Origin of the sequence: Pseudomonas sp. SG-MS2 (assembly GCF_009933855.1) — a bacterium.
Taxonomy (GTDB): domain Bacteria; phylum Pseudomonadota; class Gammaproteobacteria; order Pseudomonadales; family Pseudomonadaceae; genus Aquipseudomonas; species Aquipseudomonas putida_E.
Genome location: NZ_MOMO01000134.1, coordinates 1 through 43912, shown reverse-complemented (window position 1 = coordinate 43912; position 43912 = coordinate 1). Strand labels below are relative to the sequence as shown.

Annotated in this window: 36 protein-coding genes and 1 pseudogene; 22 read left to right on the top strand and 15 right to left on the bottom strand. The window is 62.7% G+C overall.

The genetic code is table 11. The annotated features are described in order from the left end of the window. Window positions 1-10: 10 nt before the first annotated feature. The 6 genes from BLX42_RS11850 (at window position 11) to gcvP (ending at window position 8740) form a co-directional block, all read left to right on the top strand. Window positions 11-1228, top strand: coding sequence for a 2-octaprenyl-3-methyl-6-methoxy-1,4-benzoquinol hydroxylase (locus tag BLX42_RS11850; RefSeq protein ID WP_168216554.1), 1218 nt, complete (start codon window positions 11-13; stop codon window positions 1226-1228). A gap of 155 nt (window positions 1229-1383) precedes the next feature. Further along, window positions 1384-2385, top strand: coding sequence for an extracellular solute-binding protein (locus BLX42_RS11845; RefSeq protein WP_161871817.1), 1002 nt, complete (start codon window positions 1384-1386; stop codon window positions 2383-2385). A gap of 90 nt (window positions 2386-2475) precedes the next feature. Beyond that, window positions 2476-4098: an iron ABC transporter permease gene (locus BLX42_RS11840; protein WP_125924701.1), complete on the top strand. Its 1623-nt coding sequence runs from the start codon at window positions 2476-2478 to the stop codon at window positions 4096-4098. A gap of 123 nt (window positions 4099-4221) precedes the next feature. Further along, window positions 4222-5304, top strand: coding sequence for a glycine cleavage system aminomethyltransferase GcvT (gene gcvT, locus BLX42_RS11835; RefSeq protein WP_046788202.1), 1083 nt, complete (start codon window positions 4222-4224; stop codon window positions 5302-5304). Window positions 5305-5351: 47 nt separating this feature from the next. After that, entirely contained in the window at window positions 5352-5735 is a 384-nt protein-coding gene (gene gcvH / locus BLX42_RS11830; protein WP_046788203.1) for a glycine cleavage system protein GcvH, read from the top strand. A gap of 131 nt (window positions 5736-5866) precedes the next feature. Then, window positions 5867-8740, top strand: coding sequence for an aminomethyl-transferring glycine dehydrogenase (gcvP, locus tag BLX42_RS11825; protein WP_161871816.1), 2874 nt, complete (start codon window positions 5867-5869; stop codon window positions 8738-8740). A gap of 35 nt (window positions 8741-8775) precedes the next feature. On the opposite strand, the gene BLX42_RS11820 is transcribed toward gcvP, so the two are convergent. Together BLX42_RS11820 and BLX42_RS11815 are read right to left on the bottom strand one after the other, a co-directional pair. Further along, window positions 8776-9090 carry a DUF2388 domain-containing protein gene (locus BLX42_RS11820; protein WP_046788205.1) on the bottom strand — a complete coding sequence of 105 codons (315 nt, stop codon included), beginning with the start codon at window positions 9088-9090 and terminating at the stop codon, window positions 8776-8778. Window positions 9091-9179: 89 nt separating this feature from the next. After that, a complete protein-coding gene (locus tag BLX42_RS11815; protein WP_161871815.1) occupies window positions 9180-10865 on the bottom strand; it encodes a GspE/PulE family protein in 1686 nt (561 codons plus the stop codon). A gap of 340 nt (window positions 10866-11205) precedes the next feature. On the opposite strand from BLX42_RS11815, the gene gabD reads away from it, so the two are divergent. The 3 genes from gabD (at window position 11206) to BLX42_RS11800 (ending at window position 15504) form a co-directional block, all read left to right on the top strand. Continuing rightward, window positions 11206-12648, top strand: a complete 1443-nt coding sequence (gene gabD, locus BLX42_RS11810; RefSeq protein ID WP_046788207.1) for an NADP-dependent succinate-semialdehyde dehydrogenase — start codon at window positions 11206-11208, stop codon at window positions 12646-12648. A 178-nt stretch (window positions 12649-12826) separates the two neighbouring features. Further along, window positions 12827-14104 (top strand): 4-aminobutyrate--2-oxoglutarate transaminase, encoded by a 1278-nt coding sequence (gene gabT, locus BLX42_RS11805; protein WP_012316754.1) that lies wholly within the window; start codon window positions 12827-12829, stop codon window positions 14102-14104. A gap of 137 nt (window positions 14105-14241) precedes the next feature. Then, complete coding sequence (locus BLX42_RS11800) at window positions 14242-15504, top strand: response regulator (RefSeq protein WP_125924698.1); 1263 nt, start codon at window positions 14242-14244, stop codon at window positions 15502-15504. 30 nt (window positions 15505-15534) lie between these two features. Here the strand turns inward: BLX42_RS11800 and BLX42_RS11795 are convergent, their stop codons facing one another. Further along, window positions 15535-16521 (bottom strand): sensor domain-containing diguanylate cyclase, encoded by a 987-nt coding sequence (locus BLX42_RS11795; protein WP_046788209.1) that lies wholly within the window; start codon window positions 16519-16521, stop codon window positions 15535-15537. A 141-nt stretch (window positions 16522-16662) separates the two neighbouring features. After that, window positions 16663-17847, bottom strand: coding sequence for a delta-9 fatty acid desaturase DesA (desA, locus tag BLX42_RS11790; RefSeq protein ID WP_046788210.1), 1185 nt, complete (start codon window positions 17845-17847; stop codon window positions 16663-16665). Window positions 17848-17994: 147 nt separating this feature from the next. On the opposite strand from desA, the gene dibA reads away from it, so the two are divergent. Next, complete coding sequence (dibA, locus tag BLX42_RS11785) at window positions 17995-19890, top strand: phosphodiesterase DibA (protein ID WP_161871814.1); 1896 nt, start codon at window positions 17995-17997, stop codon at window positions 19888-19890. A 62-nt stretch (window positions 19891-19952) separates the two neighbouring features. Here dibA and tcyN read toward each other — a convergent pair whose 3' ends face one another. Genes tcyN through tcyJ form a run of 3 tightly spaced genes read right to left on the bottom strand, consistent with a single transcriptional unit; the run spans window position 19953 to window position 22173 of the window. Next, entirely contained in the window at window positions 19953-20711 is a 759-nt protein-coding gene (gene tcyN, locus BLX42_RS11780; RefSeq protein ID WP_046788212.1) for an L-cystine ABC transporter ATP-binding protein TcyN, read from the bottom strand. Between the two features lie 2 nt (window positions 20712-20713). Next, on the bottom strand, window positions 20714-21382 hold the full coding sequence (gene tcyL / locus BLX42_RS11775; protein ID WP_039603142.1) for a cystine ABC transporter permease: 669 nt from the start codon (window positions 21380-21382) through the stop codon (window positions 20714-20716). Then, on the bottom strand, window positions 21379-22173 hold the full coding sequence (gene tcyJ / locus BLX42_RS11770; protein ID WP_012316741.1) for a cystine ABC transporter substrate-binding protein: 795 nt from the start codon (window positions 22171-22173) through the stop codon (window positions 21379-21381). The genes tcyL and tcyJ overlap by 4 nt, the downstream gene beginning before the upstream one ends. Before the next feature lie 269 nt (window positions 22174-22442). Here tcyJ and epsC point away from each other — a divergent pair, with 269 nt between their 5' ends. Continuing rightward, window positions 22443-23375, top strand: a complete 933-nt coding sequence (epsC, locus tag BLX42_RS11765) for a serine O-acetyltransferase EpsC (protein WP_046788213.1) — start codon at window positions 22443-22445, stop codon at window positions 23373-23375. A 245-nt stretch (window positions 23376-23620) separates the two neighbouring features. Continuing rightward, window positions 23621-25582, top strand: a complete 1962-nt coding sequence (gene betT, locus BLX42_RS11760) for a choline BCCT transporter BetT (RefSeq protein ID WP_217433396.1) — start codon at window positions 23621-23623, stop codon at window positions 25580-25582. A gap of 107 nt (window positions 25583-25689) precedes the next feature. Here betT and tauD read toward each other — a convergent pair whose 3' ends face one another. The 4 genes from tauD to tauA are packed head-to-tail and all read right to left on the bottom strand — an operon-like array spanning window position 25690 to window position 29185. After that, window positions 25690-26523 carry a taurine dioxygenase gene (gene tauD, locus BLX42_RS11755; protein WP_161871813.1) on the bottom strand — a complete coding sequence of 278 codons (834 nt, stop codon included), beginning with the start codon at window positions 26521-26523 and terminating at the stop codon, window positions 25690-25692. 52 nt (window positions 26524-26575) lie between these two features. Next, complete coding sequence (gene tauC / locus BLX42_RS11750; protein WP_046788215.1) at window positions 26576-27415, bottom strand: taurine ABC transporter permease TauC; 840 nt, start codon at window positions 27413-27415, stop codon at window positions 26576-26578. After that, a complete protein-coding gene (gene tauB / locus BLX42_RS11745) occupies window positions 27412-28200 on the bottom strand; it encodes a taurine ABC transporter ATP-binding subunit (RefSeq protein WP_161871812.1) in 789 nt (262 codons plus the stop codon). The genes tauC and tauB overlap by 4 nt, the downstream gene beginning before the upstream one ends. A 13-nt stretch (window positions 28201-28213) precedes the next feature. Further along, entirely contained in the window at window positions 28214-29185 is a 972-nt protein-coding gene (gene tauA / locus BLX42_RS11740) for a taurine ABC transporter substrate-binding protein (RefSeq protein WP_161871811.1), read from the bottom strand. 499 nt (window positions 29186-29684) lie between these two features. Between tauA and BLX42_RS11735 the strand changes: the two genes are divergently transcribed. The 8 genes and pseudogenes from BLX42_RS11735 (at window position 29685) to BLX42_RS11700 (ending at window position 36545) form a co-directional block, all read left to right on the top strand. After that, window positions 29685-31034: an OprD family porin gene (locus BLX42_RS11735; RefSeq protein WP_161871810.1), complete on the top strand. Its 1350-nt coding sequence runs from the start codon at window positions 29685-29687 to the stop codon at window positions 31032-31034. 166 nt (window positions 31035-31200) lie between these two features. Next, window positions 31201-31839 (top strand): peroxiredoxin, encoded by a 639-nt coding sequence (locus BLX42_RS11730; protein ID WP_161871809.1) that lies wholly within the window; start codon window positions 31201-31203, stop codon window positions 31837-31839. A 295-nt stretch (window positions 31840-32134) separates the two neighbouring features. After that, window positions 32135-32371: pseudogene (locus BLX42_RS11725) on the top strand (NAD(P)H-dependent oxidoreductase); the annotation flags it as partial. A 122-nt stretch (window positions 32372-32493) separates the two neighbouring features. Next, window positions 32494-33459 carry a sulfonate ABC transporter substrate-binding protein gene (locus BLX42_RS11720; protein WP_161871808.1) on the top strand — a complete coding sequence of 322 codons (966 nt, stop codon included), beginning with the start codon at window positions 32494-32496 and terminating at the stop codon, window positions 33457-33459. Window positions 33460-33519: 60 nt separating this feature from the next. Then, window positions 33520-34668, top strand: a complete 1149-nt coding sequence (gene ssuD, locus BLX42_RS11715) for an FMNH2-dependent alkanesulfonate monooxygenase (RefSeq protein WP_119687942.1) — start codon at window positions 33520-33522, stop codon at window positions 34666-34668. Window positions 34669-34678: 10 nt separating this feature from the next. Next, window positions 34679-35476 carry an aliphatic sulfonate ABC transporter permease SsuC gene (ssuC, locus tag BLX42_RS11710; protein ID WP_012316729.1) on the top strand — a complete coding sequence of 266 codons (798 nt, stop codon included), beginning with the start codon at window positions 34679-34681 and terminating at the stop codon, window positions 35474-35476. Beyond that, entirely contained in the window at window positions 35473-36285 is an 813-nt protein-coding gene (gene ssuB, locus BLX42_RS11705; RefSeq protein WP_161871807.1) for an aliphatic sulfonates ABC transporter ATP-binding protein, read from the top strand. Before ssuC ends, ssuB begins: the two co-directional genes overlap by 4 nt. Before the next feature lie 44 nt (window positions 36286-36329). Then, complete coding sequence (locus BLX42_RS11700) at window positions 36330-36545, top strand: molybdopterin-binding protein (protein WP_008095172.1); 216 nt, start codon at window positions 36330-36332, stop codon at window positions 36543-36545. Between the two features lie 122 nt (window positions 36546-36667). On the opposite strand, the gene BLX42_RS11695 is transcribed toward BLX42_RS11700, so the two are convergent. The 4 genes from BLX42_RS11695 to BLX42_RS11680 form a co-directional block, all read right to left on the bottom strand. Then, a complete protein-coding gene (locus tag BLX42_RS11695) occupies window positions 36668-37294 on the bottom strand; it encodes a TetR/AcrR family transcriptional regulator (RefSeq protein WP_161871806.1) in 627 nt (208 codons plus the stop codon). Further along, complete coding sequence (gshA, locus tag BLX42_RS11690; RefSeq protein ID WP_161871805.1) at window positions 37294-38871, bottom strand: glutamate--cysteine ligase; 1578 nt, start codon at window positions 38869-38871, stop codon at window positions 37294-37296. The genes BLX42_RS11695 and gshA overlap by 1 nt, the downstream gene beginning before the upstream one ends. 154 nt (window positions 38872-39025) lie before the next feature. Further along, window positions 39026-39409 (bottom strand): PaaI family thioesterase, encoded by a 384-nt coding sequence (locus tag BLX42_RS11685; protein ID WP_012316725.1) that lies wholly within the window; start codon window positions 39407-39409, stop codon window positions 39026-39028. Beyond that, window positions 39409-41733 (bottom strand): Tex family protein, encoded by a 2325-nt coding sequence (locus BLX42_RS11680; RefSeq protein ID WP_119687938.1) that lies wholly within the window; start codon window positions 41731-41733, stop codon window positions 39409-39411. The genes BLX42_RS11685 and BLX42_RS11680 overlap by 1 nt, the downstream gene beginning before the upstream one ends. 227 nt (window positions 41734-41960) lie before the next feature. Between BLX42_RS11680 and ompR the strand changes: the two genes are divergently transcribed. Further along, window positions 41961-42701: a two-component system response regulator OmpR gene (ompR, locus tag BLX42_RS11675; protein WP_046788224.1), complete on the top strand. Its 741-nt coding sequence runs from the start codon at window positions 41961-41963 to the stop codon at window positions 42699-42701. 13 nt (window positions 42702-42714) lie between these two features. Further along, a partial coding sequence (locus BLX42_RS11670; RefSeq protein WP_161871804.1) for an ATP-binding protein occupies window positions 42715-43912 on the top strand: 1198 nt, incomplete at its 3' end.

The following is a 43912-nucleotide window of genomic DNA, read 5'->3' as shown; positions in this document are numbered from 1 at the left end:
AGGCATGGAAATGCGCGCAGATCTGTTGATTGTCGGTGCCGGTATGGTCGGCAGCGCCTTGGCCTTGGCGTTGCGCCACAGTGGCCTGGAGATACTCCTGCTCGACGGTGGTTCGCTGACGGTGAAGCCGTTTGACGGCGATGCGCCGTTCGAGGCGCGGGTCAGCGCCCTCTCGGCGGCCAGCCAGCGCATCCTCGAGCGTTTGGGTGCCTGGGAAGAAATCGCCAAACGGCGTGTTTCGCCCTACTCGGACATGCATGTCTGGGACGGCAGCGGCACTGGGCAGATTCACTTTTCCGCCGCCAGCGTGCACGCGCAGGTGCTTGGCCATATCGTCGAAAACCGGGTAGTGCAGGATGGCCTGCTGGAGCGCCTGCATGACAGCGATATCGGCCTGCTGCCCAACGCCCGCCTGGAGCAGATGCGCCGCTCTGGCGATGAGTGGCTGCTGACCCTGGCCGATGGCCGCCGCCTGCGGGCACCGCTGGTGGTGGCTGCCGACGGTGCCAATTCGGCGGTGCGGCGCCTGGCCGGCTGCCAGACCCGTGAGTGGGATTACCTGCACCACGCTATCGTCACCAGTGTGCGCTGCAGTGCTGCACACCAGGCTACCGCCTGGCAGCGCTTCACCGACGAAGGGCCGCTGGCCTTCCTGCCCTTGTCGCGAGACGGCCAGCAGGGCTGGTGCTCGATCGTGTGGTCGACCACGCCGGAGCAGGCCGAGCAGCTCATGGCGCTGGATGATCAAGCTTTCCTCAAGGCCCTGGAGCGTGGATTCGAGGGGCGCCTGGGCCAAGTGCAGCATGCCGACCCTCGGGTCTGCGTACCGTTGCGCCAGCGCCACGCCAAGCGGTACGTGGACGAGGGGCTGGCATTGATCGGCGATGCCGCGCACACCATTCATCCGTTGGCGGGGCAGGGCGTGAACCTGGGCTTTCTCGATGCAGCGGTGCTGGCTGAAGTGCTGGTGAACGCCTGCGAGCGGGGTGAACGGCTGGCGGATGTGAAAGTGCTCAGCCGCTATGAGCGCCGACGCATGCCGCACAACCTGGCATTGATGGCGGCGATGGAGGGCTTCGAGCGGCTGTTCCAGGCCAACCCGCTGCCGTTGCGCTGGTTGCGTAACAGCGGTCTGAAGCTGGTGCAGCAGATGCCGGAGGCCAAGGCGCTGTTCGTGCGCCAGGCGTTGGGGCTTTCCGGGGACTTGCCGGAATTGGCCAGACCTTGAGATTGTGGGGCCGCTTTGCGGCCCTTTCGCGACACGAGGCCGCTCCTGCAGGCGTTCGCGTGCTCTTGCAACATCTGGTAACGGCTGGGTAGGTGAGCCGCAAAATGGGATTCACTACCATTTGCGCCTCTCATACGATTCGAGGAGTGCATCCCATGTTGCCACGCAAGCCCCTACTGGCCGCCCTGGCCCTGACGCTGTTCGGTGGCATCGCCCAGGCGGCGGACGAAGTAGTGGTGTACTCCTCGCGCATCGACGAGCTGATCAAGCCGGTGTTCGACGCCTACACCGCCGAGACCGGCGTCAAGATCAAGTTCATCACCGACAAGGAAGCCCCGCTGATGCAGCGCATCAAGGCCGAGGGCGAGAACGGGGTGGCCGACCTGCTGCTGACCGTCGATGCCGGTAACCTGTGGCAGGCCGAGCAGATGGGCATCCTGCAGCCTATCAAGTCGGCCATCATCGACCAGAACATCCCCGCTCAATACCGCGCCTCGTCCCATGACTGGACTGGCCTGAGCCTGCGCGCGCGGACCATCATCTACTCCACCGAGCGGGTCAAACCCGCAGAGCTGAGCACCTACGAAGCACTGGCCGACAAGCAGTGGGAAGGGCGTCTTTGCCTGCGCACGGCAAAGAAGGTCTACAACCAGTCGCTGACCGCCACGCTGATCGAGAACCATGGCGAGGCCAAGACCGAACAGATCGTCAAAGGCTGGGTCAACAACCTGTCTACCGACGTGTTCTCCGATGACAACTCGGTAATCCAGGCCATCGAGGCCGGCCAGTGCGATGTGGGGGTGGTGAACACTTACTACTACGGCCGCCTGCACAAGCAGAACCCGAACTTGCCGGTGAAGATCTTCTGGCCTAACCAGGGCGACCGAGGCGTGCACGTCAACCTGTCCGGCATCGGCCTGACCAAGCACGCACCGCATCCGGAGGCGGCCAAGAAGCTGGTGGAGTGGATGACCGGTGAGCAGGCGCAGAAGCTGTTCGCCGACATCAACCAAGAGTTCCCGGCCAACCCGAAGGTCAAGCCATCGGACGAGGTCGCGGCATGGGGCAGCTTCAAGGCTGACAGCATCCCGGTCGAGGTGGCAGGCAAACGCCAGGCCGAGGCCATTCGCTTGATGGATCGGGCTGGCTGGAACTAAGCCCCAGGCTTTATCCTGCAGGGGCCCACAAGGGCCCCTTCGCGTGGCAAGCCCGCTCAGCGGTTGCCATCTGCCACAGAGACAGTTGCCTTGCCCCACGCTCCCCAACGCCGCTGGTACCTCCCGGTCATCCTGACCGCCGCCCTCGTGCTCTTGCCCTTGAGCGTCCTGCTGCTGTCCTGGCAGTCGATCGACGTGCAGATCTGGTCGCACTTGCTCGACACCCAGATGAGCCGCCTGCTCGGCAACACATTCACCTTGGTGGCGGGTGTAGGCGTAGGCGTCACCGTGCTCGGCGTGAGCCTGGCCTGGCTCACCAGCCTTTGCGAGTTCCCCGGCAGGCGCTGGCTGGACTGGGCACTGATGCTGCCGTTTGCCATCCCCGCCTATGTCCTGGCGTTCGTCTTCGTCGGCCTGCTGGATTTCGCCGGCCCGGTGCAAAGCGCCTTGCGTGAAGTGTTCGGGCCCATGCGCCTGCCGCGGGTGCGCTCCACCGGCGGGGTGATTGTGGTGCTGGTGCTGGTGTTCTACCCCTATGTCTACCTGCTCGCGCGCACGGCATTCCTGGCTCAAGGCAAGGGGCTGATGGAAGCGGCGCGGGTGTTGGGCCTTTCGCCGCTGCAAGCTTTCTGGCGGGTTGCCCTGCCCATGGCGCGGCCGGCCATCGGCGCAGGCATAGCGCTGGCCCTGATGGAGACCTTGGCAGATTTCGGTGCGGTGGCTGTGTTCAATTTCGACACGTTCACCACCGCCATTTACAAGACCTGGTACGGCTTCTTCAGCCTGTCCAGCGCGGCTCAGCTGGCCAGCCTGCTATTGCTGGCGGTAATGCTGGTGCTTTATGGCGAGCGCCGCGCCCGTGGCGCCTCGCGCAGCTCAAACGAACGCCCGCGGGGTCAGGCCCTCTATCACCTGCGCGGTCTGAAGGCACTGCTGGCCAGTGGCTGGTGCCTGCTGGTATTTGCCTGTGCCTTCGTCATCCCGCTGCTGCAGTTGCTGGTATGGTTCTGGCAGCGTGGGCGGCATGACCTGGACGAGCGCTATGTTGGCCTGGTGCTGCACACCTTGTACCTGGGCGCCCTGGCAGCCTTGATCACGGTGAGCGTCGCACTGCTGCTGGCATTTGCCCGGCGTCAGGCGCCGACCGGCGGCATCCGTGCCGGGGTCGGCCTGGCCAACCTGGGCTACGCCTTGCCCGGCTCGGTGCTGGCGGTGTCGATCATGCTGGCCTTCAGTTACCTGGACAACCACCTGGTGATCCCTCTGTCGAGCTGGCTGGGTGGGGCAGGCAAGCCATTGCTGCTGGGCAGCCTGGCGGCATTGCTGGTGGCCTATCTGGTACGTTTCATCGCCGTGGCCTATGGGCCACTGGAAGGCAGCCTGGAGCGCATCCGCCCGTCGTTGCCCGAGGTTTCACGGAGCCTGGGTGTCGGAGGGGCGAGATTGTTTTTCAAAGTGTATATGCCGCTGCTGGTCCCCGGTGCCCTCAGCGCCGCACTGCTGGTCTTCGTCGATGTGCTCAAGGAAATGCCCGCGACCTTGCTGATGCGGCCCTTCGGCTGGGATACCCTCGCCGTACGGGTGTTCGAGATGACCAGTGAAGGCGAGTGGGCGCGTGCCTCACTGCCCGCCTTGACCTTGGTGCTGGTTGGCCTGCTGCCGGTCATCGGCCTGATTCGTCGTTCAGCCAGGCGCCCCGGTCACAGTCACTGAGGGTGCCAGCCCGCGCCCTTGCGGCTACAATGCGCGGCATTCGCGCGACGGGTCCTACAAGAAGAGCTGACAACCAAACGTCATCGACCGCCGCCGCTTCGCCACGCCCGGAAGGAGAAACCCATGGGACAGCGCACGCTTTTGTACGACTTGCACCTGGCGCTAGGCGCCAAGACAGTCGATTTCGGTGGCTGGGACATGCCGCTGCACTACGGCTCGCAAGTTGAAGAGCACCATCAGGTGCGCAGTGACTGTGGGGTGTTCGATGTTTCCCACATGACCGTGATCGACATCGATGGCACCGATGCCACCGTCTGGCTGCAGCGCTTGCTGGCCAACGACGTTGCCCGCCTTGGGGGTGTCGGCAAGGCGCTGTACAGCCCGTTGCTCAACGAACAGGGCGCAATTATCGATGACCTGATCGTCTACCGCACGGAAAATGGCTACCGGCTGATCACCAATGCCGCTACCCGCGCCAATGTACTGGCGTGGCTGGAGGCCCACAGTACCGGCTTCTCGGTCGGTTTCAAGGTGCGCCCCGACCTGGCCATTCTCGCCATCCAGGGCCCCCAGGCCCGCGAGAAAGTCGCAGCCTTGCTCAGCGCTTCGCGCGCTGCGCTTATCCGTGAGCTGCGCCCGTTCGAAGGGCTTGGCGAGGGCGACTGGTTCATTGCCCGCACCGGTTACACCGGTGAGGACGGGTTGGAAATCATCCTGCCGGGCCATGAGGCCGTGGCCTTCTTCAACGACCTGGTCGGCGCTGGCATCGCCCCCAGTGGCCTTGGCGCCCGCGATACCTTGCGCCTGGAGGCCGGCATGAACCTGTACGGCCAGGATATCGACGAAGACCACACCCCGCTTACCTCCAACCTGGGCTGGAGCATTGCCTGGGAGCCGGCCGAGCGTGATTTCATCGGCCGCGCTGGCCTGCTGGCGGAAATCGAGCGCGGCGTGCAGGACAAGCTGGTCGGCCTGGTGCTGGAGGAACGCGGTGTTTTGCGCGCCCATCAGGTGGTTCGCGTTGCCGGCATTGGCGAAGGGGAGATCACCAGTGGTAGTTTCTCTCCTACGCTGAGCAAATCCATTGCCCTGGCGCGCGTGCCCATGGCCACCGGCGATCGTGCCGAGGTCGAGATTCGCGGCAAGTGGTACCCGGTGCGGGTGGTCAAACCGACCTTCGTGCGTCACGGCAAGATTCTGATCTGAACAATCAACGGCGGGCCGACCGCTGACCCAATCGAGGAATACAAGACATGAGCAATATCCCCGCCGATCTGCGTTTTGCCGAAAGCCACGAGTGGGCGCGCCTGGAAGCCGACGGTACTGTGACCGTGGGCATCAGCGACCACGCTCAAGAGGCCCTGGGTGATGTGGTGTTCGTGGAACTGGCAGAGGTTGGCAAAGTATTCGCTGCCGGCGATGCTGCTGGCGTGGTCGAGTCGGTCAAGGCCGCTTCGGATATCTATGCCCCGGTGGGTGGCGAAGTGATTGCGGTCAACGAAGACCTGGCCGACAGCCCGGAGCTGCTTAACGAAGAGCCTTACGGCGCCTGGATCTTCAAGCTCAAGCCAAGCGACAAGGCCGAACTGGACAAGCTGCTGGACGCTGCCGGTTACAAAGCCGCTATCGGCGAGTGAGCCTTCTGGCCTCATCGCCGGCTTGCCGGCGATGAGGCCGGTACTGGCGAAGCAAGTTTTCCCGCAGTATCGGCAATCCTTCCTAGACTTATAAGTCTCCACGAGGCCTGGTCTAGGAAGAGAGCGTCGTCATGTCCCAGTCGCCATCCCTGCATCAACTGCAAGAGCTCAACCCATTCCTGCGTCGCCACCTGGGGCCAGATGCCTCCGAGCAGCAGGCCATGCTCAACGCCCTGGGCTTGAGTAGCCGCAGCGAGCTGATCGAACAGACCGTCCCGCCGGATATCCGCTTCAACCGCGCCCTCGACCTGCCCCCCGCCCTGGATGAACAGGCTGCCTTGGCCAAGCTCGCCGGTTATGCCGAGCAGAACCAGGTGTGGACCAGCCTGATCGGCATGGGTTACCACGGCACCGTCACGCCAACCGTCATCCTGCGCAACGTGCTGGAGAACCCCGGCTGGTACACCGCCTATACGCCTTACCAGCCAGAAATCGCCCAAGGCCGGCTGGAAGCGCTGCTCAACTTTCAGCAAATGGTCATCGACCTGAGCGGCCTGGCCCTGGCCAATGCCTCACTGCTCGATGAAGCCACCGCCGCAGCCGAAGCCATGGCCTTGGCCAAACGCGTGGCGCGCAACAAGAGCAATGCCTTCTTTGCCGATGAACACTGTCACCCGCAGACACTGTCCGTGTTGCGAACCCGGGCTGAAGGTTTTGGTTTCGAACTGATCGTCGACGCTGTGGATAACCTTGCCCAGCACCAGGTATTCGGCGCTCTGCTGCAGTACCCGGATACCCATGGGGACGTGCGTGACCTGCGCCCGCTGATTGACCAGTTGCACGGCCAGCATGCCTTGGCATGCGTGGCGGCAGACCTGTTGAGCCTGGTGCTACTCACGCCGCCGGGCGAACTTGGCGCAGACGTGGTGCTTGGCTCGACCCAGCGCTTTGGCGTGCCGATGGGCTATGGCGGCCCGCATGCGGCCTATTTCGCCTGCCGCGACGACTACAAGCGGGCGATGCCGGGGCGCATCATCGGTGTGTCGCGTGATGCCCGTGGCAACACCGCACTGCGAATGGCCCTGCAGACCCGCGAGCAACACATCCGCCGCGAAAAAGCCAACTCCAACATCTGCACCGCCCAGGTACTGCTGGCCAACATCGCCGGCTTCTATGCGGTGTACCACGGCCCTGAAGGCTTGCAGCGCATTGCACAGCGCGTGCACCGGCTGACCGTCGTGCTCGCCGCGGGCCTTGAGGCCAAGGGCATCAAACGCCTTAACCCGCATTTCTTCGACACCCTTACCCTGGATGTCGGCGGTGCCCAGGCGGCCATCATCGAAAGTGCGCAAGCGGCGTGCATCAACTTGCGCATTCTGGGCCGCGGCCATCTGGGTGTGAGCCTGGACGAAACGTGCAGCGAAGAAACCGTGCTTCGGCTGTTCGACATTTTTCTTGGCGTGGATCACGGCCTTGAGGTCACCGCGCTTGACCAGCAGGTTCTGACAGGGGGTATTCCGGCCGCCCTGGAACGGCGCACGCCGTTCCTCTCCCACCCGGTGTTCAACCTGCATCACAGCGAAACGCAGATGCTGCGCTACCTCAAACAGCTGGAAAACAAGGACCTGGCGCTGAACCAATCGATGATCCCGCTGGGTTCCTGCACCATGAAGCTCAACGCCACCAGCGAAATGATCCCCATCACCTGGCCCGGATTCGCTCTGCTTCATCCCTTTGCGCCCGATGCTCAGGTTGCGGGCTACAAAGCGATGATCGATGAGGTGGAGCGCTGGCTGTGCGCTATTACCGGTTTTGATGCGATCTGCATGCAACCCAACTCGGGTGCCCAGGGCGAATACGCCGGGCTGATGGCAATCACCCGTTACCACCGCAGCCGTCATCAGGCCCAGCGCACGCTGTGCCTGATCCCTTCGTCGGCCCACGGCACCAACCCTGCTTCGGCGCAGATGGCTGGCATGGAAGTGGTGATCGTCGACTGCGATGACGACGGCAACGTTGACCTCGACGACCTCAAAGCCAAGGCCAAGGCTGCAGGCGAGCGGCTGTCCTGCCTCATGGTTACCTACCCGTCGACACATGGTGTGTATGAGGAGGGCATCCGGGAAATATGTGAGGTGGTGCACCAGCACGGCGGCCAGGTCTACATGGACGGCGCCAACCTCAACGCCCAGGTCGGTCTCACGCGGCCGGCTGACATCGGCGCCGATGTCTCGCACATGAACCTGCACAAGACCTTCTGCATCCCGCACGGCGGCGGCGGCCCTGGCATGGGGCCGATTGGCATCCGTGCACACCTCAAGCCGTTCGTCGCCAGTCATCCGGTGGTGCCGGTGCCGGGCCTGGACCCGAACAACAGCGCGGTCAGCGCCGCGCCTTGGGGCAGTGCGAGCATCCTGCCGATCAGCTGGATGTACATCGCCATGATGGGGCCACAACTGGCCGATGCGAGCGAAGTGGCCATCCTGTCGGCCAACTACCTGGCCAGCCAGCTGGGTGGGGCTTTCCCGGTGCTGTACAGAGGCCGAAACCAGCGGGTGGCGCACGAGTGCATTCTTGACCTGCGGCCGCTCAAGGCAATTACCGGGATAACTGAAGAGGATGTGGCCAAGCGCCTGATGGACTATGGCTTCCATGCCCCGACCATGTCATTCCCGGTGCCCGGGACCTTGATGGTCGAACCGACAGAGAGCGAGTCGAAAGCCGAGCTGGACCGGTTCGTCGAGGCCATGCTGGCGATCCGTGCGGAGATCGGTGAGGTGCAGCAGGGTAACTGGCCAGCGGAAGACAACCCGCTCAAACATGCGCCACATACCCTGGCCGATGTGCTGGCACCGTGGAGCCGGCCTTACAGCCTTGAGCAGGCTGTAGCCCCCAGCGCTCACGTGCGCCAGCACAAGTACTGGCCGGCGGTGAACCGGGTCGACAACGTGTATGGGGACAGGAACCTGTTCTGTGCGTGCGTACCGGTGGAGGCGTATCGCTGAGTTGAAGTTGGGGCTGCACAGCAGCCCCAGGGGGCTTACTCGGCTACCGCATTCCTGGCCAGGATGGCATTGGCCAGTTCCATGTCGCTGGCTTGCATGCCTGGGTTCTCAGCCCGCACCTGGCGCATTGCCGCCTCCAGGAACGGCCCACGAATAGCACCTTCACTGGCAACGAAGCTGCCGGCGTCATCCTGCGCCGCGACGACCAGCTTGTGGTCCCTGGAGGTCAGGTAAGTCGATGCCGTGGTCGCGCCGGAAGAAATCACGTTGCGCCAGAAGGTATCGGCCATGGCGGAGCCAATGGGCAGCGAAAGCAGGGCAGCGGCTGCGATGGCGGTTGGGAGACGCATGATGAAACACCTCGAAGGGTGAGGGCTGATGGAGCCCGATTTGATTGAGCCTGAGGGGTGTAAGTTCCCATAAAACAAGGGTTTTTTGCTTATGCGCAGACCCGCAGCACTTCCTCTTGGCAGGTCAGCCCACGGGCCACCTTTGCCTCCCCGCAGCGTTTCAGGTCCAGCAACCCTTCGCTCAATGCCTGTCGCTGCAAGCTGGCAAGGTCCGCCCCGGCGCCTATCCGGGCGCGCAGGCTTTCACTTGGGACCAGCAGCTCGAACACGCCCGTTCGGCCATGAAAGCCGGTGCCCCGGCACAGCAGGCAAGGCTGGCCGCTGGCCGATGATGCGCAGCCCTGGCAGTCACGGCACAGCAAGCGCACCAGGCGCTGCGCCATCACCCCGCTCAGGGAGGCCTTGATCAGGTAATCGGGCACGCCCAGTTCCAGCAGGCGGGTGATGGCGCCACAGCTGTCGTTGGTGTGCAGGGTCGAGAGCACCAGGTGCCCGGTAAGGGCAGCTTGCACGGCTACCAGCGCCGTCTCGCGATCGCGGATCTCGCCGATCATGATGATGTCAGGGTCTTGGCGCAGCAGCGCGCGTACGCCGTTGGCGAAGCTGAGGTCCAGTGCCGGCTGCACCTGTAATTGATTGAAAGCCGGCTCCAGGCGTTCGATCGGGTCTTCGATGGTGCACAGGTTGACCTCGGGCGTGGCCAGCCACTTCAGGCTCGCGTACAGCGTGCTGGTCTTGCCTGAACCGGTAGGGCCGGTGACCAAAAGAATGCCATGACGGCGCTGCAGCAGGGCCTGCCACTGCTGCAATTGTTCACCTTCCAGGCCCAGGCGGTCGAAGTCTTCCTGTAGCTGTTGTGGGTCGAACAACCGCAGTACCAGCTTTTCGCCAAAGGGGGTGGGCAGCGTAGACAGGCGCAATTCCACTTCGCGGCCACCTGGCAGGCTGCTCTTCACACGGCCATCCTGCGGCCGGCGTTTTTCCGCGACATCCATGCGGCCCAAGTGCTTCAGGCGGCTGACGACGGCCAGGGTCACGCTGGCCGGGAAGGCGTAGACCGTATGCAGGAGGCCGTCTATGCGATAGCGCAACCGGCCCTGCTCGCGGCGTGGCTCAAGATGGATGTCACTGGCGCGCTGTTCGACAGCGTACTGCAGCAGCCAGTCGACGATGTGCACGATATGCGCGTCGTCTGCCGTGGCGTTGCCCTGGCGCTTGTCCTGCTCCAGCAATTGCTCGAGCTCACCGAGGCTTGCTGACTGCTGATGCTGGGCACCTTGTACCGAGTGGGCGAGTCGAAACAGCGACTGGCCCACCTGGCGCAGCTGCAGGGGGCTGGCGAGCACGCGGCGGATCGGCCTGCCCAGGCTGCGGGCCAGATCGGTTTGCCAGTCACACTGGTAAGGCTGCGCACTGGCCACGGTGATGCCCAGGCTGTCGCTGGCCAGGATGAGTATGCCGTGGCGATGGGCGAATGCTGGCGATATCAGCCCGTTGACCTGCGACAGGTCGAGTTGCAGTGGGTCGATGCGCTGGTAAGGCTGGCCGACTTTTCTGGCGAGCCATTGGCACAGGCAGTCCAGATGCAGGCGCTGGCCGGGGTGCTGGCGGTCTTCGAGGCCCAGGGCCGCTATGGTTTCGAGCGGATGGCGAGGTGGCTGTGAGGTGGCGTGTTCGAGTACCTGCCTGGCGTCGTTGGCGCTCAGGCGCTGGTCGGCTTGCAGCGTGTCCAGCACGCGCTTGAGGTCGAGGGATCGATCGTCGGGGTTGTGCATGGCGGCGTCCGTGCCAAGTGATGAGTTCCTCATGAAGGCTAGCCAGTGGGGCTGGTTCGAGCGTATGCGAAAGGTTTCGGGATCTTGCCGGGCTGGCAGTAGTCTGTTTCACGGTGAGGGGTGTCGGTTGGTCCTCCCCTCACATTTGCCTGCGCGCATTCGTCTACCCTGTAGGGGTTCCTGCCGGCAGCTTTCGGATAGGCTGTGCAACCATTCGTTCTTTTTTTCGAACAGCCTATTGTCCTATACCCCAGCAGCCGCTTAGCATTCGTTTGAGATTTCAAACGCTCGATGCCCTGCCTTGGGCGCTTTTCAACAATCAACAATTCGGGAAGCCGACATGCAGCTCAAAGACGCTCAGTTGTTCCGCCAGCAAGCCTTCATCAACGGTGAATGGCTGGATGCGGACAGCGGCCAGACCATCAATGTGACCAACCCGGCCACAGGTGAAGTCATCGGTACCGTGCCGAAGATGGGCTCTGCGGAAACCCGCCGCGCCATCGAAGCTGCCGACAAGGCCCTGCCGGCCTGGCGTGCACTGACCGCCAAAGAGCGCTCGAACAAGCTGCGTCGCTGGTTCGAACTGATGATCGAGAACCAGGACGACCTGGCTCGCCTGATGACCACTGAACAAGGCAAGCCACTGGCCGAAGCCAAGGGCGAAATCGCCTACGCAGCCTCGTTCATCGAGTGGTTCGCCGAAGAAGCCAAGCGCGTTTACGGTGATACCATCCCGGGCCACCAGCCTGACAAGCGCCTGATCGTCATCAAGCAGCCGATCGGCGTTACCGCGGCCATCACCCCGTGGAACTTCCCGGCGGCGATGATCACCCGTAAAGCCGGCCCGGCCCTGGCCGCTGGCTGCACCATGGTGCTCAAGCCTGCTTCGCAAACCCCGTACTCTGCCCTGGCCCTGGTCGAGCTGGCTACCCGTGCCGGCATCCCGGCTGGCGTGCTGAGCGTGGTGACCGGCAGCGCTGGCGAAGTTGGCGGCGAGCTGACCGGCAACTCCCTGGTGCGCAAACTGTCCTTCACCGGCTCGACCGAAATCGGTCGCCAGTTGATGGAAGAATGTGCCAAGGACATCAAGAAGGTTTCCCTGGAGCTGGGTGGCAACGCCCCGTTCATCGTGTTCGACGATGCCGACCTGGACAAGGCGGTAGAAGGCGCGATCATCTCCAAGTACCGCAACAACGGCCAGACCTGCGTTTGCGCCAACCGTATCTATGTGCAGGACGGCGTCTACGATGCCTTCGCCGAGAAGCTCAAAGCTGCTGTGGCCAAACTGAAGATCGGTAACGGCCTGGAAGACGGCACCACCACTGGCCCGCTGATCGACGGCAAGGCCGTCGCCAAGGTTCAGGAACACATCGAGGACGCCGTCTCCAAAGGCGCCAAGGTGCTGTCCGGTGGCAAGCTGATCGAAGGCAACTTCTTCGAGCCGACCATCCTGGTCGACGTGCCGAAGACCGCTGCCGTCGCCAAGGAAGAGACCTTCGGCCCGCTGGCGCCGCTGTTCCGCTTCAAGGACGAGGCTGAAGTCATCGCCATGTCCAACGACACCGAGTTCGGCCTGGCCTCGTACTTCTATGCCCGCGACATGAGCCGTGTGTTCCGTGTTGCCGAGGCGCTGGAATACGGCATGGTGGGTATCAACACCGGCCTGATCTCCAACGAAGTCGCGCCATTCGGCGGTATCAAGGCTTCGGGCCTGGGCCGTGAAGGTTCCAAGTACGGCATCGAGGACTACCTCGAAATCAAGTACCTGTGCATCAGCGTCTGATGCGCTGAAGGCTTTACCTCTGCCAGCGGGGCGCGAGAGCGACGTCTCGCTGGCTTTTTTGACATCGCAGCACCTGGTGGCCAGGGCGTTCACGGCAGTCGATCAACGAATACTGTTCGCGAACACTCCCAGCCACCCCCGAATAAAAGCGCCGCTGATCGGCGCAAATGAGGGCATTATGAGCAAGACCAACGAATCCTTGATGCAACGTCGTGTAGCCGCCGTCCCACGTGGCGTAGGCCAGATTCACCCGATCTTCGTCGAAAGCGCGAAGAACTCGACCGTGATCGACGTTGAAGGCCGCGAACTGATCGACTTCGCCGGCGGCATCGCAGTTCTGAACACCGGCCACCTGCACCCGAAAGTGGTTGCCGCTGTTCAAGAGCAGCTGACCAAAGTCAGCCACACCTGCTTCCAGGTACTGGCTTACGAGCCTTACGTAGAGCTGTGCGAGAAGATCAACAAGCTGGTCCCAGGTGACTTTGACAAGAAGACCCTGCTGGTTTCCACCGGCTCCGAAGCCGTTGAGAACGCCGTGAAAATCGCCCGTGCCGCCACTGGCCGTGCTGGCGTGATCGCCTTCACCGGCGGCTACCACGGCCGCACCATGATGACCCTGGGCCTGACCGGCAAGGTTGTGCCGTACTCCGCAGGCATGGGCCTGATGCCTGGCGGTATCTTCCGCGCCCTGTTCCCGAGCGAACTGCACGGTGTCAGCGTTGACGACGCCATCGCTTCGGTCGAGCGTATCTTCAAGAACGACGCCGAGCCGCGCGACATCGCCGCGATCATCCTCGAGCCGGTACAGGGCGAAGGCGGCTTCCTGCCAGCGCCTAAAGAGCTGATGAAGCGCCTGCGCGCCCTGTGCGACCAGCACGGCATTCTGCTGATCGCCGACGAAGTACAGACTGGCGCTGGCCGTACCGGCACCTTCTTCGCCATGGAACAGATGGGCGTCGCGCCGGACCTGACCACCTTCGCCAAATCCATTGCTGGCGGCTTCCCGCTGGCCGGTGTTTGCGGCAAGGCCGAGATCATGGACGCCATCGCTCCGGGCGGCCTGGGCGGTACTTACGCCGGTTCGCCGATCGCCTGTGCCGCGGCTCTGGCCGTCATCCAGGTGTTCGAAGAAGAGAAGCTGCTGGACCGCAGCAAGGCAGTAGGTGAGCACCTGACCGCTGGCCTGCGCAAGATCCAGGAAAAGCACCCGATCATTGGCGACGTCCGTGGTCTGGGCTCGATGATCGCTGTGGAAGTCTTCGAAAAAGGCACCCACACTCCGAACGCCGCTGCGGTCGCCCAAGTGGTTGCCAAAGCCCGTGACAAGGGTCTGATCCTGCTGTCTTGCGGTACCTACGGCAACGTTCTGCGTATCCTGGTTCCGCTGACCGCCGAAGATGAGCTGCTCGACAAGGGCCTGGCCATCATCGAAGAGTGCTTCGCTGAACTGGCCTGATGTGACACGCTTCATGAAAAAACCCGCTTAGGCGGGTTTTTTTTGTGCCTATTAAAGGCCCTTGGCGCTATGGTTGTGGCAGGACTTGCTTTGGAAGCTGCAACGGATTGCGTGTCAGGGATATTCAGGAGTTGGCCATGAACGCTGCAGACCCCACCCCACCTTGCGTATTGATTGCCGAGGGCGATCCCTGGGTGCGCGACATGCTGCGTGAGATGCTGCTCAGCGTGCGCTGTGATGCCCGGCTGCAGGTGTGCGCCGATGGCTCACAGGCGCTCACGGCATTGGCCAGCAAGCCTGATCTGATCATCGCCGCCCGTGAGCTGGCAGGTGTCGATGGCCTGGACCTGTTGCGCAAGGTGCGCGCCAAGGGGCCGGGGTTGCCGTTCATTCTCATGAGCAACCGCAGTGACAGTGCCAGCGTGCGGGAGGCGCTGCCGCTGCACCCCACGGCTTACCTGAGCAAGCCACTGAACATGGGCAACCTGCGCAAGCGCCTGGAAGAGCTGCTGCTTGAAGTGGGTGAGCAGATCGCCTGCCCGGTGCCACCGTTGCAGCCAGGGGCGAGCCTGCCGGCCTTCCTTGAGCAGCGCCGCGCCACCGCCGATGGCGGGCCGCTGTTCGCCGACGTGCAGGTGGCGATCAAGCGCGCGCTGAACCCGCAGGGGCTGGACCTCAAGGTGCTCGAAGAGGAAGTGCGCAACGACCCGCAGGTTACTGCCGTACTGATCGCTGCGGCCAACAGTGCTGCGCTGCACCGCGACGCACCGGTGCAGACCCTGCTGCAGGCGCTGAACAAGCTTGGCAGCACGCAGAGCATGAACCTGATTCTGGGCCTTGCCCTCAAGCGCAGCGCCCGCCTTAGCGACCCGCTGCTGGCGCAGCAGGCGGCGCATTTCTGGAACCTGTCGCTGCATACCGCCGAATACGCTCGTTCGCTGGCGCGCATGCTTGAGCTCGATGAAGAGCTTTGTTATTGCGCCGGGCTGTTGCACTGCCTGGGTGACCTTGCGGTGTTGCGCTGCCTGCAGGAATGGCGGCTGGCAGGTGGTGAACTGCATGATGGCTTGGTGCAGGCGTCACTGCGCGACTTCGGTGCAGCATTCGGCTCGGCACTGCGAACCCGCTGGCGCTTGCCGCTGGGCCTGCGTGAGCTGATCGCAGCAATCTATCAGTTGGGCGGTGGGGTGTATTCGCGGGAGATCCTGGCCATGAACCTGGCAGGGCAACTGGCAAGGCTGCCGGCGGGTCAGGGGTTGGAGAAGGTGGCCGACAACAAGACCGCGCGCTTGCTCAAGGTTGGGTTGGCGCAGTTGAGCCGGTTGCGCAAGGTGCAGAACCCTGAGGTAAAACCGCAAGATGAAGAGCCGCCTGTTCCCGAAGAAAAGGTGCCGACCTGAGTTTTGGGGCCGCCGTGCGCAGCCACTGGCTCAGCCCCGCACGATCTGATTCTTGCCCTGCCGTTTGGCCCGGTACATCGCTGCATCGGCCCGAGCGAAGAGGCTGTCCAGTGAGTCATCCTCATCCGTTAGCCCGGTCAACCCCTGGCTTACCGTCACTCCATACACCTGCTCGCCATGGCTGAAACTCAGCCGCTGAATCTCGCGCTGCAGGCGCTCGGCAATCTGCTCGGCGACCTGCGCATTGCAGCCGGGGAACACTGCGGCAAACTCCTCGCCACCAATACGCCCAAAAAGGTCGCCGCGGCGCAGCACTGCCTTGCCGCTGTCGGCAATGCGTTGCAATACCTGGTCGCCTTCCTGATGGCCGTAGCTGTCGTTGATCTGCTTGAAGTCATCGATGTCCAGTAGCAGGAACGCCAGTGGCGTGCCGTCTTCGCGTGCGCTGTCGAAGGCTTGGCCTGCACATTCGAAAAAGTGCCGGCGGTTGCTGCTCTGGGTCAGCACGTCCGTGGTGGCCAGGCGATGCAGCTCGCCCTCAAGCTGCTTCTTGTCGGTGATGTCTTCGGCAATGCCGACGATTATCACCCGGTCACCTTCCTGCTGCTGGTTGATGTAGCACTTGTCACTGAGCCAGCGTACCTGGCCGTTTGCATTGAGAATGCGGTACTCGCGGTCTTCAACCGCGCCTTTGATCAGCACCTGGGCCAGGCTGCGCTCGGCGTATTCCAGGTCATCGGGGTAGATGCTGTCGCGCCATTCGTTGAAGTCCGCCAACACCAGGCTCGTGGGGCGGCCGAAGATGCGTTCGTAGGCGGGGCTGACGTAGAGCACCTGGCGTGTTTCCCAGTCGAACGCCCAGAGCACCGCGTTGACGCTGTCGAGCAGCGAGCTGTAGAGCTGTTCACGTTCGCTCAGGCGAGCCACTTCGCCTTGGGCATGCAGCAAGGCCAGCAGTATTTGGGCTGCCTCGGGAGCTGAATTGCCGGGCAGCGTTGAATGGATGTTCTTGGCCATGTGCACGGAGCGGCTCTCGACGGGTAAGCGTGCGGCCAAAGACCGGCCCGCCACGCGGGCGATGTGCCGGCTTTGAGTGGTTTTTCAGGGGGGAAGTTCCAGCGTGCACGCCCCGTTGCGGGGCGTGCCGATCAACGGTGCTCAGGCGCCGTTCGGGCGCAGGGAGTAGGTTTTCAACTGCGCGGCGAAGTCGTGCAGGGCGTGAATGCCACTGGCTTCCGCCTCGTGCACCCAGTCTTTCATGGCGGCCAGCATGTCGTGACCATTGGCGCTGGTACGGGCCCAGATCTGCTGCAAGGCCAAGCGTTTCTCATAGATGGTCTTGAGTGCCTGGCTCTGCTCAAGCAGGGACTCGATGCGCACATGGTGACGCTCTTCGAGCAGGCTGGGTTCCCGCGACAGCAGGCGTTTGGCCCGGCGGAAGCGATGGCGTACCGACGCATCGACCTTGGCCAGTTCCTGTTTGACCAACGGGCCGATCACCAGCTTGCGGTACTGGGCCATGATCTGGAAACGGTTGTTGAGGATGGCCATGGTGGTGTCCATGTCCAGGTTGGCCTTGCCTTCGACGCGATGGGCGATAGGCGCCACCCGTTGTACTTTGGCCAGGCGCAGCAGGCACAACAGGCGTATCCAGGCCCAGCCGGCATCGAACTCCCAGCGCTTGACCGACAGCTTGGCCGAATTGGGGTAGGTGTGGTGGTTGTTGTGCAGTTCTTCGCCACCGATGACGATGCCCCATGGCACCAGGTTGGTAGCAGCGTCGCGGCACTCGAAGTTGCGGTAGCCCACCGCATGGCCCAAGCCGTTGACCACACCCGCTGCCCAGAACGGAATCCACATCATCTGCACCGCCCAGATGGTAATGCCGATGGTGCCGAACAGCAGCAGGTCGAGCACCGCCATCAGGGCGATACCGCCATGTTTGTAGCGTGAGTAGAGATTGCGCTCGATCCAGTCATCCGGGCAGTTTTTGCCGTAGATGCGCAGGGTTTCGGGGTTGAGTGCTTCTTCCCGATAGAGTTCGGCGCCTTTGCGCAGCACCGTGCCCAGGCCTTTGTGCACCGGGCTGTGCGGGTCGTCCGGGGTTTCGCACTTGGCGTGGTGCTTGCGGTGCACTGCTGTCCACTCGCGGGTGTTCTGCGCCGTGGTCAGCCACAGCCAGAAGCGGAAGAAGTGCTTGAGCGCGCCATTGAGCTCCAGGGCACGGTGGGCGGAGTAGCGGTGCAGATAAATGGTGACGCTGATGATGGTCACGTGAGTCATCAGCAGGGTAACGCCAACCAGTTGCCAGGCCGACAAGTCGAGCAGACCGTAATACCACATAGGTGTCAAAACCCTCGAAGACACAGGGGAAGGCTCTGATTATCCCTTGGCAGGGAAATAAAACCAGTCACCCTTGCAGATAGGACGTCACGGCATGTTTCTGCCTCTATAATGCCCCATCATTTTTCATGGACTTTTGTTGCCGACATGTCTGTTTCCGTTCGCGACGCCTTGCGCATGGCCGCGCTGTATCTGGTGCTCTCGATCCTCTGGCTGGTGCTGTCAGAGGTGGTTTTGCGCAGCATGTCTGAAGACCCTCTAGCCTTGGCCGTGGGGCGGCAGATCAATGTTGTTTTATGGGTGCTGGCCAGCGCGGGGCTGATTTTCTTTACCCGTGCCCGTCTGCTCAATTTCATCGGTGTCGGCGCACGGCTTCGCAGCGAAGACCGCGCCCGCCTGCGTATGGCCGCAGCCGTGTTCGACAGTACCCTGGAGGGCGTGCTGGTCACTGACCGCCAGGGGCTGATCGTGCACGTCAACCGTGCCTTCATGCGGATCACGGGTTACCAGCAGGACGAAGTGCTCGGCCAGCGCCCGAGCAAGTTCAAGTCGGGCCGGCACGGCGTGCCGTTCTATCAGCAGATTTATGCCACCCTGGCAGAGAAGGGCGAGTGGAGCGGGGAGATATGGAACCGGCGCAAGAGCGGTGAAATCTACCCGCAATGGCAGACAATCCGCGCCATACACGATGATGGCGGTGAGATGACCCATTATGTCGCGGTTTTCAGCGACATCAGCGCGATCAAGCATACCGAGCAGGAACTGGCCTACCTGGCCCACCACGACCCCCTTACCGGCTTGCCCAACCGTCTGCTGTTCAACGACCGGGCCGAGCAGGCACTGGCTTCGGCACAGGCCAACAAGCGTGGATGTGCTTTGTTGCTGCTTGACCTTGACCACTTTCAGAGCATCAACGACGGCTTGGGCCACACCATCGGTGATCAGCTGCTCAAGCTGGTAGGCGAGCGTCTGGCCGAGGTAGTGGGCAATGGCGTGACCTTGGCGCGCCTGGGCGGTGACGAGTTTGGTGTGCTGGCAGAGAACTGCCAGCAGGTCGGCCAGGCCGGCAAACTGGCACAGGCGCTCATCGAACGCATGCGTGAACCGTTCGAGTTCGACGGGCATCGGCTGTTCATCAGCGTCAGCGTTGGCATCAGCCTGTTCCCCAGCGATGCGTTGAGCGCCGAACAGCTACTGCGCAACGCCGACTCGGCGCTGTTCAAGGCCAAGCACAATGGCCGCGCCTGTTACGCGCTGTACACCGAAGAGCTGACGGCACACGCCCAGCACCGGGTGGAAACGGCTGGCGAGCTGCGCCGTGCGCTGGCGCAAGACGAACTGCGGGTGTTCTACCAGCCGGTGTTCGACCTGTTCACCTCGAAGATGGTCGGGGTGGAGGCACTGGTGCGTTGGCAGCACCCGCAACGTGGCTTGGTGCCGCCAAGCGAATTCATCCCTATCGCCGAGCGTACCGGGCTGATTGCCGACATCGATGCCTGGGTGCTGCGCGAGGCGTGCCGGCAGATGGTCAGTTGGCAGGCTGACGGGCGCCTGCTCGAGTTCGTTGCGGTCAACATCTCCAGCCGGTTGTTCGGCCAGCGTGAGCTGTACCGGCAAGTGGCCGGGGTGTTGCACGAAACCGGTCTGGATCCGTCGCTGCTGGAGGTGGAGGTGACCGAGAGTGCAGTCATGGAAGACCCCGAAGTCGCGCTGGAGCAGTTGCACCGGCTGCGTGAGCTGGGCTTGAACCTGGCAATCGATGACTTTGGCACCGGCTACTCGTCGTTGCTGCGGCTAAAGCGCCTGCCGGTGCAGAAGCTGAAGATCGACCAGGGCTTCGTCGCCGGCTTGCCGGTGGATGACGACGACGTCGCGATCGTGCGGGTGATCATCGCCCTGGCCCGGAGCATGGGCATGCAGGTGCACGCTGAAGGTATCGAGCAGGCGGAGCAGGCCAGGTTCCTGCTGGAGCAGCAGTGCCAGCTGGGGCAGGGCTACTGGTTCGGGCGGCCCGTGCCGGCTGAGGGTTTGCGTTGGAACTGAGTAGGGCCGCTTCGCGCCCCATCGCCGGCTTGCCGGCGATGGGCCAGTGAAACGAATGCCGATTATTCGGAAGCCGCAGTCCCGAGAAACTTGCGCAAGAACTGCCGCGTCCGCTCTTCCTTGGGATTGGCAAACAGCGCCTTGGCCTCGCCCTGCTCTACGATCACCCCCTTGTCGAAGAAGATCACCCGGTTAGCCACATCACGCGCAAAGCTCATCTCATGGGTGACGATGATCATGGTGCGCTTTTCTTCCGCCAGGCCGCGGATGGTCGCCAGCACCTCGCCGACCAGCTCAGGGTCGAGCGCCGAGGTGGGTTCATCGAACAGAATCACTTCAGGTTCCATGGCCAGCGCCCGGGCGATGGCAACGCGCTGTTGCTGTCCGCCCGAAAGGCGTTTGGGGTAGGCGTCTTCCTTGCCTGCCAGGCCGACCTTGGCCAGCAGCTTGCGGCCCAGCTCGATGGCTTGGGCGCGGGGTGTCTTCTTGACGATCACCGGCCCTTCGATGACGTTTTCCAGCGCTGTGCGATGAGGGAACAGGTTGAAGCTCTGGAACACGAAGCCGGCCTGCTGGCGCAAGCGGCGAATGGCACTTTGCTGATTGCCAAGCGGGCGGTTGGCATCGATGCTGATGGCACCGATCTGAATGCGCCCGGCGTCTGGCGTTTCCAGCAGGTTGAGGCAACGCAGGAAGGTGGTCTTGCCCGAGCCGCTGGGGCCGATGATGGCCACCACTTCGCCCGGTTGCACGGTCAGGTCGATGCCGTTGAGCACGGTCTGGCCTTTGAACTGCTTGGTCAGGCCTTCTACTACGATCATCTTCAGTGCTCCTGGTCGTGCTGGTTGACCCGCGCTTCCATGCGGTTCTGGAAGTGCGCGAGGATGCTGCAGAGGACCCAGTAGACCACCGCAACGGCCAGGTACATGGTGAATACTTCGAAAGTGCGCGCAGTGATCAGCTGCGCCTGGCGGAACAGCTCGGGCACCTGGATGGTCGCCGCCAAGGCGGTGTCCTTGACCAGCGAGATGAAGCTGTTACCCAGCGGTGGCAATGCCGTGCGCAAGGCTTGCGGCAGGATCGCCCGGCGCATGGCCTGGGTGCGGGTCATGCCGATGCTGGCGGCTGCTTCCCACTGGCCACGGTCGATCGAGGAGATCGCCGCACGCAGGATTTCGCAGATGTACGCTGCCATGTTCAGCGACAGGCCAATCAGCGAGGCCGGGATCGGGTCGAGTTCGATGCCGATCTGCGGCATGCCGAAGTAGATCACGAACAGCTGCACCAGCAGCGGCGTGCCCCGGAAGAACGACACATAGATGCGTGCCAGCCAGTCCAGCGGCAGGATCTTCGACAGGCGCATCAGTGCCAGGGCAAAACCCAGTACCAGGCCGAAGAACATGCCGCCGACACTCAGCAGCACTGTATAACCCGCGCCCTTGAGCAGGAAGGGCGCGGAATCGACAACGAGTTGCAGGCTTTCAGCGATCATTTGGTGACATCGGCACCGAAGTATTTCTCGGACAGCTTGGCCAGGGTGCCATCGGCCTTGAGCTTGTCGATGGCCTTGTCGATGGCCGCCAGCAGCTCCGGCTCACCCTTGCGCAGGGCCACGCCGCTTTCCAGGCGCGAGAAGGCGTCGCCGGCAAGCTCGGTGTCCTTGGCTTTTTGCGCGTATTCCAGGGCGGCCAGGCGGTCGATCAGGATGGCGTCGATACGGCCGTTGCGCAGGTCGGCGAACTTGCTTGGGTCATCTTCGTAGGTGCGCACTTCAGCGTTCGGAACGTCCTGCTTCACCCACTGTTCGTAATTGGTGCCCAGGCCCACACCGACCTTCTTGCCGGCCAGGTCCTGCGCGGTCTTGATGTTCAACTGCTCGGCTTTCTTCTTCAGGATCAGCGCCTGGATGCCGGAGACGGTGTAGGGCTCGGAGAAGTCGTACTTCTTCTTGCGCTCCTCGGAGATGGTCACTTGGTTGACCACCACGTCCAGGCGCTTGGATTCCAGCGCTGCAAGGATGCCATCCCATTTGGTTGGCTGGATCTTGGCCTTGACGCCCAGCTCCTTGGCCAGCAGTTCTGAAAACTCGACCTCGAAGCCGGCGAGCTTGCCGTTTTCATCCTGGAAGCTGAACGGCGGGTAGGTGCCCTCGAGGCCGACGTTGATCACGCCTTTTTCCTGGATGGTTTTCAGTTGCTCGCCGGCGAATGCCTGGCTGAACAGACCGGTGCCCAGCAGGATGGCCAGGCTGGCATTGAGAAGCGGTTTGGCGAATTTCGACATGTCAGGCCCCGCGCTTGTTGTGGAAGTGGTGGGTGGCGACTATAGGGTTGGCTTCATAGGTCAGGAAATAATAAAAACTTATTTTGTTATTTCCTTTTTGATCTGTGCCGGGTTTTGGCTGCTTTGAGGGTAGGCGACGATGCCGGGTCCGTCATCGCGGCTTATGCCCGACTTAGCGCAGGATGGAATAAAGCGTTGTTTTTTCCAAGGGGCTGATTTGCCGTAAAGTGGATTGCAAACTATCTGATTGGCCCTGGCAGGAGATCACCGTGAGCGAACAACCTTCATCCGCGCATTGGCAGTTGCACAATATTGTCAGCGGCCTGCGCAGCGCCCGTGAGCAGTGGCGAAGCCGCAATGGCCGCAGCATTGGCGAGCAGGGCGGGCGCGAATTGCCTTCGCGCGAGGCCATTCGCCAGGTCCTCGAGCAGTTGTGCGGTGCGCTGTTCCCGATGCGTTTGGGCCCGGTCGACCTGCGCGAAGAGAGCGAGGACTTCTACGTTGGCCACACCCTCGACGCCGCGCTGACCGCGTTGCTGGCCCAGGCACGTCTGGAACTGCGCTATGCCGCGCGCCAGAGCAATGCCGACCTGGCCGCCGTCGATGCCCAGGCACTGCGCCTGATCCAGGATTTTGCCGCCGCCCTGCCAGGCCTGCGCGTGCTGCTCGACACCGATGTACTTGCCGCCTACCACGGTGACCCGGCCGCGCGCAGCGTCGATGAAGTGCTGCTGTGCTACCCGGGCATACTCGCCATCATCCATCACCGATTGGCCCACCATTTGTACCAGGCCGGTTTGCCGTTGTTGGCGCGCATCTGTTCGGAGCTGGCGCATTCGGCCACGGGTATCGATATCCACCCGGGCGCGCAGATCGGCCCGAGCTTCTTCATCGACCACGGTACCGGTGTGGTGATCGGCGAGACTGCGATCATCGGTGAGCGTGTGCGCATCTACCAGGCGGTGACCCTTGGCGCCAAGCGTTTCCCGAGCGATGAGTCGGGTACGTTGCACAAAGGCCTGGCCCGCCACCCGATCGTCGAGGACGATGTTGTGATCTACGCGGGGGCGACCATCCTGGGAAGGATCACCATTGGTAAAGGTTCGACCATTGGCGGCAATGTGTGGCTGACCCGGAGTGTGCCGGCCGAAAGCAACATTACCCAGGCCAATCTACAGTTGGATTGCCAGGGCAAGAATTGACCTGAATGCTTCACTGCCTGTACCGGCCCTATCGCCGGTGCAGGAATGCGCCGATCAGCAGCCCGGGTCGCATCGAATCCCGATCCATGTTTAACTTGAACGCTTGTTCAACGAAAAAACGCTGGTCCGCTGCCGGTGTTCAACAGGAGGATTCCTTTGCTGAACCCGTTCATTCCGAACCTCACGTCAATCGACGAGGTGCATGCCCCATGAGTGCACCGACCCCTTCCAACAGCCAGATCCGCATGAACCCTCCGGTGTTCTATTTTGCGGCAAGCTTCATCCTCATCTTCGGCCTGGTGGTCATCGCCCAACCGCAAGCAGCGGGCGACTGGCTCTTGGCAGCGCAGAACTGGGCGGCCAACACGGTCGGTTGGTACTACATGCTGGCCATGACCCTGTACCTGGTCTTCGTGGTGGTCACCGCCTTGTCCGGCTACGGCAAGATCAAGCTCGGTGCCGACCACGACGAACCCGAGTTCAGCTACCTGTCGTGGGCCGGCATGTTGTTCGCCGCCGGTATCAGCATCACGCTGTTCTTCTTCTGCGTTTCCGAACCCCTGACCCACATGCTCCAGCCCCCCCAGGGTGAGGCGGGCACGGCGGAGGCCGGGCGCCAGGCGATGCAGATACTGTTCCTGCACTGGGGCCTGCATGGCTGGGGCGTGTTTGCCTTCGTCGGCATGGCGCTGGCTTATTTCGCCTATCGCCACAACCTGCCGCTGGCTTTGCGTTCGGCGCTGTACCCGCTGATCGGCAAGCGTATCAACGGGCCGATCGGCTACGCGGTAGACGGTTTCGGCATCATCGCCACGGTGTTCGGCCTTGGCGCCGACATGGGCTTCGGGGTGCTGCACCTCAATGCCGGCCTCGACTACCTGTTCGGCATCAGCCATAGCCAATGGGTGCAGATCGCGCTCATCGTCCTGATGATGGGCGCTGCGGTGGCCGTAGCGGTCGCGGGGGTGGAGAAAGGTGTGCGGGTGATGAGCGACATCAACCTGTTCCTGGCCTGTGCGCTGCTGCTGTTCGTGCTGTTCGCCGGGCCCACCCAGCACCTGTTCAATACCTTGATCCAGAACCTTGGCGATTACCTCGGCGCCCTGCCACGCAAGAGCTTCGACGTTTACGCCTACGGCGAAAACCGCGACTGGCTGGGCGGCTGGACGGTGTTCTACTGGGCCTGGTGGATTGCCTGGGCGCCTTTCGTGGGGCTGTTCATCGCCCGTATCTCGCGTGGCCGCACCATCCGTGAATTCGTCTTCGGTGTGCTGCTGATCCCGCTGGGCTTCACCCTGGCGTGGATGTCGATCTTCGGCAACAGCGCGCTGGACCAGGTGCTGAACCACGGCATGACCGCGCTCGGCCAGTCGGCCATCGATAACCCGTCGATGAGCCTGTACCTGCTGCTGGAGACCTACCCGTGGAGCAAGACCGTCATCGCGGTGACGGTGTTCATCAGCTTCGTGTTCTTCGTCACATCGGCGGACTCGGGCACGGTGGTGCTGTCGACCTTGTCCGCCAAGGATGGCGGTGCTGATGAAGACGGCCCGAACTGGTTGCGGATCTTCTGGGGCGCGATGACTGCGCTGATCACCAGCAGCCTGCTGTTCGCCGGCAGCATCGATTCGCTCAAGTCGGCGGTGGTGCTGACCTCGCTGCCGTTCTCGTTGATCCTGCTGTGCATGATGTGGGGCTTGCATAAGGCGTTCTACCTGGAGTCGCAGCGCCAGATCGCCCAGTTGCATTCGCTCGCACCGTTCGCGCAGTCCCGCCGTGGCCGTGGTGGCTGGCGCCAGCGCCTGAGCCAGGCGGTGCACTTCCCGTCACGCGATGAGGTGTACCGCTTCATGGACGACGTGGTGCGCCCGGCGATTGCCGATGTGCGCGAGGTATTCGAGCAGAAAGGCCTGGTACTGGTGACCCAGGATGACCCTAGCCACGACAACGTCAGCCTGAAGGTCGGCCATGGTGAAGAGCAGCCGTTCATCTATCAGGTGCAGATGCGCGGGTATTTCACACCGTCGTTTGCACTGGGTGGGTTGGGGACGCAGGATTTGAAGAACCGCCGTTATTACCGGGCGGAGGTGCACCTTAGCGAGGGTAGCCAGAACTACGACCTGGTGGGCTACAGCAAGGAGCAGATCATCAACGACATCCTCGACCAGTACGAGCGGCATATGCAGTTCTTGCATCTGGTCAGGTAGATCGCTGGGGCCGCTTTGCGGCCCTTTCGCGACACAAGGCCGCTCCTACAGGCCTGTAGGCGCGGCCTTGTGTCGCGAAAGGAGGCCAAAGGCCTTCCAAGGTTCTTTCAGAACGGCGCATCCCCCAGGATGGTCGCCCGATGCATCACCCGCCGGTTCGGCCGGTAATCATCCACCGCAAAATGCTGAGTGACGCGGTTGTCCCAGAACGCCACGTCGTTCTCCTGCCAGCGCCAGCGGATGCTGAACTCCGGCCGCGTCGCATGGGCGAACAGCAGCTTGAGCAGCGCCTCGCTCTCCAACTCGCTCAGCTCATTGATCCGCGTGGTGAACCCTTCATTGACGAACAACGCCTTGCGGCCGCTCACCGGGTGCGTACGAACAACCGGGTGTGACAGCGGCGGGTTGTTGCGCCGGGTCGCTTCCCAGCGCGCCAGGTCCTCAGGCGTAGTGCCAAAGCGCTCGAGCGGGAACGACTTGGTGAAATCGTGCGTTGCAGTCAGGCCATCGAGCATCTCGCGCAGCGGGGTGGACAGGGCTTGGAAAGCGGCAATGCCGCTGGCCCACAAGGTATCGCCGCCATAGGCCGGCAACTGCTTGGCACTGAGCACCGCACCCAGTGCCGGGGTCGGGAGGAAGGTTACGTCGGTGTGCCACACGGCATTATCGCGTACGTCGGTGACCGCAGTGTCGAGGATCAGCACCTGCGGGGTTTGCGGTACGTTGGGGTAGATCGGGTGGATGTGCAGGTCGCCGAAGCGCGCGGCAAAGCGCGCTTGCTGCTCGGGTGTGATCGGCTGGTCCCGGAAGAACAACACCTGGTGTTGGAGCAGTGCCTGCTCGATGGCGTCGCGCTGCTCGACGGTAATCTCGCGGCCGATGTCCACGCCGCTGATCTGGGCGCCGAGGGCCGGGCTGAGGGGGGTAACGGTCAGGCTCATGTCTTTTCTCACTCCAGGCGCCGGGTAGCCGGCGTGGTCAGTCCGCAATCGGTCAGTGGCTTTGCCCATGCCAGGGCACCAGCTTGCGCTGCAGGGCGCGCAGGCCCATCTCCAGGGCGAAGGCGATCAGGGCGATCAGCAGGATGCCCAGCACCACCACGTCGGTCACCAGAAACTGCGCCGCCGACTGCACCATGAAGCCCAGGCCGCTGGTGGCAGCGATCAGCTCGGCGGCTACGAGGGTCGACCAGCCCACACCCAGGCCGATACGGATGCCGGTGAGTATGTCGGGCAGGGCGCTGGGCAGGATTACGTGGCGGATCAGTTGCACCTTGGTCGCCCCCAGCGATTGCGCAGCGCGCAATCTGGCCGGGTCGACGGTGCGCACGCCGGTGGCCGTAGCGATGGCGATCGGGGCGAAGATTGCCAGGTAGATCAGCAGTACCTTGGACAACTCGCCGATACCGCACCAGATGACGATCAGTGGCAGGTAGGCCAGTGGCGGTATGGGGCGGTAGAACTCGATCAGTGGGTCAAGGATGCCGCGGGCCACACGGTTGTAGCCGATGGCGATACCGGCCGGGATGGCAGTCAGGGTCGCGGCAACCAGCGCCAGGCCGATGCGGCCCAGGCTCGCGCCCAGGTGTTGCCACAGGCTGGCGTCCATGTAGCCTTGGGTGAGCAAGCTCCAGGCTTTGGCCAGGATGTCGCCGGGCGCTGGCAGGAACAGTGGCTCGATCCAGCCGGCGGCGGTCACCAGCCACCAGACCAGCAGCAGGCTGGCCAGGGTTAGCGTGCTGATCCAGCGGGTGGAAAGCTGGCGGCGCGCTTTATCAACGGGCCGGGCTTGGCTGTCGCGCTTGCTGGCGACCGGCAGATCAAGGCTGCTCATGCGTGCTCCTGCAGGCTTTGGCGTTGAGAGAAAACCCGCGCCAGCACATGCTCGCGAGTTTCAATGAAGCGTGGGTCAGACTTGATGGCCCGGGCCGATTCGCCAGCGGCATAACGTTGGCCGAAGTCCAGCTGCAGGCGCTCGACCACACGGCCTGGGTCGGGGGCCAGCAGCACCAGTTCGGTAGCAAGGAATACGGCCTCCTCGATGTCGTGAGTGATCAGGAACACCGGTTTGGCGGTGCGCTGCCAGACTTGCAGCAACAGTTCCTGCATCTGCTCGCGAGTGAACGCGTCGAGGGCGCCGAACGGCTCGTCCATCAGCAGCACCCTTGGGTCGGCCGCCAGCGCGCGGGCCAGGCCCACACGCTGCTTCTGGCCACCGGACAGTTGCCAGATGCGCCGCTCGCCAAAGCCATCCAGATCGACCAGTGCCAGCATTTCCCGTGCCTTGGCCTCTCGCTCGCCGCGGGCTAAACCGGCCAGCTCCAAACCGAAGGCGACATTGCCCAGCACGTTCTGCCACGGCAGCAGGGCATCGTCCTGAAACACCACGCCGCGTTCGGCGCCGGGGCCTTGCACCGGCACGCCGTCAAGGGTGATGCGCCCGCCGCAGGGGGCGACAAAGCCCGCGATCAGGTTGAGCAGCGATGTCTTGCCGCTGCCGGAGGGGCCCAGTGCTACCAGCAGCTGGCCTGGGCCCAGGCTGAGGTTGATGTCGGCCAGCACAGGGGTGCTGGCGCCGGGGTACTGTGCGCTGATGCGCTCCAGTTCTAGCAAGGCCATGACGGGCTCCGGATCAATTGGGCAAGAACTTGGCGCTGACGTAGGCCGAATAGTCCGGCAACACGGCGTCGACCTTGCCTTGCTGCTTGAGGAAGGTGGCGGTGTCGGTCAGCGCTTGAGTGGTCGGTGCGCCCAGGGCGTTGGCCTGGTCGGCGGCCAGCGGGTAGACGTTGCCTTGCAACAGAGCAGGAATATCACTGGCCTTGGCACCGGACAGCTTCACCAGCTTGGCCACGTTGTCCTTGTTGGCAAGCCAGGCCGTCGGGTCTTTGCGGTAGTCGGCGTAGGCGTCGAGGGTGACCTTGGCGAAGGCTTTGACCACCTCGGGGTGCTTGTCGGCGAAGTCCTTGCGCACGATCCAGGCATCGAAGGTCGGTGCGCCTTTCTCGGCCAGTTCCCCGGAGGTGATCAGCACCTTGCCGTTTTCCTTGGCCACGCCCAGGGCCGGGTCCCAGACGTAAGTGGCGTCGATGTCGCCGCGCTTCCAAGCAGCGATGATCGCCGGTGGGGCGAGGTTGAGGATCTGCACCTTGGACGGGTCGATGTTCCAGCTCTTCAGCGCGGCCAGCAGGCTGTAGTGGCCGGTGGAAACAAAGGGCACGGCGACTTTCTTGCCGATCAGGTCTTGTGGGGTCTTGATGCCGTCGCGGGCCACCAGCGCTTCGCCGGCGCCGATCTGGGTGGCGATCAGGAAGGTTTCCACCGGCAGCTTGCGGGTGGCGGCAGCGGCCAGCGGGCTTGAGCCCAGGTAGCCGATCTGCACGTCGCCGCTGGCCACTGCAGTGATCACATCAGCGCCGTTATCGAACTTGCGCCAGTCGATGCTGGCCTTGCTGGCTTTTTCGTAGTCGCCATCGACCTGGGCCACCTTGGCCGGGTCGACGGTGGTCTGGTAGGCGACGGTCAGGTCGGCGGCCTGGGCGAACCAGCTGGTGCCGGCGAGGGTCAGGGCGGCGAGCAAGCGCAGTGGCGTGTGCGGGATCATGGTCGAACCTCTTGTCAGGCAATCGGTGTGATGAATGGCAAGAAGGCTAGATGATCTAAGAAATAGAAAATAAATAACTTTTCGGAATTAGCATAGGAGCCATTCGCTTTAAGCGGAAGGGCTCGATCAGGCTTCTGGGCGAAGACCAAGTGAAATGCTCGGTCTTTTCCGCTTAACAGAGCGATTGGAAATAAGGATATTAGCAAACGTTTGCAAATAACCTAAAGCTATTACAAGCGTCTGCCGATACAGCTTTTGGCAGTAAAGGTTTCAACCATATGCCTTAAAAATCTTACAAATTCATAAAACGGTCATTTTGGATTTATAGGATTGTCATTATCCTGTAGCGCAGGTGGCGTCTTAGACCAAAGTCGTGAAATGTTCAGTAACGATTGACTTGCTGGTCACTCTTTGGGACTAAATCGCCAGTCCACGGTGAGCGGGGCATCAGATCCCGCCGCCAGAGATACACAAAAATTAGAACGTAGAGGAGCAAAACATGTACAAGTCCAGCCTGGCTCTGGCCGTGGCACTGGGGGTTCTCGCCCAACAAGCAGGCGCTGCCGGTTTCGTTGAAGACAGCAAACTGTCCCTCAGCTCGCGCACCATGTATTTCAACGATGACACCCGTGAAGGCGGTGTGGAAGATCAGAAAGAGGCAGGTCAAGGCTTCAAGCTTGACTACCTGTCTGGCTTCACCCAGGGTGTCGTAGGCTTTGGTGTTGATGTACAAGCGCTGTGGGGTATTCACCTTGATGGTGGCCGTGGCAGCCGTCCTGACGCCGATAACTCCTTCTTCCCAAGTGATTCTGATGGTTCTGCAGCTCATAACTGGGCGCGGATCGGGGGCAATGCTAAGGCGCGCTTCTCGAAGACCGAAGTCCACTATGGTAGTGCGCTGGCGCCGAACCTGCCGATCTTGGTGTCCAACGACGGTCGTCTGCTGCCGCAGACCTTTGAAGGCGGCACCATTCAGTCGAAAGAAATCGACAACCTGACCATCAACGCCGGTCAGTTGACCCACGCTATGGGGCGCGCATCGAGCAATCGTACCGGTCTGTCCGTAGCTGGTGCCTTCCACGAGAGCAATAAGTTCCGCTATGGCGGTCTGGACTACAAACTTACTCCTGACCTGACCCTGCAGTACTACTACTCCAATCTGGAAGACTTCTATAAGCAGCACTTCCTGGGCGCGACCCATGTCTTCAAAATCGCTGACAACCAGTCGTTCAAAACCGACCTGCGCTACTTCGACAGCAGCAGCGATGGCCGTAACGGCGAAGCGGGTTACGCGTTCAGCAACAACAATGGCTACGCCAAGAACGCTGGCGAGGTTGATAACAAAACCTGGTCTGCAATGTTCACCTATACCTTGGGCGGCCACTCGCTTCTGGTCGGTCACCAACAGGTTGGTGATGACGGTGGCTTTGTCTGGCTGAACCAGGGCAACGTCCGCAAAGACGGCTCTGCTTCCTCACTAGAAGGCGCCGGTGGCGCTAGCTTCTACCTGTTCACCGACAGCATGATTAACCAGTTTGCCCGTGCTGGTGAGAACACCACTTTCGGTCAGTATTCCTATGACTTCGCCGGTTTAGGTGTTCCAGGTCTGAAAGCTGCCGTTTCGTATCTGCGTGGTGATGACATCCGCTACCGTTCTGGTCACGGCACTTATAGCGAGTGGGAGCGTGATGCACGTATCGATTACACCATTCAAGAGGGCACGCTGAAAGGCCTCGGCTTCAGCCTGCGTCAAGGTGTCTATCGTGGGAGCGGTGGTTCGACGAGTGAGTTCACTAAAGACAAAGATCAGGCCCGCCTAATCGTGAACTACACTTACAACTTCATGTAAAACGTAGTTGTGAAAAAGAGCCTCGCCTAGCGCGAGGTTTTTTTATGCTCATCATTTTGTATTCCGTATGGTTATAAATAAATTGTTATTTATTCTTTTTGTTTTTATCGGAATGCAGGCACATTGAACATCACAAGGCCAGCCCATAGCCCAGGAGCCACACCCCATGAGCCTCAAACTCGGCGACATCGCCCCCGACTTCGAACAAGATTCCAGCGAAGGTACGATCCGCTTCCACGAGTGGCTCGGTAACAGCTGGGGTGTGCTGTTCTCTCACCCGGCCGACTTCACCCCGGTGTGCACCACCGAGCTGGGCCTGACCGCCAAGCTCAAGGACGACTTCGCCAAACGTGGGGTCAAGGCCATCGCCCTGTCCGTGGACCCGGTCGACTCCCACCACAAGTGGATCGAGGACATCAACGAGACCCAGAACACCGTGGTCAACTTCCCGATCATCGCCGACGCCGACCGCAAGGTTTCCGACCTGTACGACCTGATCCACCCGAACGCCAGCGACACCCTGACCGTGCGCTCGCTGTTCGTCATCGACCCGAACAAGAAGGTGCGCCTGACCATTACCTACCCAGCCAGTACCGGGCGCAACTTCAACGAAATACTGCGGGTGATCGACTCGCTGCAGCTCACCGACAACCACAAGGTAGCCACGCCAGGTAACTGGCAGGATGGCGACGAAGTGGTGATCGTGCCTTCGCTGAAGGATGAGGAAGAGATCAAGCAGCGCTTCCCGAAAGGCTACCGCGCTGTAAAACCCTATCTGCGGCTGACCCCGCAACCCAATCGCTGAAGCATTCTCGTTGCATTGCTCTTAGCCATAGCAGGGATATTCGGGCCGTTTCGACGGCCCTTTTTTATGCCTGCACAAACCGCTTCAGGCGTGGGGCTGCTGCGCAGCCCATCGCGACACAAGGCGCGGTTCCTCGTAGGAGCGGCCTTGTGTCGCGAAAGGGCCGCAAAGCGGCCCCAGTATCAAAGAATCGACAAAGTACTTTATGGAATAAGCAAATGAAAAAATATGATTTATAGATATATACCAAGGCTGCTAATGTCACCCCAACAGAACACAAGGAAGCGCTTCAACGCTGGTCGTCTCAATCGGTGGTAGCCCCAGTACCCGTTCACGCTCCGGCGTGCTGCTCGAGCGTTCGCGCCAGTGGCTGCAGGACCGTGGCGCTGAGGTGGTGACCTTCCAGGTACGTGACTTCGCCGCTGAGGACCTGCTCCATGCGCGCTTCGACAGCCCGCAGGTGCAACACTTCCAGCAACTGGTGGCTCAGGCCGACTGCCTGATCGTCGCCACCCCGGCGTACTCAACGAACGCTTGATCAGTGCCCGCTGGATCATCTGAACCGGCACAACGGCTTTATCGCGTCATCCACCTTACTCGCCCGTCAACGAGGCAAGCAGGTGCAACCCGAACCTACTCGCACAGGAGAGCGCCATGCGCACAGTCTTCTTGCGTCGTGGTCTGGTCGCCCTGTTTGCGGCGGCTGTGTCCTTCGGCGCCATTACCCAAGCCCAGGCTGAAAGCCTGCGTATCGGCTATCAGAAATACGGCACCCTGGTGCTGCTCAAAGCCAAGGGCACGCTGGAAAAGCGCCTGGCCGATCAGGGCATCCAGGTGCAATGGACCGAATTCCCAGGTGGCCCGCAGCTTCTCGAAGGCTTGAATGTCGGCTCCATCGACTTTGGCGTAACTGGTGAAACGCCGCCAGTATTCGCTCAGGCCGCCGGTGCCGATCTGCTCTATGTGGCCTACGAACCGCCTGCGCCGCACAGTGAAGCGATCCTTGTACCGAAGGGTTCGCCGATCCAGTCGGTGAAGGAACTCAAAGGCAAGAAAGTTGCGCTCAACAAAGGTTCGAACGTTCACTACCTGCTGGTCCGCGCCCTGGAAGAGGCCGGCCTCAAGTACAGCGAGATACAGCCCGTCTACCTGCCGCCGGCCGATGCCCGCGCCGCGTTCGAGCGTGGCAGCGTCGATGCCTGGGTGATCTGGGACCCGTACCAGGCCGCCGCCGAACAGCAGCTGCAGGCACGCACCCTGCGTGACGGCAAAGACCTGGTCGACAACCACCAGTTCTACCTGGCCACCCGCAACTACGCGACCCAGCATCCGGCTGTGATCAACGCCCTCATCGAAGAAGTACGCGCCGTGGGCAAATGGTCGCAGGCCAACCCGCAGGAGGTGACCGACCAGGTTGCTGCGCTGCTCGGGCTGCCCGCCGACATCACCCTGACTTCGGTCAAGCGCCAAGGCTACGGTGCCGCGCCGCTGACCCCCGAGGTGGTGGCCGCACAACAGAAAATCGCCGACACCTTCCAGGCGCTGAAGCTGATTCCCAAGCCGCTGAGCATCAAGGACGTGATCTGGACGCCCCCGACCAAGGTCGCCAGCGCGCCTTGATTGATTCGCCTGTGCCGGGGCGCCGCTGTGGCCCTCGCCACCTTTGAGGAGACAACTCCAATGAGCCTTAACATTTTCTGGTTCCTCCCCACCCACGGTGACGGCAAGTACCTGGGCACATCCGAGGGTGCCCGTGCGGTCGATCACGGTTACCTGCAACAGATTGCCCAGGCCGCCGACCGTCTCGGCTTTGGTGGTGTGCTGATCCCAACCGGGCGTTCCTGCGAGGATTCCTGGTTGGTGGCAGCATCGCTGATCCCGGTGACCCAGCATCTGAAATTCCTGGTTGCCCTGCGTCCAGGCATCATTTCGCCGACGGTCGCGGCGCGCCAGGCGGCAACCCTGGACCGCCTGTCCAACGGCCGGGCGCTGTTCAACCTGGTCACCGGTGGCGACCCCGACGAGCTGGCCGGTGATGGCCTGCACCTGAACCACCAGGAGCGCTACGAAGCCTCGGTCGAGTTCACGCGTATCTGGCGCAAGGTGCTGGAGGGCGAGAACGTCGACTACCAAGGCAAGCATATCCAGGTGAAGGGCGCCAAGCTGCTCTATCCGCCCATTCAGCAACCACGCCCGCCTCTGTATTTCGGTGGCTCGTCCGAAGCCGCGCAGGACCTTGCCGCCGAGCAGGTCGAGCTGTACCTGACCTGGGGCGAGCCGCCAGCCGCTGTTGCCGAGAAAATCGCTCAGGTGCGGGAGAAGGCTGCCGCGCAGGGCCGCGAAGTACGCTTTGGTATCCGTCTGCATGTGATCGTGCGGGAAACCAACGACGAAGCCTGGGCCGCGGCAGACCGCCTGATTTCGCACCTGGACGACGACACCATCGCCCGTGCCCAGGCTTCGCTGGCGCGCTTCGACTCGGTGGGTCAGCAGCGCATGGCCGCATTGCATGGCGGCAACCGTGACAACCTCGAAGTCAGCCCCAACCTGTGGGCCGGTGTCGGCCTGGTACGCGGTGGCGCCGGTACCGCGCTGGTCGGTGATGGCCCGACTGTCGCAGCGCGGGTCAAGGAATACGCAGACCTGGGGATAGATACCTTCATCCTCTCAGGTTATCCACACCTGGAAGAGTCCTACCGCGTTGCCGAGCTGCTGTTCCCGCACCTGGACGTGCAGCGCCCGGAGCAACCGCAGACCGGTGGCTACGTGAGCCCGTTCGGCGAGATGGTGGCCAACGACATCCTGCCCAAGTCCGTGTCGCAGAGCTGAGGGCGCAGCCATGAGTCGTGCAACGTCCTCCACCCTGACCCAGCGCCTGGCGCCGTGGGCGCTGCCGGTACTGCTGTTGGCTGTCTGGCAGCTGGCGGTCAGTGCTGGCTGGTTGTCGACGCGCATCCTGCCTGCACCCAGCGCCGTAGTCAGCGCCGGTGTCGAGCTGGTACGCAGCGGTGAAATCTGGACCCACCTGGCCATCAGCGGCTGGCGTGCCGGCCTGGGCTTTCTGATCGGTGGCAGCATTGGGCTGGTACTGGGCTTCATCACCGGCTTGTCGAACTGGGGCGAACGCCTGCTCGACAGCTCGGTGCAGATGATCCGCAACGTGCCGCATCTGGCGCTGATCCCGCTGGTGATCCTGTGGTTCGGTATCGACGAGTCGGCAAAGATCTTCCTGGTCGCGCTGGGCACGCTGTTCCCGATCTACCTGAACACCTACCACGGTATCCGCAACGTCGACCCGGCGCTGGTGGAAATGGCCCGCAGCTATGGCCTGTCCGGCTTCGGCCTGTTCCGCCAGGTGATCCTGCCGGGCGCGCTGCCCTCGATCCTGGTCGGTGTGCGCTTTGCCCTGGGCTTCATGTGGCTGACCCTTATCGTTGCCGAAACCATTTCGGCCAACGCCGGTATCGGTTACCTGGCAATGAATGCCCGTGAATTCCTGCAGACCGACGTGGTGGTCCTGGCCATCGTCCTGTATGCCGTGCTCGGCAAGCTCGCCGACCTCGCCGCCCGCGGCCTGGAACGTGTCTGGTTGCGCTGGCACCCGGCCTACCAAGTCGCCAGGAAGGAGGGCGCATGACCATTCTCAAGGAACAACCGCCGCGCTTGTTGCGGGGTATCCCGCTGGCCGCCAATAGCTTGCGCAAGACCTTTGGCCAACGTGAAGTGCTGCGCGGTATCGACCTGCACATTCCGGCCGGCCAGTTCGTTGCCATCGTCGGGCGCAGCGGCTGTGGCAAGAGCACCTTGCTGCGCCTGCTGGCCGGGCTCGACCAGCCCGGCGCCGGTGAGCTTCTGGCCGGTGCCGCACCGCTGGCCGAGGCCCGCGAAGATACCCGCCTGATGTTCCAGGACGCTCGCCTGCTGCCTTGGAAAAAGGTGATCGACAACGTCGGCCTGGGCCTGTCCGGCCACTGGCGCCCCCGTGCGCTGGAAGCACTGGAGGCGGTTGGCCTGGCTGACCGCGCCAATGAATGGCCGGCAGCGCTCTCGGGTGGCCAGAAGCAGCGCGTGGCGTTGGCCCGGGCGCTGATTCATCAGCCACGCCTGCTGCTGCTGGACGAGCCGCTGGGTGCGCTGGATGCCCTGACCCGTATCGAGATGCAGCAACTGATCGAACGCCTGTGGCGTCAGCACGGCTTCACCGTGCTGCTGGTCACCCATGACGTCAACGAAGCCGTTGCCGTGGCCGACCGGGTGATCCTTATCGAGGACGGCGCAGTCGGCCTGGACCTCAACGTCGATCTGGCTCGGCCAAGGGTGCGTGGTTCGCACCGTCTGGCCGCGCTGGAAAGCGAAGTGCTCAACCGTGTTCTGTCGGCCCCGGGCACTGCGCCCGAGCCGGACCCTGTAGCCCCTCTGCCCACGCAACTGCGTTGGGCGCACTGAATGACTCACTTACCAGACTGAAGCCATAGAGAAGGAAGCACATCATGACTATCAAAGCCATCAACGTCCGCAACCAGTTCAAAGGCACCGTGAAAGAAATCCTCGAGGGCCCGGTATTGTCGGAAATCGATGTGCAGACCGCTTCCGGCATCGTCACCTCGGTGATCACCACCCGCTCTGTGAAGGAGCTGGAACTGCAGGTGGGCAGTGAAGTGATCGCTTTTGTGAAATCGACTGAAGTGTCCATCGCCAAGCTGTGATGTGGGCATTTGGGGCTGCTTTGCAGCCCTTTCGCGACACAAGGCCGCTCCTACAGGGGAACGCGATTTCCTGTAGGAGCGGCCTTGTGTCGCGAAAGGGCCGCAGGGCGGCCCCAGCAAGATCAGCGTTTAGTAAGAAACGGCGGCAGGTACAAGCCCAGGTACGCCTCGAACACCCGCTTGCCTTCCTCGGCCATGCGCGGGGTGATCGCCTCGTGCAACTGTACCGAGCGCGCATACACCCGGTCGCTCAACTCCATGGCCAGTGCAAACACATCCACGTCCGCTGGCATTACCGGCAACCGGAAATGCTGGTCGAACAGTTTGTGCATCAACTCACCCAGCTCCATGTCGTGCTGCCGGTCCGCCTGCACCACTTCGCTCAGGCCATGCTGGGCCAGGATCAACTGACGCGCTGCAGCATCCTCGTTGTAGATGTCGAGCATGCGCTGTTCGATCAACCGTGAAAGCTCATGCCAGGTGCCGAGCGCACTGCTGTCTATCGGTGCGCTTAACGCCTCGCGAAATGCCCGGTGCACATCGGCCGTCAGCGCTTCGAGCAGTGCCGGCACGCTGGCAAAGAAGTGATACACCGACGAGGGTGGAATCTGCGCCCGTTCGGCCACGCTGTAGATCGACAATGCTGCCACCCCTTGCTCGGCCAACAGCTCGCGCGCCGCCGCCAGGATCGCCTCGATCCTGGCCTGGCTGCTGGCGCGCGGCTTGCGCGGGGTGGTGCTGCGGGTCATCAGTTGCTGATCGCCAGGATGCTGGCCTGGTAGGCGCCGACGAACTGGTCGAAGTCACCGACTTCCTGCTGCTCGAGGCGTGACTGCTCGGCCAGCGAATTGCGGGCGAGGGTCTCGTAGGCTTGCTGGCGCTCTGTGGGCAGCGGTTGCTCACGGAACGTTTGCGCGTGCAGGCGGCTCTGGCGCAGCGAGAACTGGATGAAGCTTTCCTCATGCTCGCTCATGCGCGCGAGCACCTGGGCCGATGGCGTCAGCGAAGCGTCGTCGACTTTGGCCTGCTGTGCGGCCAGGGCTTTGGCATGTTCGTCGCCGCCTTGAGCGTGATCGAGCAGCTCAGCCAGCTGGCCGATGCGCCCAAGCAAGTCGCTGGCCCAGGCTTTCAGCTCGATCGGTTGGTCCTCACGGCGCAGCTCAAGGCCTGGGCGACGGCCTTCCTTGACCACACTCAGGAAGTTGTCGGTGCACTGGCCGCATTCGCCATTGTCCAGCAGCGGGCTGTCTTCCAGGGCACAGAACAACAGAAACGCATCGAGGAAGCGCGCCTCGGTCAGGTCGATGCCTACCGGCAGGAACGGGTTGATGTCCAGGCAGCGCACTTCGACATACTGCACGCCGCGTGAGGTCAGGGCCTGGATCGGCCGCTCGCCGGTGTAGGTGACACGCTTGGGGCGGATGTTCGAGTAGTACTCGTTCTCGATCTGCAGGATGTTGGTGTTCAACTGCACCCATTCGCCGTCCACATGCGTACCGATTTCCACATAGGGCGGGTAGGGCGTGCCCACCGCCTTGCGCAGGCTGTCGGTATAGCTGGCCAGGTTGTTGTAGCAGGGTGTGAGGCCGGCCTGGGCGTTGCTCTGGTAGCCCAGGTCGCTCATGCGCAAGCTGGTGGCGTAGGGCAGGTACAGGGTTTCGGCGTCCAGCTCTTCGAGCTGGTGCGGGCGGCCACGCAGGAAGCCTTTGTCCAGGGCTGGCGAGGCACCGAACAGGTACATCAGCAGCCAGCTGTAACGGCGGAAGTTGCGGATCAGCGCAATGTACGCCGCCGACTGGTAGTCGCGGTCGTTCAGGTCGTTGCCTTCGGCGGCGCGCAGCAGCGGCCACAGCGCTTCAGGCAACGAGAAGTTGTAGTGGATGCCGGCGATGCACTGCATGGTGCGGCCGTAGCGCAGGGCCAGGCCCTTGCGGTAGACGTGCTTGAGCTTGCCGATGTTCGAGGTCCCGTACTCGGCGATCGGGATGTCCTCCTCGGCCGGCAGCGTGCACGGCATCGACGGGCTCCACAGCAATTCGTCGCCAAGCTTGCTGTAGACGAAGCGGTGGGTTTGCTCGAGGCTTTCCAGCACTTGGGCCGGGTCGGGCAGGGCCGGGGTGATGAACTCCAGCAGCGACTCGGAATAATCGGTGGTGATCTGCTCGTTGGTCAGCGCCGAACCCAGGTTTTCCGGATGCGGGGTCTGAGCCAGGCGACCTTCGTCGGTGACGCGCAGGCATTCGCGCTCAATACCGTGCAGGCACTGCTTGAGCAGGGGGAGATTGGCGCCGAGCAGGCTCAGGCGGCGGTTGAGGAGGTCGCTCAAGATGGTTTCCTTCACGCATCAGTCGCCCCAATATGGGGGTAGAGTTGACGGTCTACAAGGGTAGGAGGAAAGGAACTGGCGTCGTCGCCTGGTTTACGCGGTTACGGCAGTGCCAGCGCACTGCCGCAAAATACCGCAGATACCGTTTGGTGAGCTAGAGAACCGCGAAGGTTCCCTGCGCTTTGGCGACCAGTTTGTCGCCTTGGACTACGTCGGCGTCGACCACCAGGGTACGGCGCCCGGCGTGCAGCACCCGCGCCGTGCACAGGACCTCGCCGTCACCGACCGCACGCATGTAGTTGATCTTGCATTCGATGGTCACGCTCTGCTGGTCGAAACCATGGCTGGCCGAGCAGGCCAGGCCCATGGCGATGTCCACCAGGCTGAAGATGGCCCCGCCGTGCAGCTTCTGGCCGCGGTTGCGCAGGTGCGGCTCAAGCGCCAGTGCCACCTCTGCGACGCCCGTGTCCAGGCGTTGCAGGCGGCAGCCCAGTAGCTGGCTGTAGGCGCTTTCAACGAGCTCTTTGGGGATCTCCATCACTTCTTTTTCAACTGCTTGGCGTTGGCAAAGAGCGCAGCCATGGCGTTGTTCGCCGGCGCGGCGCTAGCGGTTTCGCGCTGGCGTGGTGCCTGCTGCGGGCGGTTGCCGCCATTGCCACGGTTGCCACCACGGTTGCCTTCGACTTTTTCGCCCGGGGTATCGCTCATGCGCATGGACAGGCCGACACGCTTGCGCGGGATGTCCACTTCCATGACCTTGACCTTGACCACGTCGCCGGCCTTGACCGCTTCGCGCGGGTCCTTGACGAACTTCTCGGACAGCGCCGAGATGTGCACCAGGCCGTCCTGGTGCACGCCGATGTCGACGAACGCGCCGAAGTTGGTGACGTTGGTGACCACGCCTTCGAGAATCATGCCGGGCTCCAGGTCCTTGAGGTCTTCGACGCCGTCCTGGAAGGTGGCGGTCTTGAACTCGGGGCGCGGGTCACGGCCGGGCTTGTCCAGCTCCTGGAGGATGTCGGTGACGGTGGGCAGGCCGAAGGTTTCGTCGGTGAACTGCTTGGGGTCCAGGCGCTTGAGGAAGCCGCTGTCGCCGATGAGCGAGCGGATGTCACGGCCGGTGTCGGCGGCGATGCGTTTCACCAGCGGGTAGGCCTCGGGGTGCACGGCGGAGGCATCCAGCGGGTTGTCGCCGTTCATTACGCGCAGGAAGCCTGCGGCCTGCTCGAAGGTTTTCTCACCCAGACGGCTGACCTTCTTGAGTGCGGCACGGGTGGCGAACGGGCCATTGGCGTCGCGGTGCGCGACGATGTTCTGCGCCAGGGTGGCGTTGAGGCCGGAGATGCGTGTCAGTAGCGCGACCGAAGCGGTGTTGACGTCCACGCCCACGGCGTTCACACAGTCCTCGACCACCGCGTCCAGGCCGCGGGCCAGCTTCACCTGGGACACATCGTGCTGGTACTGGCCGACACCGATGGATTTGGGGTCGATCTTCACCAGTTCGGCCAGCGGGTCCTGCAGGCGGCGGGCAATCGACACGGCGCCACGGATCGACACGTCCAGGTCAGGGAATTCACGGGCAGCCAGCTCCGATGCCGAGTACACCGACGCACCGGCTTCGGAGACCATGATCTTGGTGATCTTCAGCGCCGGGTATTTTTTAACCAGCTCGGCGATCAGCTTGTCGCTCTCGCGGCTGGCGGTGCCGTTGCCAATGGCGATCAGCTCCACCGAGTGTTTGGCGCACAGTGCGGCCAGTACCGAGATCGTGCGGTCCCAGTCGTTGCGCGGTGCGTGCGGATAGACCGTGGCGGTGTCCAGCAGCTTGCCGGTGGCATCGACCACCGCGACCTTGCAGCCGGTACGCAGGCCCGGGTCGAAGCCCAGGGTAGCGCGCGGGCCGGCCGGGGCGGCCAGCAGCAGGTCGTGCAGGTTGTGGGCGAAGACGTTGATCGCCTCGCTTTCGGCGTTGTCGCGCAACTCACCGAACAGGTCGGTTTCCAGGTGGGTGTACAGCTTGACCTTCCAGGTCCAGCGCACCACCTCGCCCAGCCACTTGTCAGCCGGGCGGTTGCGGTTTTCCACGCCGAAGTGGCTGCCGATCATCATTTCGCACGGGTGCAGGGTGCCCGGCAGCTCTTCGCCAACCTTCAGCGACGCGCTCAGCACACCTTCGTTACGGCCGCGGAAAATGGCCAGTGCGCGGTGCGACGGGCAAGTGCGCAGCAGTTCGTCATGGGCGAAATAATCGCGGAACTTGGCGCCTTCCTCTTCCTTGCCAGCCACCACACGGGCGCTGAGCACCGCTTCCTGCTTGAGGAAGTTGCGCAGCTTGTCGAGCAGGGCAGCGTCTTCGGCGAAACGCTCCATGAGGATGTACTTGGCGCCCTCGAGGGCGGCCTTGACGTCGGCGACACCTTTGTCGGCATCGACGAAGCGCGCGGCTTCGCTTTCCGGCGCCAGTTGCGGGTCGTTGAACAGGCCGTCGGCCAGCTCGCCCAGGCCGGCTTCCAGGGCGATCTGGCCCTTGGTGCGGCGCTTTTGCTTGTACGGCAGGTAAAGGTCTTCGAGGCGGGTCTTGGTGTCGGCCAGCTTGATCTCGCGGGCCAGCTCAGGGGTCAGCTTGCCCTGTTCCTCGATGCTGGACAGGATGCTCGCACGGCGCTCGTCCAGCTCGCGCAGGTAGCGCAGGCGCTCTTCCAGGTGGCGCAACTGGGTGTCGTCCAGGCTACCGGTCACTTCCTTGCGGTAACGGGCGATGAAGGGCACGGTAGAGCCTTCGTCCAACAGGCCCACGGCCGCCTCGACCTGCTGAGGGCGTACGCCCAGTTCCTCGGCGATACGGCTGTTGATGCTGTCCATGTAAACCACCTGACAATTGTGAATACGGGGGCTGCGAGGCGCTTGTTCCGCCCGGCGGCGCTGGAGAAAGCCGCGCATTATACCCATCGCAGACGGCTTGCGGTGATGGCGCCAGGCCAGTTGCGGAGGCCGGGAAGTGGCGCCGGGGGAAAAATCTGCTAACAATGCTCACGGCACGCGTGGCAATGGCTACGCCATAATGCGCGGCGATCTCAGAGGAGTTATTCATGACCGGCACCGCAAACAACGCTGAAGGTGACAAGATTCTCATCGTCGACGACGATCCGGGGCTCAGCAGCCTGCTGGAACGTTTCTTCACCAGCAAGGGCTACCGTGCCCGCGCGGTGCCCAACACCGAACAGATGGACCGCCTGCTGCAGCGCGAGGTATTCAACCTGGTGGTGCTCGACCTGATGCTGCCGGGCGAGGATGGCTTGTCCGCGTGCAAGCGCCTGCGCCAGTCGAACAACCAGATCCCGATCATCATGCTCACCGCCAAGGGTGACGAACTCAGCCGCATCAAGGGGCTTGAGCTGGGCGCTGACGATTACCTGGGCAAGCCGTTCAACCCGGACGAGCTGATGGCGCGGGTCAAGGCCGTGCTGCGCCGTCAGGCACCGACGGTACCGGGCGCCCCGGGCAGCGAGGACGAGTCGGTCACTTTCGGCGATTACGAGCTGTCGCTGGCCACCCGTGAACTCAAGCGTGGCGAAGAAGTGCACATGCTCACCACCGGTGAATTCGCCGTGCTCAAGGCTCTGGTCATGCACGCCCGTGAGCCGTTGACCCGCGACAAGCTGATGAACCTGGCCCGTGGCCGTGAGTGGGATGCCCTGGAGCGCTCGATCGACGTACAGATTTCGCGCCTGCGCCGCATGATCGAACCGGACCCTTCCAAACCGCGGTATATCCAGACTGTGTGGGGCGTAGGTTACGTCTTCGTACCGGACGGAAACGCTGGCAAATGAAGCCTGGCCTTCGATGAAAACTCCGGTCTGGTTCCCGCAAAGCTTCTTCGCCCGCACCCTGTGGCTGGTGCTGATCGTTGTCCTGTTCTCCAAGGCGCTGACCCTGGTCTACCTGCTGATGAACGAGGATGTGCTGGTCGATCGGCAGTACAGCCATGGTGTGGCGCTGACGCTGCGCGCCTATTGGGCGGCCGATGAAGAAAACCGCGACAAGATTGCCGAAGCCGCAGGCCTGATCCGGGTGACCGGCTCCGGCGTGCCGGAGGGCGAGCAGCACTGGCCCTACAGCGAAATCTATCAACGGCAGATGCAGGCCGAGCTGGGCGAAGACACCGAAGTGCGCTTGCGCATCCACGCACCGCCTGCGTTGTGGGTCAACGCGCCGAGCCTCGGCCCGGGCTGGCTGAAAGTGCCGCTTTATCCGCACCCGTTGCGTGGCCAGAAGATCTGGAACGTACTTGGCTGGTTCCTGGCCATCGGCCTGCTGTCCACCGCTTCGGCGTGGATCTTCGTGCGCCAGCTCAACCAGCCGCTCAAGCGCCTGGTGTTCGCTGCCCGTCAGTTGGGCCAGGGCCGCAGTGTACGTCTGCCGATCAGTGATACGCCGAGCGAAATGACCGAGGTGTATCGCGCCTTCAACCAGATGGCCGAGGATGTCGAGCAGGCCGGGCGTGAGCGCGAGCTGATGCTGGCGGGCGTGTCCCACGATTTGCGCACGCCACTGACGCGCCTGCGCCTGTCGCTGTCCTTGCTGAACAGCGACAACGAATTGAGCGACGACATGGTCCGCGACATCGAGGACATGGACGCGATTCTTGATCAGTTCCTGGCCTTCATTCGCGATGGCCGCGACGAGCCGCTGGAGGAGGTCGACCTGGCCGACCTGGTGCGCGAAGTGGTGGCGCCCTACAACCAGCCGCAAGAGCGTGTGCGCTTGTGCCTGGAGCCTATTCCGCCATTCCCGCTGCGCAGGGTTTCCCTCAAGCGCATGCTGGGCAACCTGATCGGTAATGCGCTGCATCACGCGGGCAAGGGGGTCGAGGTGGCCGCCTATGTGTCGGGCGACGAGAGCGCGCCTTATGTGGTGCTGAGCGTGCTGGACCGGGGGGCAGGGATCGATGAGTCGGAGCTGGAAACCATCTTCAACCCGTTCATTCGTGGGGACCGTGCGCGGGGTGGCAAGGGCACCGGGTTGGGGCTGGCGATCGTCA

Coding starts and splice junctions, on each gene's coding strand:
- BLX42_RS11795 (WP_046788209.1), bottom strand. CDS start 16,521: ATGGCCAAGAACATCCATTCAACGCTGCCCGGCAATTCAGCTCCCGAG.
- BLX42_RS11695 (WP_161871806.1), bottom strand. CDS start 37,294: ATGACCCGCAGCACCACCCCGCGCAAGCCGCGCGCCAGCAGCCAGGCC.
- gcvH (WP_046788203.1), top strand. CDS start 5,352: ATGAGCAATATCCCCGCCGATCTGCGTTTTGCCGAAAGCCACGAGTGG.
- gcvT (WP_046788202.1), top strand. CDS start 4,222: ATGGGACAGCGCACGCTTTTGTACGACTTGCACCTGGCGCTAGGCGCC.
- BLX42_RS11850 (WP_168216554.1), top strand. CDS start 11: ATGCGCGCAGATCTGTTGATTGTCGGTGCCGGTATGGTCGGCAGCGCC.
- BLX42_RS11700 (WP_008095172.1), top strand. CDS start 36,330: ATGACTATCAAAGCCATCAACGTCCGCAACCAGTTCAAAGGCACCGTG.
- desA (WP_046788210.1), bottom strand. CDS start 17,847: ATGTGGTATTACGGTCTGCTCGACTTGTCGGCCTGGCAACTGGTTGGC.
- ssuD (WP_119687942.1), top strand. CDS start 33,520: ATGAGCCTTAACATTTTCTGGTTCCTCCCCACCCACGGTGACGGCAAG.
- ompR (WP_046788224.1), top strand. CDS start 41,961: ATGACCGGCACCGCAAACAACGCTGAAGGTGACAAGATTCTCATCGTC.
- tauA (WP_161871811.1), bottom strand. CDS start 29,185: ATGATCCCGCACACGCCACTGCGCTTGCTCGCCGCCCTGACCCTCGCC.
- ssuC (WP_012316729.1), top strand. CDS start 34,679: ATGAGTCGTGCAACGTCCTCCACCCTGACCCAGCGCCTGGCGCCGTGG.
- tauD (WP_161871813.1), bottom strand. CDS start 26,523: ATGAGCCTGACCGTTACCCCCCTCAGCCCGGCCCTCGGCGCCCAGATC.
- gcvP (WP_161871816.1), top strand. CDS start 5,867: ATGTCCCAGTCGCCATCCCTGCATCAACTGCAAGAGCTCAACCCATTC.
- BLX42_RS11735 (WP_161871810.1), top strand. CDS start 29,685: ATGTACAAGTCCAGCCTGGCTCTGGCCGTGGCACTGGGGGTTCTCGCC.
- tcyL (WP_039603142.1), bottom strand. CDS start 21,382: ATGATCGCTGAAAGCCTGCAACTCGTTGTCGATTCCGCGCCCTTCCTG.
- BLX42_RS11720 (WP_161871808.1), top strand. CDS start 32,494: ATGCGCACAGTCTTCTTGCGTCGTGGTCTGGTCGCCCTGTTTGCGGCG.
- BLX42_RS11685 (WP_012316725.1), bottom strand. CDS start 39,409: ATGGAGATCCCCAAAGAGCTCGTTGAAAGCGCCTACAGCCAGCTACTG.
- tcyN (WP_046788212.1), bottom strand. CDS start 20,711: ATGATCGTAGTAGAAGGCCTGACCAAGCAGTTCAAAGGCCAGACCGTG.
- BLX42_RS11815 (WP_161871815.1), bottom strand. CDS start 10,865: ATGCACAACCCCGACGATCGATCCCTCGACCTCAAGCGCGTGCTGGAC.
- gabD (WP_046788207.1), top strand. CDS start 11,206: ATGCAGCTCAAAGACGCTCAGTTGTTCCGCCAGCAAGCCTTCATCAAC.
- BLX42_RS11845 (WP_161871817.1), top strand. CDS start 1,384: ATGTTGCCACGCAAGCCCCTACTGGCCGCCCTGGCCCTGACGCTGTTC.
- tauB (WP_161871812.1), bottom strand. CDS start 28,200: ATGGCCTTGCTAGAACTGGAGCGCATCAGCGCACAGTACCCCGGCGCC.
- betT (WP_217433396.1), top strand. CDS start 23,621: ATGAACCCTCCGGTGTTCTATTTTGCGGCAAGCTTCATCCTCATCTTC.
- BLX42_RS11800 (WP_125924698.1), top strand. CDS start 14,242: ATGAACGCTGCAGACCCCACCCCACCTTGCGTATTGATTGCCGAGGGC.
- gabT (WP_012316754.1), top strand. CDS start 12,827: ATGAGCAAGACCAACGAATCCTTGATGCAACGTCGTGTAGCCGCCGTC.
- dibA (WP_161871814.1), top strand. CDS start 17,995: ATGTCTGTTTCCGTTCGCGACGCCTTGCGCATGGCCGCGCTGTATCTG.
- BLX42_RS11730 (WP_161871809.1), top strand. CDS start 31,201: ATGAGCCTCAAACTCGGCGACATCGCCCCCGACTTCGAACAAGATTCC.
- BLX42_RS11680 (WP_119687938.1), bottom strand. CDS start 41,733: ATGGACAGCATCAACAGCCGTATCGCCGAGGAACTGGGCGTACGCCCT.
- tauC (WP_046788215.1), bottom strand. CDS start 27,415: ATGAGCAGCCTTGATCTGCCGGTCGCCAGCAAGCGCGACAGCCAAGCC.
- ssuB (WP_161871807.1), top strand. CDS start 35,473: ATGACCATTCTCAAGGAACAACCGCCGCGCTTGTTGCGGGGTATCCCG.
- BLX42_RS11820 (WP_046788205.1), bottom strand. CDS start 9,090: ATGCGTCTCCCAACCGCCATCGCAGCCGCTGCCCTGCTTTCGCTGCCC.
- tcyJ (WP_012316741.1), bottom strand. CDS start 22,173: ATGTCGAAATTCGCCAAACCGCTTCTCAATGCCAGCCTGGCCATCCTG.